This is a genomic window from Pseudomonas kielensis (assembly GCF_030505375.1).
Classification (GTDB): Bacteria; Pseudomonadota; Gammaproteobacteria; order Pseudomonadales; family Pseudomonadaceae; genus Aquipseudomonas; species Aquipseudomonas kielensis.
Genome location: NZ_CP130043.1, coordinates 4,149,891 through 4,207,561, shown reverse-complemented (window position 1 = coordinate 4,207,561; position 57,671 = coordinate 4,149,891). Strand labels below are relative to the sequence as shown.

Here is a 57,671-nt window from a genome sequence, read left to right as displayed (position 1 = left end):
CGTTGGCAACAAGGGACTCTGGAGCAACACTTACGCACGCTACTGCCTCACTGGGGCAATGAGCCGCTATCCATCAGCAGTCAAGACCTGGCCTCCAACGCCTCATTCGTCAACTACGTGCGACACCATCGCCTGATCGACCCGAGCAATGGCAAGACCCTAGATCTGGTGGAAAAGTCCATTCGCAAAGTGGCTTTTATCGGTAGCCAGGAAGCGCGCTTCTATCGGACCGGGGATATGCTCCAGGGCAGCGAACAATTCCACTACCCGGCTTGCCTGGGGATTATCGAAACCCCCTGGGAAAGCTTGATCTTTACCGATTTCGTCAGCGGCAAGCCGCCGCGCATGCACTCTATCGCCCCGCAACTGGCACTAGGCATCGCCGAACTGGAAAGCCTCAGTCATCGCTATATCAATTCTCGTCCTCTGCACCAGGCGCCCCTCTACTGGTGCATGGATTTCTACCGCCCCTGGTTTCTACTACGCCCGCGATTTAATTTCGCTCGCTACCTGCCTGAACTCGAACGGCTAGCCCAGGCAGATGAGCGTTTTACCGGTCTAACCAATTCATTCAAAGCTTTCGAGCCCTTGGTGGCCCGCCTCGGCCGAGCCGCACGCCTCAGCCCACGCTGCATTAGCCATATGGACTACCTACGCAAAAATCTTTTCGTCGATGGCGCAAAACTGCAGTTGATCGACTGGAGCGAAGTCAAGGTTGGACGCGTGGGGTTTGATGGCGGGGCCTACTTAGGGAGCTTGTTCCGCCGCAAGGACATGTCGCTGTTTCTCGCCGCGCAACAGCAGTTCCTCGATACTTATCACGCCGCATTGCCTGAAGACTTGGACGCTGACGAGGCACTGCGCAATCTACACTACATGTTCCTGCTCAATGCCCTATTCCATTGCCTGCGGCCGGAGACTATCGCCGAGTATCAGGAGAAGGAGCGTATGCCCCTGCTTCGTCAGAAATATGATTACTTGCTCAGTTTACTCTAACCCTTCGCACAAAAAGATGGCATAATGCAATCAAACATTTTACTAAATTCGTATAGTTATTCGTCCAAAAGCCCGTTCTTCAATTATTTATTTGTATTACTATCCCCGCGAATTTGTTAACGGTGGAAGCATCCAACGTAAACACTTCCATAACCAATTAATCGAACGGATCTGCGCTCCACGTTATGGACGACGTTTCTCCCCGCCCGCGTTTGCTGGTCCTCTCCAAGGGCGCCCAGCGCATCGCCACTCTCCCCTCGTTGCTGCCTGAATACGTGCTGCTGCACGGCGGCTTGCGTGCTATTCGTCGAGCGGACTACCTAATGGCGTGGGGAAGAAAACCTAGCGCATTGAAAATTATTGCGAGAGCAAGTTCAAGCGGAAATGCCTATTGTCACACTGGAGGATGGTTTTCTACGCTCGATGGGGTTAGGTGCCGACGCCCCCCCACTGTCCCTGATAGTCGACGACATAGGTGTTTATTATGACTCCAGCACACCCTCCCGCTTAGAACAACTTATCGGCGAGCCACTGGATTCAATCCAGACCGAGCGAGCCATCGCGCTGCAACAACTGTGGCAGCAGCAGCGAGTGTCAAAATACAACGACGCACGTATCACCCACCTCGAACTCCCCGCCGATTGCGTGCTGGTGGCCGACCAGACCTTTGCCGATGCGTCCCTGCAAGGAGCCACTGCCGCCGATTTCAGCGCCATGCTCGAAGCAGCCCTGGCGCACTTCCCCGCCAGTACTATTGTGCTCAAGGTCCATCCGGATGTGGTCGCCGGACGCAAGCGCGGGCATTTCGACCTGGCAGCACTGGCCAACCATCCGCGAGTGCAAGTGCTGGCACAAAATGTCCACCCCGCCGAACTGCTGCCGCGTATGCGCGCCGTGTATGTGATGACGTCACAACTGGGCTTCGATGCCTTGCTGTGGAATGTCCCCGTGCACACCTGGGGCATGCCGTTCTACGCCGGCTGGGGGCTGACCGAGGATCGTCTGCCTGCACCATCACGGCGCCAGCCAGTCAGCCTTGCGCAATTGATACACGCCAGCCTGGTGCGCTATCCGCGTTATATCAGCCCTGAAACCGGCCAGCCTTGCACACCTGAAGTGCTGATGAACTGGCTCGGGCTACAGCGTCGCCATCGCAGTGCGTTGCCGGAGTCCGTCCAGATGCTCGGCTTCAGTCGTTGGAAAGAGCCGCTGGTGAAGCTGTTTTTTGATGGTTGTGCCATTCAGTTTGTCAAAGCCGAACAACCACTGGACTCACGTCTTGCGGTGGTGTCCTGGGGCTGTAAGCATGACGGCGACCTAACGAGACATTCGCATCCGGTCAGTCGGGTGGAGGATGGATTCCTGCGCTCGGTTGGCCTCGGTGCCGGCAAGGCCCGCCCGCTCTCCTGGGTAGTGGATGACCTGGGCATCTATTACGACGCCACGCGCACCTCGCGCCTGGAACACATCTTGCTCAATAAGTGCTTTGACCCAGCGCTGGTTTCCCGGGCACGAGCCCTGCGCGAAGCCATCTGCAGCGCCGGGCTGACCAAATACAACTTGCCCGGCAATGCCTGGCAGCGCCCCGCGGCAGCACAACGAGTGATCCTGGTAACCGGCCAGGTGGAGGGCGATGCGTCCATTCGCTTTGGCGCGAATCGCATCCGCAGCAACCTGCAATTATTGCAGGCGGTGCGCGAGCAGAACCCCGGCGCCTGGGTGCTGTACAAGCCGCACCCCGAAGTACTGGCCGGTACTCGTGCCCGTGGCGACGACGAAGCCCAGACCGTCAACTGGTGCGACGAAGTGATTGGCGATACACCGCTGCAACAACTGCTGGAGTTGGTCGACGAGGTTCACGTGCTGACCTCGCAATCGGGTTTCGAAGCCTTGCTGCGCGGCGTGCCGGTGACCACCTATGGCCAGCCGTTTTATGCCGGCTGGGGGTTGACCCGGGATCAGGACTTGCAACCCGAAGTACAGGCCAGGCGCATGCGCCGGCTGAACCTCGATGAACTGGTGGCCGGCACCTTGCTGCTCTACCCCACCTATGTCAGCCGCATCACCAACCGCTTTACCACCGCTGAACAGACTCTTTACGAATTACAGAATTGGCACGCTTTACCGCAGCCAGGAGCACCATCCAGATGGCAGGAATTGAAACAGCGCTTGAGCAGTTTATTAGGCATCAGTCGCCTGAGAAGCTGAAGGCGCAGGCGCCCCATCGCCCTCTTCCGCCTCAGCCGCACAACAGCTTCTTGTTCCTGCAGGGCGTCAGCTCGCCGTTCTTCGCGCGACTGGCGAAGGCCCTGCGGGCGATCGGCCAACGGGTGCACAGCATCAACTTCAACGTCGGTGATGTGCTGTACAGCGCCGGCTCGCGCCATGGGTTTTCGGCGCGCCCCGACGAACTCGAATCGTTCTACAGCCAACGCTTTCACGACCTCGACATCACCGACCTGGTGCTGTTCGGTGACTGCCGCCCGGTGCATCGCCCCGCCATCGCCCTGGCTCGGCGCCTGGGTATTCGTGTTCACGTGTTCGAAGAAGGCTACTTCCGCCCCTACTGGATCACCCTTGAGCGCGACGGGGTCAACAACAACTCCCTGCTGCCCCGCGACCCGGACTGGTACCGCGAGGTCGGCAAGAACGTCCCGCGCTATGACAATGGCAATCCGTTCAAGTTGTCGTTTGTCGCCCGTGCCGCGCATGACGTGCTTTACCACAGCGGCGGCGCGCTGAACAAACTGTGCTTCCCCCATTACCGCACCCACGCCCCGTTCAATGCGGCCAAGGAATACGCCGGCTTCATTCGCCAGGGAGTGCGCCTGCTGTTCGCCGGACGCCGTGACGACGCGCTGGTGACCGAAGTCGCCCGTGAACGCCACCCGACCTTTTTGCTGCCGCTGCAACTGGACAGCGATGCGCAAATCAAGGATCACTCGGCGTTCGCCAACATGTTTGAAGTCATCGACCATGTCATTGCTTCGTTCGCCGCCTTTGCCCCCGGCGAGGCACGCTTGCTGGTGAAGAACCATCCGCTGACCCCCGGCCTGGTCAACTATCACCGCATCACCCAGGCACTGGCCAAGCAGTACGGCGTGGCCGACCGGGTCGACTTCCTGCAAAGCGGCCACATGCCGACTCTGCTGTCGCACATCGCCGGGATGATCACGGTCAACAGCACCGCAGGCGCCTCGGCGCTGCTGCACAAGCGCCCGACCTACACCCTCGCCAACCCGATCTACGCCATGCCGGGATTGACCCAACAGGGCAGCCTCGACGACTTCTGGCGCCATCACGAAGCGCCGGACATGGCGCTGTTCCGGGATTTTCGCAATACCGTGATCCACACAACCCAGATCAATGGCGGCTTCTACACCGGCTGCGGGATCGACATGGCGGTGAACAACTGCCTGGACGTGTTGCTGGCTAAAACTTCGAGAATCGAAAACTTCTTATGACGCACCCGTCTTCACCCCGCTGCATCCTCATCACCGGCGCCACGGGCGGCATCGGCGGCGCCCTGGCGCCCGCCTACGCGGCGCCGGGCGTGACCTTGATCCTGCAAGGCCGGCGCATGGACCGCCTTGAGGAGATGGCCAGCGAATGCCGCGCCCTCGGTGCCCGGGTACTGCTCGAAGCCCTCGATGTACGTGATCTGGACGCTTTGCGCGCCATGGTCCGGCGGGTCAGCGAGGCCGAGCAACCGGACCTGGTGCTGGTCGGTGCCGGCCTCAACACGGCTGTCGGCAGCAACGGCGAAGCCGAGTGCTGGGACGACAGCCGCGCCCTGCTGGAAGTCAACGTAATGGCCGCCCTGGCTACCGTGGAAGCGGCGTTGCCGGCCATGCGGGCGCGCGGTAACGGCCAGATCGCCCTGTTCAGCTCCCTGGCCGGCTGGCGCGGCTTGCCGGTTACCCCGACCTACAGCGCCAGCAAGGCAGCGATTCGGGTCTACGGCGAGGCCATCCGCGACTGGCTCGCGCCAGAGGGCGTGCGGATCAACGTGATCCTGCCGGGTTATGTCGAATCGAAAATGTGCTTTGAGATGCCCGGCCCCAAGCCGTTCCTGTGGACCGCCGAAAAAGCCGCACGACGCATCAAGCGCGGACTGGCCGCCAACCAGGGGCGCATCAGTTTCCCGTTCCCGCTGAACCTCGGCACCTGGTTGCTGGGGGTGATTCCCCAGCGCCTTTCTTCGTTCATCCTGCGTGGTCTGAATTACAGTGAGTGAATTGTCCATCCTTCAGGCTGCGGTAGTCGGCCTGCTCCTCACCGTGTTCATCGAACGCCTGCTGATCCCCCGCCCGAACCTGCGCCGACCGCTGGGCAACTGGTGGCTGCACGCCGGCCTGTGGTGCGTGAGCCTGGCCGTGCTCTACGCCCTGACCGCTCGCCCGCTGTTCAGCGCAATCAACGTCCTGCTGCTGTGGCTGTTGATCGTGATGGTCAGTAACGCCAAGTACCACTCCCTGCGCGAGCCGTTCGTGTGCGCCGACTTCGAGTACTTCAGCGATGCCGTGCGCTTCCCGCGGCTGTACCTGCCGTTCTTCGGTGTCGGCAAGGCCGCGTTGCTGGCAATCGGTTTCCTCGTATACCTGTGGGCCGGGCTGACGTTCGAGCCCGAAGTCGCGGGGGGGCGTAGCAGCGCGCTCTGGCTCGGATTAGCCGGGTTGCTCCTGCTGCACCTCGGCCACCGCCGCCGTAGCGCGCCGACTTTCGACGCCGAAGCCGACGTGCGACGGTGGGGCTTGGCAGGAAGCCTATGGGGCTACTACTGGGCCGCCCGCGCCACCGTCGATCCAGCCACCCTGGGTTCGCCATTCAGCAAAGCCCCTTCGCCCACACCCGCGACTGCCCTACCCGACCTGGTATCGGTGCAAAGCGAATCGTTTTTTGACGTGCGCGATTTGTGGCCCGGCGTGAAAACCCAGGTGCTCAGCGAGTACGACCGCCTCGCCGGCGAATCCCTGGCCCGCGGCAAACTGCAAGTCGCCGCCTGGGGCGCCAACACCGTGCGCACCGAATTTGCCTACCTGACCGGCATTCCCGGCGACCGCCTCGGCGTGCACCGCTTCAACCCGTACCGGGTGCTGGCCCGCCAGGGCCTGCCGAGTATTGCCGCCCACCTCCAGGCCCAGGGCTATCGCACTATCTGCGTGCACCCTTACGACGGCAGCTTCTATGGCCGCAACAAAGTGCTGCCGGCCCTGGGTTTCGACGAATTCATCGATGTCCGCGCCTTCAACGATTCGCAAAAGGCCGGACCGTTCATTGGCGATTGCGCAGTGGCCGACAAGATCCGCGAACTGCTCGATGACCCGGCGCGCACCCAACCCTTGTTCATCCACGCAGTGACCATGGAAAACCACGGACCGCTGCACCTGGAGACCGTCGAAGCCAGCGAACTGCCGAACTGGTTCGACCGTCCGCTGCTGGCCGGCATGGACGACCTGGCCCCCTACCTGCGGCACATCAGCAACGCCGACCGCATGCTCGGGCAACTGCGCACCACCTTGCTCGAGCAGCCGCGCGAGGCGTTGCTGTGTTTCTTTGGCGACCACGTGCCGATCCTGCCCCATGTGTACCAAGCCGTTGGCGCGCCAGCGGGCGACACCGACTACCTGATCTGGTCCAACCGTCACCAGAGCAGTGCCAGTCCCAAGACGATCCGCGTCGATGCGCTGTCCAGCCAACTGCTCGCTTGCGCCCATCAGGCCCGCACGCCGACGGTTGCGGCGCAGGTCCTCTGAGTCCGTGGCCAAGATCGTTCTGGGCAGCGACCTGACGCCTGAGGCGCTGGCGAATCCGCAACTGGCGCACCTGGTCACGGGTGGGCGCGGCTCCCTGGCCTTCCTGATCGGCGACAATGCCTGCCGCGAGCGGCTGCTCGGCACCAGCATTCACTGGGACCGCGTGCTATTGGCCCTCGAAGACGGCGCCGCTGTGGGTTATGTCGCCTTCAAGCACCATCTGCGCGGCCCCTTCGCGCTGCGCCCGCAACCCTTTGTCCGTGAGTTCGGCTGGCCGATGGGCTGGCTGCGGTTTGCCGGATTCTGCCTCAGTGAACTGCGGGAGTGGCGCTATCCGTTCCTGCTGTATGGCTTGCGCGTGAGCAAGACGGCCCGCCACCACGGCATTGGCTCGGCGCTGGTCCAGGCCTGCTGCCAACAGGCCGCGGCCCGTGGCTTCAAGGAGGTGTTTCTGGAAGTGCCGCTGGACAACGATCGCGCCCGTGCGCTCTACCTGCATAACGGTTTCCGGTTGCTGCGCAAGCGCTGGGTGCCCTGGCCACCGGTGCGCAGCATGCAGCGGCGCCTGGAGACGGTCCTTTGAACGGCCTCGAATCGCCACCGATCAAGCTGGCGCCGCTGGTAGAAGGCCCGGGCTGGGTCGGCATCATGCAGCAGTGGGTAGCGTGGAATGTCCTGCACTTGCCGCAGTTCCTCGGGCCGGAAGGTTCGCCCTTCTGGTTGTGGCGCCGTGGGCGGCATGCACCCAAGGGCCTGAAGGCCATTGCCGGGATCGGCTATAAGGACTCCTCGGCCCAGGCGCGAGTGCTGTGCAAGCGCTGGGGCCTGCCCTACATCGCCATCGAAGACGGCTTCCTGCGCTCCTCATCGCTGGGCATCGAGGGCGACACACCCATGTCCCTGGTGGTCGATCCGGTGGGCATCCACTACCTGGCCGACCGCCCTTCGCTGCTGGAAAACATCCTCCAGGATCCCGCCAGCCTGACCGCTGCGGAACTGGACAGCGCGCGACAACTGATCGCCCTGATGCGCAGCAGTGGCATCGGCAAGTACAACAACGCCCCGGACCTCGACCCGAATGACCCCTTGGGCCGCGAGCGTCCATTGGTGTTGGTGGTGGACCAGACGGCCGGCGACTACTCGATCCCCGGTGGCGGTTTGTGTGAGGCCGACTATGTGCGCATGCTCGACGCAGCCCTGGCGGAAAACCCCGATGCCGAGGTGCGCGTACGCATTCACCCCGACTGCGTCGGCGGCCAGAAACCCAGTTGCCTGCTGGCGGCGGCCACCGAGCGCGGCGTCACCCTGGAAGCGCGCCCGGTGTCCTGGGCCTCGCTGGCCCGACGGGCCCGGCGGGTCTACATCGGCACCAGCCAGGCGGGACTGGAGGCCTTGATCCAGGGTGTGCCGGTGACCTGTTTTGGCCTGCCGTTCTATGCCGGCTGGGGCCTGACCGACGACCGCATGCCGATTGCCCGGCGCCAGGCGCGACCGGACCTGGAGCAACTGGTGGCAGCGGCCTACGTGCGCTACTGCCGCTACGTCGACCCGCTGACCAGCCAGCCCACCGACGCCCTGACCGTAGCCCATCAACTGGCACGCCAGAAGGCCCGGGATAGTGAGTTTGCCGGGCACTTCACGGTGCTGGGGGTCAAGCGTCACAAACAGCACAACGTCCGCCGCTTTTTCAGCAGCCGCTGGGGTCGCCTGGACTTCTGCGAAGACCGCCCGGCACTGGTCACGGACGTCGCGGCCAAAGGCGGCAAGCTGTTGGTCTGGGCGGCGCGTGAGCCGGCCGATCTCAAGGCTCGCGCCAGCCGTCATGGGGTCGCTGTGTGGCGAATTGAAGACGGCTTTCTGCGCTCCAACGGGCTCGGCGCACTGAATGCACCGGCCCTGTCGCTGGTGCTCGACCGCAGCGGCATGCACTTCGATGCCAGCGCCAGCAGCGACCTGGAGTCGCTGCTCCAGCACGAGGAGTTCGATGAGGCCACGCTGGCCGAGGCCGCGCGCCTGCGTGAGCGGATCGTGACCCTGGGGGCCAGCAAGTTCAACCTCAAGAGTGACCTGGCCGGTCAGGTCTGCGCCCGTCCCGGACAACGCCGGATCCTGGTGCCCGGCCAAGTGGAGGACGATGCCTCGGTGCGCTGCAGCGCCGGCCCCCTGCTCGACAATTTCGAGCTGCTGAAACAGGTACGACTCAACGCTCCCGATGCCTGGATCGTCTACAAACCGCACCCGGATGTCGAAGCCGGCAAGCGCCATGGCGCGGTGTCGAGCGATCGTCTGCTGGGCCTGGCGGACCAGGTGCTGCCAGGGATCGATATCGCCCGCCTGTATGGGCAGGTCGATGAAGTGCACACCCTCAGTTCCACTGCCGGTTTCGAAGCGTTACTGCGCGGCCTCACAGTGGTCACCTATGGCACCCCGTTTTATGCCGGCTGGGGCCTGACACGTGACCAGCAGCCTTTAGCGCGCCGCACCCGGCGCCTGACCCTGGACCAGTTGGTAGCCGGCGCCCTGTTGCGCTATGCGCGCTATGCCGACCTCCAGCAAGCTATGCCCTGCGATGCCTGGCATGCCCTGACATGCCTGTCGACCCCGAGGCCGCCGCGCCTGACGCTTCCTGCGCGTCTGCTGCCGCTGCGCAACTACACCCGGACCATGCTCGGCTGCGACCGTGCATCAGTCCCACTCAAGGATTAGACCATGCCTGCATCACTGAAGGACCTGGGCCGTTATGCGGCACTTCCCTGGCATTGCCTGCAATTGCTGACCCACGCCAAATCGTTCGAGAACAACCCGGTGCTGGGCAGCGCCCGGCTCAACGCCCTGGGCTTGCATGTACAGCGCCGCCAACTGGCCATGGGCATGGCCGCCATGCGCCGCCGGGCCCTGGCGCCACGGCTGGATGGCGCAGAGCTGGCGAGCTTCGAGGAACAGGGTTTTTTCGTACGCGAGAACGCCCTGCCCGCCGAGCAGTTTGCCGCCTTGCGCGCTGAATTGGGCGACCTGCGCAGCACCGGCTGGGAGATGCGCCAGGGTAAGGCGGTGACTCGGCGAGTCAGCCTGGACCAGGACGTGCTGGCGAAAAACCCGGCCAGCGCCGCCTTTGTCGCTGACCGGAGCGTGCGCGACCTGATTGCGTATGCCTCGTCGAACACCGGCGGAATCACCTATCAACTGCAGTCGATCGTGATCGATGGGGTGAACGCCGAGCAGGACCCGCAAACCCGCCTGCACGCCGACACCTTCCACCCAACGGCCAAGGCCTGGCTGTTTCTCGATGATGTGGCCGACGACCAGGGGCCGTTCAGTTACGTACCCGGCTCCCATCGCCTGACGCCGGAGCGCCTGGCCTGGGAATATCGCCAAAGCCTCGGCGCGGCACGCTCCCACGAGCAGATGCACCGCGAAGGCTCGTTCCGCATTCATGAACACGAATTGGCCGAACTGGGCTTGCCGGCCCCCCGACGCTTCTCGGTCCCGGCCAACACCCTGGTGGTGGCCGACACCTCGGGCTTCCACGCCCGCTGCCCGAGCCTGCGCCCCAGCCATCGCGTGGAAATCTATGCCAGCCTGCGCCGCAACCCATTCATCCCCTGGCGCGGCGCCCACCTGTTCGCCCTGCCTTGGATCGCCAACCACCACATGCGCTGGGACATCCGCCTCAAGCGCCTGATGGGCTTCGACAAACGCAGCCACTGGCGCTTCATCGAACAGCTCAACGCCTACGAAAAGCCGTACATCTGAGAGAGCGGTTTGCAGGCTTGCCCGCGGCGTTCTCCAGACCATCGCGAGCAAGCTCGCTCCCACAATGCATGTGCTCACAACACAAAATGCAGACCGACTCCACCCCCTGTAGGTGCGAGCTTGCTCACGATGGTCGTCAACGATAACGCAGGCATCCAGGATGAACCCGGCGCTCTCGAGACCATCGCGAGCAGGCTCGCTCCCACAATGGATGTGCTCAACAACACAAGATGTGTGAACGACTCCAAACCCTGTAGGAGCGAGCTTGCTCGCGATGGTCGTCAACGATAACGCAGGCATCCAGGATGAACCCGGCGCTCTCGAGACCATCGCGAGCAGGCTCGCTCCCACAATGGATGTGCTCAACAACACAAGATGTGTGAACGACTCCAAACCCTGTAGGAGCGAGCTTGCTCGCGATGGTCGTCAACGATAACGCGGGCATCCAGGATGAACCCGGCGCTCTCGAGACCATCGCGAGCAAGCTCGCTCCTACAGTTTTATCGGGGGTGATTCCCGGTAGAGATGCCGCCTGGGCTCAACCGATCTTGGCCAGCTCTTCGGCGACGATGGCCACGGTCTGGATGATTTGCTCTTCAGTGTGCTCACACGAGACAAAGAAGCGCACTCGCGCGACGTGCTCGGGAACCGCCGGGTAAAGGATCGGCTGGGCGTTGATCCCGCGATCGAACAAAGCGCTGGACAGTCGCCCGGCCTTGAACGAACTGCCGGTGATCACCGGGATCACGGCCAGGCCGGTGCTGGTGGCGGTGTTCAGGCCAGCGGCCTTGGCCAGGCGCAGGAACAGCTCACCTCGCGCCTGCACCGTCCGCACCCGATCACCGTCGTTGGCCAGGCAACGCAACGCTGCCAGTGCCGAAGCCGTCACCGAAGGTGGCATGCCGACGCTGTAGAGGAAGCCTGGAGCGAGAAATTTCAAGTGCTCGACCAGCGCCGTGCTGCCGGCAATGTAGCCACCGCAACTGGCCAGGGCCTTGCTCAGCGTACCCATCCAGATATCGACGTCATCTCCGGCCAGGTCGAAGTGCTCGCGAATGCCTTTGCCGGTCGCCCCCATCACTCCCAGCGAATGCGCTTCATCGACCATCAGGAAGATTTTGTGCTTGTGCTTGAGTTCGACGAAACGCGGCAGGTCCGGGTAGTCGCCGTCCATGCTGTAGATGCCTTCGACCACCACCAGCACCCGCTCGAAGTGCTGGCGCTGCTCACCGAGAATCCGGTCCAGGGCCTGCCAATCGTTGTGGGCGAAGCTCAGGCGTCGCGCACCGGACAACTGGATGCCTTGCAGGACACTGTTGTGGATCAACTCGTCGTGCAACACCAGGTCTCGGGGGCCGAACAGATGGCCGATGGTGGTGACGTTGGTGGCATGGCCGCTGACGAACACGATCGCATCGTCGACCTCATACAGATTGGCCAACTCTCGCTCCAGCTCGCGGTGCAGCGGACGATCGCCGGACACCAGCCGGCTGGCCGACACCGAGGTGCCGTAACGGTCGATGGCCGCCTTGGCCGCTTCGGCCACCGCCGGGTGACCGGAGTAGCCGAGGTAGTTGTAGCTGGCGAAGTTGACGTATTCCCGGGCACCGATAGAGGTCTCAGCGCCCGCCAGGCCTTCGTGCAAACGAAAGAACGGGCTGCTCAGGCCCAGGCGCGCCGCGCCCTGTTGCATCACGCGCAACTGCTGATAGCCAGGATGCTGGTCGAAGCGATAAAACGCTTCCGGCACCTTCAGCGCCGCCTGTTGCGCTTGCTCCAGGGTGGCGCCAACGGCCGCGTCGCCCGCCTCGCTGCGACGGCGCTCCAGCGCTTGCTGGATCAACCGTTGCTTGATCCCGACACTCAGGCCGGTGGGCGTTTTTGCAGTCATCGCACTATCACTCAATCAAACATCACTCAATCAGACGGTTAGGTGCCGCAGCGCTGTCAGCCAGTTCGGCGTTCAGCTCGGCCATTTGCTCGCGGCTCAATTCACTGCCGTGGCGGGCCAATACGTTTTCCGCCAGGGCGGCAGGCGCCGCCGTGTCATTGGCCCCCGCTTCGCCACGCAGCAGCTCAAGGATGCGCACGCTGAGCTTATCGATGCTGGAACTCTCGCTGAGTTCCATCACCGGCAGGCGAATGCCGAAGCGTTCTTCCAGCGCCACCACCAACTCGACACTCATCAACGAGTCCAGGCCCAGCTCCTGCAGAGGACGCTGGGTGTCCAGGCGCGCGGCCGGCAAGCGCAGAATCTCGCAGACTTCGTGCTTGAGCAGTTCGACGAAACGCTCCAGCAGTTGCTCGTCATCAAGCTCGGCGAGCATGCGCTGGATGTCCTCGGCGTCATTCTCGTCGTCCTGGTCGCCGCCATGGGCGCGGACCAGTTCGAGGAAGCGCGGGGTCGCAGCGCTGGGCAGGAAGCGCGACAGGGCTTTCCACTCCAGCTCCAGCACGCCGATCCCGTCGTCACCCTTGAGCAGCATCTGCTCCAGGTGCGCCAACGCCACTTCGGCGCGTAACGCGGCGCCCCCCATGCGGCTTTGCAGCGCATCCTTGATCTGCTCGTTGCGCGCCAGGAAGCCAACGTCGTCGATCGCCCCCCAGAGCACGGCGGTGGCAGCCAGGCCGTGACCACGACGATGCCGAGCCAACGCTTCGAGCCAATAGTTGGCAGCCACGTAGTTGGCCTGGCCCGGGTTGCCGAACAGGGTGGTGGCCGAGGAGAACATCACGAAGAAGTCCAACGGCAACTCACGGGTCAGCTCATGCAGGTATTGCGCGCCCTTGGCTTTGGGCTCCAGCACGCGCTGCAGTTGTTCGGCATCAAGGTTGCGAATCAGACTGTCGTCGATCACTGTCGCCGCATGCACCAGGCCACGTAACGGATACGGGCTGGCGGCAATGCGCTCGAACACACCGCGCACCTGCATCACATCGGTGATGTCGCACGCCAGCGCTTGCACGTCGATACCCTGCGCCTGCCAGGCGGCCAGGCACGGCTGCGCCTCGACACTGGCCGGGCCACGACGACCAAGCAGCACCAGGTGCCGCGCGCCCTTGTCCACCAGCCACTGCGCGGTGCGCAGGCCGAAGCCGCCCAGGCCGCCCGTGACCAGGTAGGTCGCCTCGGCGCTGAGTTGCAACGACTGCACTGGCTGTTCGCGGGTTTCCACCAGGCGTTCGATCGGGTTGCCATAGGTCACCACGATCTTGCCGATCTGCCGCGCCTGCTGCATGTAGCGGAAGGCCTCGGTCACGTGGTTGGCGTCGAATTCGCGGAACGGCAACGGGTGCAGGATGCCCTGCTCGAACAGTTCCATCATTTGCCCGAACAGACGACGGGTCAGGTCCGGACGCTCGCTCATCAACTGGTCGGCGTCGATGCCGAAGTAGCTGATGTTGTTGCGGAACGGACGCAGGCCGATGCGGGTGTTCTGGTAGAAGTCACGCTTGCCCAGTTCCAGGAAGCGGCCGAATGGCTTAAGCACCTGGAAGTTGCGGTTGATCGCTTCGCCAGCCAGGGAGTTGAGCACCACGTCAACGCCACGCCCGTCGGTCAGGGCCAACACCTCATCGGCATAGGCCAGGGAACGCGAATCAAAGACCTTGTCGACCCCCAGCAGACGCAGGAAGTCGCGCTTCTCATCGCTGCCGGCGGTGGCATAGATCTCGGCACCACACCACTTGGCGATCTGGATCGCGGCAATCCCGACACCACCGGCGGCGCCGTGGATCAGCACCTTCTCGCCGGGCTCCAGACGCGCCAGATGATGCAGCGCGTAGTACACGGTGAAGAAAGTACTTGGGATGGTCGCCGCCGCCTCGAAGGACATGCCCTCGGGGATGCGAGCCACGGCATTGGCGTTGGTCACCAGGCGGTTGGCGAAACTGCGCGGACCGAAGCCCACTACGCGGTCGCCCAGGGCGAAGTCGCCGAACACCGCAGACCCTTTGCCGTGCACCACACCGGAAAACTCAAAGCCCATGGTCGGCCCGGAGAAGCCATTTTCGATGGCCTCATCGGACAGCAGGCCGAGGGCAAACATCACGTCACGGAAGTTCAGGCCAGTGGCGCGCACTTCAATGTCCAGTTCGTCCGCCGCCGGCGCGGTCAGCTCGCGGGCTTCCCAGCGCAGGTTACGCAGTTGCCCCGGCAGGTCGAAGCCCAGGCTGATGCGCGTGTTGCCGTCGGCACTGGCACCGTTTTGTTCGTGCAGGACACGCAAGCGCGGCACATAACGCTGGCCGTCGGCGCTGATCGCCACTTCGGTCTCGGCGTCGGCGTGCAACAGGGCCGCGACCAGGCTGGCGACAGGCGCAGCGCAGGCCAGGTCGAGCAGACGGATCCGGCAACTGGCAGATTCGTTCGCCAGGGTCCGGCCGAAGCCCCAGAACGCCGCATCGGCAATGGCATCGACAGCGCTGCTTTGTTCGGCAGCGTACAGGTGACCCGCCGCGCCACGGGTCAGCAGCCAGCACTGTGGCGCGATCGCCAGCGACTCGCAGGCCTGGACCAGCGCCGCAGCCAGCATGCACCGCGCGCCCTGGCCATCGAGCCCTTGGCTGCTGTCAAAACCGGCCAGGTGCAACACGTGCTCTGGCGCTTGATCCAACGCCGCAAGTTGTTGCGCCAGGGACTGCGCATCACCTGGGTGCAACAGGCTGACCTGCTGGCCTTGCTCACGCAGGGCCTGGGCCAGTTGCTCGGCAGCCGCCTGCCCGGATTCGGCCAGCAACGCCCAGCGTTGCACGGTGACCTCCGGCAAAGTGGCCGCGGCACTCGCGCCATGACCGGCCAGCAGCAGGTAACTGCCGCAGGCATTGCCCGGCAATGCTTCCAGGGTGTGGCTGACGCTCAGGCCGTGACGCTGCAACTCATGCAGCCAGAACTGCGGCCGCTGTTGACGCGACAATGCCTGCTCCGGGCCGGCCAGCCACCAGTCGGCCTGGGCACCGAACACGAAGTCGGCCCAGCGCGTCGGGTGTTGCGCCAGCACGGCCAACTGCCCGTGCGGGTTGAGGTGGCTGGCTGCCTGGCGCAGCGCTTCGCCAATGTTGTCCAGGGCCGCCAGGTCGGTCGGCAACAGCACCCAGTCGTAACCTGCGGCGCCGCTCAGTTGTTCAAAATCGATGACCTGCAGTGCCGGGCAATCATCGCCGAGCATCTGTGCCAGCTCGGGTTCTGCTACGCAGTAGCTGTAGTCGACGCGATCAAAATCGATTCCCGCGTACAGCGATTCGGCAAAGGATGAACCGCCAAAACCAAACTCCAGCACCCGCAGGCGCTGCCCGGCCGGCAACGCGGCGAGGCGCTGGGCCAGGGTTTCGCGCAGGCCGGCGAGCAGCCGCTGCTGACCTGCGGCACCCAGCACCAGGCGCGACAGATTGGCACCGCTGGTTTCCCGTGGCAGCAACTGCTCCAGGGTCTGGCGAGCGTCGAGCAGGGACAGCAGGTGGCGACCGATGCGGCCCACCGAATGGATGATCTGGAAGTGCTCCGGATAGCTCTGGAACAGCTCCTGCCAGATGGCTTCGGAAGCCGGACGCTCGCCGACCTCGGCGACGCACCAGTTGCCGTCGGCATCGCAATCCAGGCTGCCGTCTTCCAGGCCCTGGCGCAGCAAGGTCGCCAGGTAATCGCTCGGCACACCGTCCTGTTGCGACCACAACGCAACCTGTTCGGCGCTCAAGCGGCCACCGGCCTGCTCGACCAGGTCCTGCACGAAGCTCGCGCACAGGGCATCGAGCAACGGCTCGACTTCATTGAGATAACGCTGCTGCACCGGCTCATCGGCCAGCCCCTGCAGGTGTTCAACCAGTGGCGTGGTGCTGCTGGCCGCACGCAGCACGGGCACCACCTGACCTGGCGCGGCGAGGCCAACGTGGGCCAGGCGCTTGATGTCATGGGAGCGGTCGCGTTGCAGGCGCACGCCACGGAAACGTGCGTCCTTGATGAACAACACCGCTGCGCCGCTCGCGTCGTACAGGGTGAAATCCACCAGCAACGAATGCTCGGTACGCTTGAGCTGACGCACTTGGGCCAGGCACGGCACGCCGCCGGCCTTGGCAAAGGCAACACGCCCCAGCTTGACCGGGATGAACGCCAGGCCCTTGTTGCTGCCCGGCTGACCGACCAGCAATTCGGTGATCAACTGGAACGCACCGTCGAGCAAGGCGGGATGCAGGTGCAGGGTCGCCAGCTCTTGGCTGATGGCCTGGGGCACGCTCAATTGCGCCAGGATGTGCGCCGGTTCGACCCACACCGCCGCCACGGCCTGATAGGCCGGACCATAGTTCAGGCCCACGGCCCGGGTCAGCGCCAGATGCTGTTCGCCGGTGAAGTCGGCCGGGCGCTGTGGCAGGGCCGGCGCACGGGTGCCGAGCAATACGCCACGGGCTTCGCCGGGCAGGCGCGCGACCACGTGCTGGACCCACTCTTCACGTTGGGCCAGGCTGCGCGAGGTGATCCGCAGGGTGCCGTCGGCCTCCTCGATGTTGACCCGGATCTTCTTGCTGCCTTCGTTGCCGAGCAACAGCGGGTTGTGAATCTCCAGCTCTTCGATGTCGACGAACTCGCCCGGCTGATGCAGCAAGGCCACGGCCAGCGCCAACTCGGTGAAACCGGCGCCAGGGAACAACACCGCTTCACCGACCTTGTGGTCAGCCAGGGTCGGGAACAGTTGCGTGTCGAGACGGTTTTCCCAGGTCAGGGCACGGTCGGCCAGCGGGTAGCCCAGCAATGGGTGCACACGTTCGCGCGCCAGCACGCCGAACGACTCGGCGCTGACCGGCAGTTCAAAACGTTCGCGCTGCCAGGCGTAGTTAGGCAGGCGCAGGTTGCTGCCGGCCACCGGGAATTGTTGCTGCCAATCCGGCTCGGCACCGGCGATCAACAGCCGCGCCACGCAACGCTCAAGCAGTGCCGCACTGTCGTCCTTGCGCAGCAAGGTAGCGAGCACCTGACCGGCCAGCTCGCGCTGGGTCAAGGCATCGCTGACGTAGGAGCGCAGGATCGGGTGCGGACCGACCTCGACGAACAGGTTGAAACCCTGCCCGACCAACTCGTCCATCGCGCCCTGGAACAGCACCGGGAAGCGAATGTTCTGCCACCAGTAACGGCTGTCCAGACGTTGACCGTCCAGCTCGCCGCCGACCACTGTGGAATAAAACGGAATCTTCGCACTGCGCGGGCGGATGTGCGCCAGATCGGCAATCACTTGCTGCTCGATCGGGTTCATCGCCGGGGAGTGGAAGGCATAGTCCAGGTCTAGCAGACGGACAAACACCTGGCGTTCGGTCAGGGCCTGTTCGAGTTCGCTGAGGGCATCGACAGGGCCGGCCACCGTAGCGCCTCGCGCACTGTTTTCGCCGGCCAGAACCACCTGATCGTCCAGCCCCAGTTCCACCAGCAATATCGCCGTGGCCTCGCCACTGAGACCAACGGCAGCCATTTTCCCGGTGCCGCGGGTCGTGCCCTGCAAACGGCTGCGATGGAAAATAACCTGGGTCGCGTCTTCCAGACTCAGTGCACCGCTGGCCCAGGCCGCGGCGACTTCGCCCACGCTGTGCCCGATCACTGCCGCCGGATGGAAGCCCTGGGCGGCCAGTACGCGAGTGACTGCCACCTGCAGGGCGAACAAGGCCGGCTGAGCGATCTCGGTGCGCGCATAACGCCCCTCGCCATTTTCACCCAACAGTTCAGCACGCAATGAATAGCCGGCCAGCGGCTGGAACAGCGCATCGACTTCGGCCACTGCGGCGTCGAACACCGGCTGGCCGAGCATCGCCCGGCCCATGCCTTGCCATTGCGAACCATTGCCGGAGTACACGAACACCGGGCCTTGGACTTTATCCAGGGCCTGGCCCACCTCAAGCACCGAGCTCAGCTCACTGAGGCTCGGGTCTTGGGCATAGTCGGCCAGTGCCTGCGCGGCCTCGGCCGGGTCGGCCGCGATCAACAGCAAACGATGGGGGTGGGCATCGCGGCGGAACATGGCCTGGTAGGCCACATCGTAATAATTGCCCTGCGGGTGGGCGGCCAGGTACTCGGCAAACCCCTCGGCCGTCGCACGCAGGCCTTCGGCATCCTTGGCGCTGAGCAGCAGCGGCACACGCCGGGTGTTGCCGGCAGCGGTGGACGCCGGCAGTGGCTCGGCACTTTGCAGGATCACGTGGGCGTTGGCGCCACCAAATCCGAAGGAGTTGATGCCGACGGTCAACTGCCCTTCAGCTTTCAGCGCGCGGCTTTCGGTGACCACCTGCAGGTTCAGGTCGGCAAACGGGATATTCGGGTTGAGTTCTTCAATGCCGATGGTCGCCGGCACTTCCCGTTCGATCAGGCAATTGAGGGCCTTCATCAGGCCGGCAACGCCGGAAGCTGCCTCGAGGTGACCGAGGTTGCTCTTGATCGAACCGATCGGCAACGGGTTGCCGGCCTTCCGGGCCTGGCCCAGGGCCTCACCGATGGCGCGGGTCTCGATCGGGTCGCCGACGGCCGTGCCCGTGCCGTGGGCTTCCAGGTAGTCGAGACTGCGACGGATCGATCCCGGCCTTGGCATAGGTGCGCTTGAGCAGCGCCGCCTGCGCATCGGCACTCGGCAGGGTCAGGCTCGACTTGCGTCCATCGGTGTTGACCGCACTGGCCGCAACCACCGCAAGAATCGGGTTGCCATCGGCCAGCGCCTGATCGTAATCCTTGAGCAGGAACAGACCACCGCCCTCGGAGCGCGCATAACCGTCGCCGCGCTCATCGAACGCCTGGCAGCGCCCGGTGCGCGAGAGCATCGAGGCCTTGGCGAAAATCATGAAGCCGAAGGGGTGCATGTGCAGGCTGATGCCGCCCGTCACGGCCTGGTCGATATCACCGCTGATGATCGCCTGGCAGGCCTGGTGGAAAGCCACCAGGGACGACGAGCACGCGGTATCGATGGCCATGCTCGGCCCGCGCAGGTCATAGAAAAAGGACAGACGGTTGGCGGCAATGCTCATGGTATTGCCGGTGGCGGTGGCCGCATCGATCGAGGCCAGGTCTTCGACCAGGCGATAGGCCTGCTCGACGCCAGCAATGCCCAGGTACACCCCGCAATTGCTGCCACGCAGGCTCGACGGCTTGACGCCGGCGTTCTCGAAGGTTTCCCAGCACATCTCCAGCAGGATGCGCTGCTGGGGGTCCATCACTGCCGCTTCACGGGGCGAAATATTGAAGAAGCCCGCGTCAAACGCACTGATGTCGCCCAGCGATCCGGCGGCGAAGGTGTAGCTGGTGGCAGGGTTGGCCTTGTCCGGGTGCAGGAACTCGGCATGGTCCCAGCGCGAGGCATCGACCTGGGTCACCAGGTCCTGCCCCGTCATCAGGTTCTGCCAGAAACTGCTGGTTGTGGAACCGGGGAAACGAAAAGAACAACCAACAATTGCTACCTGTCTACGCTTTGTCAAAACCCATTCCTTTAAAACGCTACCGGACACCGTCCCATCCTGCGGACAGCCGCATGCCTGGCCGATATATTTTTTGGCAAGTCGCTAAACGTCACCTGAGGATAATCTTTTTCATCTGGAGGTTGCCTTGCATAGCACGCCGGGGGGCGCAAGGCTGATGACCTGACGGTTACACGCAGGTAATCTTCAGACATATTTGTGGGAATAATACGCGGTCTCGACGGTCAGGGAAAACCCTAAGCGATGGTTGTTGGGTTAAATGTTCGAATTGGTTCACTGCGAAGAGAGACTCGGTTAGATGCTGTCTATAGGCCACTTCCTGAACATCTCAACTGTCACTTCGCAGTATCCGCTCAGCTAGACTGGGTTCACGGGCAACTTGGTCGCCGCCCTTGCACAACATGATCGGGAGCAATACGTACTCACCTTGAGCGTGGCTACTATGACCTGAACAATCTGACGAGGAATCGATATGAACAAGGCAGACGAGTTGGCGGCAAAACTCAGGAACCGCCTGCAACGAACCGACGAGACCGAGATCTGCACCGACACGGCTATCGACCACTGGCCGACCCAAGTCAACGACCTCTACCACCAGGTCGAAACCTGGCTGGCCCCATTGATCGAGGCAGGCCTTGGCATCCGCCGCAACCCCACTCACGTGTTCGAGCGCCATCCGAGCGGCGCCACCTATAACTACGCGATTGACCAGTTAGTACTCGAAGCCCTGCACCGCACCATCACGTTCGACCCGATAGCGCGTTTTTCAACCAAAGCCGACGGCCTGGTCGAAATTCACCTGCCGGGGAAAAACCTTCGCGCACTGCGTAGCATCGATGAGCACGGAGAGTCGCAATGGACCCTGCAGAAAATCCCGCCTCTGGGACAGGTCGCTCAAGCCCCGGTAGCCTGGAATGAAGAAAATCTACTGTGGATCGTAGAGGAAGGCCTGGGACTGTGACCCGGTCGATTGCCGCGCCGGCGACCGAGCACTATGGACACTTCGGCACAGCCCCCATCCGCTGACGCATGCCGGCGCTCGCCGCCGGCCCCGCCTGCACCGTGCATTGCGCCAATGGCACCAGATGCCCGTCAGCCATATCCGCCGTCATCAACTGCACTGGTCTGCCGGTCTCTCGCTCGACAATCTGCACGCTCTCCCCTTCCGGCGCAAAGTGCCTGTTACCCCACGCCACAAAAGCCATGAGCACCACGCGAAAGTCCTCCCCACGAGCAGTTGGCACGTATTCATAACGCAAAGGCCGCTGACTGTAGGCGTGGCGCTCCAGCAACCCATCCTCAACCAATGAGTTAAGGCGGCGAGTGAGCATGTTCGGCGCAATGTCCAAGCTGCGGGAAAACTCGTCGAATCGGCGCAGCCCGTGCAAGGCATCACGCATGATCAAGATACTCCACCACTCACCGACCCTTTCCAGGCTGCGGGCGATCGGGCATTCGGCGTGGGCCAGGGTTTTGCGTTGCATGACGGCTCCTTGGGTGATGCGCTCGGACATTTGTCGTTCGAGCATGTTACTTTCATGATGATAGTTACGTCCACACATCACTATCCCCGACAAATCTGAAGGAGTTGGACCGTCATGAGCAAACGCATTGTTGTCACAGGCATGGGCGCACTGACCCCGCTGGGCTGCGGAGTCGAACCGGTTTGGCGACGCCTGCTGGCGGGACAATCCGGCATTCGCCGACTTCCAGAATCGCTGATTGGCGACCTGTCGATCAGCATCGGCGGCCAGGTTCCCGATCGAACGCAGGACCCTGAAGCCGGCTTCGATCCCGACCAACTGTTGGCGGCGAAAGAACAGCGCAAAATGGATCGCTTCATTCTGTTTGCCCTGGCCGCCGCCCATGAAGCCCTGGCACAAGCGGGCTGGGCGCCGCAGACCGCGGAGCAGCAGGAGCGCACTGCGACCATTATCGCCTCGGGTGTGGGTGGCTTTCCGGCGATCGCCGAGGCCGTACGCACCACGGACAGCAAGGGGCCGCGTCGCCTGTCGCCCTTCACCATCCCGTCGTTCCTGAGCAACATGGCCGCTGGCCACGTTTCAATCCAGCATGGCCTCAAGGGACCGCTGGGCGCCCCAGTGACGGCGTGCGCCGCTGGGGTTCAAGCCATTGGCGACGCCGCGCGAATGATCCGCGCCGGGGAAGTGGACGTTGCCGTTTGTGGTGGGGCTGAAGCGGCCATTCACCGCGTCAGCCTGGCCGGCTTCGCGGCGGCACGAGCGCTATCCAGCGATCACAATGAAACACCCGAACAGGCCTCTCGCCCCTTCGATACAGCGCGCGACGGTTTTGTCATGGGCGAAGGCGCCGGCCTGCTGGTGATCGAAGAACTGGAACATGCCCTGGCTCGTGGCGCCAAACCGATCGCAGAACTGGTGGGCTATGGCACCAGTGCCGATGCCTACCACATGACCGCCGGCCCGGAAGACGGAGACGGCGCCCGCCGAGCCATGCAACAAGCCCTGCGCCAGGCCGGCGTGCAAGCATCCCAGGTCCAGCACTTGAACGCCCACGCCACCTCGACCCCAGTCGGCGACAAAGGGGAACTGGCGGCGATCAAGACCGTGTTCGGCACCCACAGCGGCCTGGCGATCAGCGCCACCAAATCCGCCACTGGCCACCTGCTCGGGGCTGCCGGCGGCATCGAAGCGATCTTCGCCATCCTGGCCCTGCGTGACCAGGTCGCGCCGGCAACCCTAAACCTACAAGACGCGGACAGCGCTGCCGACGGCCTTGACTTGGTTCGCGGCGAGGCTCGGTACATGCCGATGGAATATGCACTGTCCAACGGCTTCGGGTTTGGCGGGGTGAATGCCAGCGTGCTGTTTCGGCGCTGGGTTTAAGCGCGCAAACCGGATGCATCGAGGGCGCCCCTGGCGGTCGCCCTCGGCTTTTCCCGCCAGGAACTTTGCGCCTGATTCCCCCCTAGAGACTGACCATCAATCCGGACGCCCCCACCCTCCGCCGCCCAGCGCTTGCACCGTACACCCTCAAAACAAGCTACAACCCCATTCCAGAGCCTTCAAACAAAAAATAATGAGTGATTTTTCGAGCGCTAGTGGTTAGTGCGCCCGCGAGAAGGAGGCGATATGCCATCACTCCCTTCTAAACAAAGTACGTCGGGAAACCCCGCTGAAAAACGCACGAACCCTGACCACCGCCGGCATGTAGGCGCAGCAGCAACGAGCAGCATCACATTATTGACTGAACACTTGGGTGCACAATGGCAGGAGCAATAAGAAACCGGTAATGGCGTCATCAGCAACGGCACTGTTACCGATTACGAGTACATCAAGATCGGCGGCAAACGTATCAGGCACATCCGCTGCCAGAACTATCTGGACAGCATGATCAAACCAGGCAACACCGTGCGACTTTCCTGCGTCAAATCCCTTGGCAAGCACACTGTTTATGCCGCCTAGGAAAGCAACGGCGAAGTGTCCAAGAACCCACTTCGGCATGCCATGGTCAACTCCGGCATAGTGGTGGTGCTCTGTGTGCTGGTGCTGTTCTTCCCGGCCATCGCCCTGTATGTATCGGGCTTGTTCACCTTCTTCGGGGTGACAGGCCTGCTCACCTGGCTTGGCTCCAAGAGCCACTACCAGGCCCGCAACGCACTGGATAATCTGCCGGCACCCGCAGTAGCCAGTTAAATAGTGTCAGACGCCACGAGCCTCGTCCGGGCGCCTCGACGCAACCCCAACCCACCCTCCATTCCTGATAAACTCCTCGCCCCGCCTCACCCTCCTGATTCAGATACCCATGCCTCATTCAACCGCATCGACTACTCCCCCAGTTTTTTCTCGCCGGTTTTCCGTTGCGCCGATGATGGATTGGACCGACCGCCATTGCCGTTTCTTCCTGCGCCTGCTCTCCAAACACGCCTTGCTCTACACCGAAATGGTCACCACCGGTGCCTTGCTCAACGGTGATCACGAGCGTTTCCTGCGGCACAACGAGGCGGAGCATCCGCTGGCGTTGCAGTTGGGTGGCAGTGTTCCGCTGGATCTGGCGGCCTGTGCGCGGATGGCGCAGGAGCATGGGTATGACGAGGTGAACCTGAACGTCGGCTGCCCGAGTGATCGGGTGCAGAACAATATGATTGGTGCGTGCCTGATGGGGCATCCGCAGTTGGTGGCCGATTGTGTGAAGGCGATGCGCGATGCGGTGTCGATTCCGGTCACGGTCAAGCATCGGATCGGGATCAATGGACGTGACAGTTACGCGCAACTGCGTGATTTCGTCGGTACGGTGCGCGATGCCGGCTGCACCAGTTTTACCGTGCATGCGCGAATTGCGATTCTTGAGGGGTTGTCGCCCAAGGAGAACCGCGATATTCCACCGCTGCGCTATGACGTGGCGGCGCAGCTGAAGGCGGATTTCCCGGAACTGGAGATCATCCTTAACGGCGGGATCAAGACGCTGGAGGCCTGCCATGAGCATTTGGCGACCTTTGACGGGGTGATGCTGGGGCGTGAGGCGTATCACAATCCTTATCTGCTGGCCGAGGTGGATCAGCAGCTGTTTGGCAGCACGGCGCCGGTGATCAGCCGGGCCGAGGCGCTGACGCAGTTGCGTCCGTACATCGCGGCACACCTTGAGGCCGGCGGCGCGATGCACCACATCACTCGGCATGTCCTGGGGCTCGGCACGGGCTTTCCGGGGGCGCGCAAGTTTCGGCAGTTGCTGTCGGTGGACATCCACAAGGCCAAGGACCCACTGGCCCTGCTCGATCAGGCGGCAGCGCTGCTGGAAGGCCGCTAGCCGTCGCCGCGATTGAACCTGTGGGCGGTTTTGCCATCGTAGTTAGCGGAGAGCGCCGGGCCTTTCAAACATCTGTTTTGCAGATGTTGCCGCCCAGGCCGTTGTTACGCATTTGCGCCCTTGAGTGGCTGTCAGCGCTCGGGTAATGTCAGCAGACCCACAGGATAGAGCACACCCATGACTTCCAAGCTGGAACAACTTAAACGATTCACCACCGTCGTGGCCGATACCGGCGATTTTGAAGCGATTGCCCGCGTCAAACCCGTGGACGCTACCACCAACCCCTCGTTGCTGCTCAAGGCTGCGGCCATTCCTGCCTATGCCGAACTGCTCAACGCCAGCGTTACCGACTGCAAGGGCGACGTAGGCCTGGCCAGTGACCGTTTTGGGGTCGCAGTGGGCCAGGAGATTCTCAAAGTGATTCCCGGGCGCATTTCCACTGAAGTGGATGCGCGCCTGTCGTTCGATACCGAGGCCATGCTCAAGCGTGCGCACCGCCTGATCGAGCTCTACGACAAGGCCGGCATCGGCCGTGAACGCGTGCTGATCAAGATCGCCTCCACCTGGGAAGGCATCCGCGCCGCTGAACAGTTGGAGCGCGAAGGCATCCAGACCAACCTGACCCTGCTGTTCTCCTTCGCCCAGGCAGTGGCCTGCGCCGAAGCCGGGGTGTTCCTGATTTCGCCGTTCGTGGGGCGCATCTACGACTGGTACAAGAAGGCCAACGGTACCGACTACAGTGGCGCCGATGATCCGGGCGTGCAGTCGGTGACGCGCATCTACAACTACTACAAGGCCAATGACTACAAGACCGTAGTCATGGGCGCGAGCTTCCGCAACCTCAATCAGATCGAGCAACTGGCGGGCTGCGATCGCCTGACCATCAGCCCTGATCTGATCGAGAAGCTGGCGGCCGACACCGGCAAGCTGGAGCGCCAACTGACGCCAGGCCATGCCGGCGAAGCACGCCAGAGCCTGAACGAGGCCCAATTCCGCTGGGCGTCCAACGAAGATGCAATGGCCACCGAGAAGCTGGCCGAAGGCATTCGTCAGTTTGCCCGGGACCAGGAAAAGCTGGAGGCGCTGCTGCAGGCCAAATTGTGAGGTCGATCTAGCCATGCAAAAAGGGCGAACCCTGTTGGGTTCGCCCTTTTTTGTCTGCGCGGTTTGACGCGGCGTTCACTTTGGCTGGCAAGCGGCCAGCCGAGGGACTACGGAAGCTATCAGTGCCGCTCGAGGGCGTTTACCAGGTCATGGAACGCTTCACGATTGGAGTCGTTGAGGCCCATGAGGATCTTGTGCGCTTCCAGCACCTTGATCCGCACCACTTCTTCGGACTGATCCTGGTCAGGCAGGTCGGTCAGACACTCCGGGCACGGCACCGGGCGGTCAACGATGTTGAACACCTGCTCGAAACCCATGGACTCCAACAGACGGGTGATGTCTTCGTGGGTGGTGACGACGGTCGGCAGCAGGCCGACCTTTTGCCGCGACATGATCGACAGCTTGGCCAACAGGCCCAGGGTGGTGCTGTCGATGCTGCGGGTTTCGGTCAGGTCGATCACGATCGCGTTGAAATTCAACGCAGTGAAGATCCGCTCGATAGTCGCATCCAACGCCGAACACAGGGTCAGGCGAACCTCACCGACGAACTTCAGGACAAAGGTGCCATCCTGCTCGGCGAACTGGATTCTACCGGTACTCATTGAAGATTCCTGCTCAACACTAACAGGGCGATATCATCCGGCATCTCCCCTAGCGTGGCCAATCCAAAAACCTGCCGCAGACCATCCAGGCTGCCGCCCGCCGATCTTACCCGTTGCGGTAAGGCGGCCTCTTTTTCTTTGAGTGTCGGTTCTGGCAAAAGGTCCAGAATGCCATCGGACATCAGCGTCAGGCTGAACACCGGTGGCAATTCGATGACGTGGTCTTCGTAGGTGGCTTCATTGAACAAGCCCACCGGCAGACCACGGCCTTCGAGGTATCCCACACTGTCTGGCGTGTACAACACTGGCAACGGCAGGTGTCCGCCGATGCTATAGGTCAACAAACCGGTCTCCTCGTCGATGACTCCACCGACCATCGTGACATGTTTGCCCAGCTTACAGCTGATCAGGCCCCGGTTGATATGGCCGAGTACCTCTGAAGGGGTGAATTCTGGCAAGGTGCCATTGCGCTTGGACTCGAACAGCAGGCGCGTGGTCATGAACTTCAGCAGCACGGTGACGAAGGCCGAAGACGCGCCATGCCCGGAAACGTCCGCCAGGTAGAACGCGACCCGGCGCTCGTCGACCCGAAAATAGTCGACAAAGTCACCCGACAGGTACAACGAGGGGATGATCTGGTGAGCGAACTTGAAGTCGTCGATGGTCCAGGGGCTCACCGGCAACATGTTCATCTGTACCTGGCGACCGGCGTTCTGGTCTTCCTGCAGCAGGTTCAGGCTGGCCTCGAGCTCACGGTTGGCGGTTTCGAGTTTGGTCCGGTAACGCTGGTTCTCCAGGAGCAGGCGCGCGCGATCCAGGGCTCGGCGCACAGAGTGCTCGAGCACAGCCAGGTCTTCCAGCGGCTTGATCAGGTAGTCTGCCGCGCCCAAGCGCAAGGCTTCGACCGCGTCGTTCATGACGCCGGCACCGGACACCACGATCACCGGTGTTTGCGGCGACAGGTCGGTCACCTGGCGAATGAGCTCGAGCCCGCCCATCTGCGGCATGCGCAGATCGCAGATCACGAGATCGGGGTGGCTTTGCTCGAATACCGCTAGTCCTTGCAGTCCATTGCTGGCCTGCAGGACGCTGAACCCACTGTCTTCCAAATAGGCCGCGAGACTCGCGCGCACTACTTCGTCGTCATCGATTATCAGCAGCGTGGCACTGGTTTTTTGCATGTGGGCAAACGGCGCCAGAATTAGGTTGGCGTAGCTGGCGGGGTGATTGGCCCGGCACACACTACTGGATTCGCTTTCTAGCCTCTCTGCTGCACTGCTTTCGAGCATTTGCCCGACACACATGTTCATCAGAGGTGCCCTTCTAAGGCGCAGACGGTACTCCCATCCGCGAGGCGTTTCAAGCTCACGCCGATGGTCATCAGGCGTCTTTGCCCTGCAAATCACCGGGAGTTATAAGAACCGTAAAGTTCGCAACAAAATGTAAGGATGGAACGCCTGCCTTAAAACGAAAAAGGCGGCCCATGGGCCGCCCTCCTCTTATCAAAGCGCCGACTCAGAAGTCGTCTTCGACCTGGCCATCCTTGACCTTGAATTCGCGGTTCTGCAGGTAGGCGTTGCGGATAAAGACGTACTTGTCGCCACTGATCAGCTTCTCGGCCGACAACAGGCTGGCACGGGCATCGATCACTTCCATGCCGAGCGCCATGTTGCGCGCTGGAACGTCGTGCATGTAGCGGTAGGGTTGGGCATAGCTGTCGACGTACATGGACGGTGCGTCACGCAGGGTGCTAGGGCCGAGGAGCGGCAGCATCACGTAAGGACCGCTGGGCATGCCCCAGTAGCCGAGTGTCTGGCCGAAGTCTTCGTCATTGCGGTGCAGGCCCATCTTGGTGCCCACATCGAAGAACCCGGCCAGGCCCAGGGTGGTGTTCATCAGCAGGCGCGCCGTGTCGACGCCCGCCGCGTGGGGTTTGGCCTGCAGGATGTCGTTGGCCAGGTTGCCGACGTCACCGATGTTGCGGAACATGTTGTGAATGCCGTCTTCGAGGAACTGCGGCGTGACGAACTGGTAGCCTTGGGCCAGAGGCTTAAGCGCGTAGGTGTCCAGCACGTCGTTGAAGGTGTAGATCGGGCGGTTGATGCTTTCCCAAGGATCTTCTTCGGTGGCCGCCTGGGCGGCGAACGGAACGAACAGAACGCCGGCAAACAGACTTAGTCGAGCCAGGCAATTGCTCCAGCGCATAGCAGAAACTCCTTGGATTGTACTGGCGCGGATCGCAAAACCCGCACGGTAAGCTCGCTAGTATAAGTCGGATGCCGGCTTTCAGGGAAACGCCCTACGACACTGCCTGTTTCCCCGGCCGGTCAAGAGAATGTCATTTAACTGTCACGAGGCCGGCCTACCCTCTCTGATTATTTCAGGGATGTTGAAATGGCCCAACCTCAAGTACACCCCCAAGCCCTCCCCCAACCCACCGCCGTGCTTTTTGGCCTGAGTGGCTGCCTGGTGGATTTTGGCGCACAAACCCGGCTCTACGGCAGCGGCAGCGCCCCACATGGCCAATTGACCCCTGGCGCCGAGCAGGCGTTGCTATCGCTGCGACTGCAAGGCATTCCCTGCACTTGGCTGGATGAATTACCCCACAGCCAGAGCCAGTCGCTGGCGGCCGAACTGCCTGACTGGATCACCGCCAGCCCACGCCCCCAGAGCATCGCCCCATGGCCGGCTCCCGCTGCCTGCTGGTCAGCATTGATGGCGCTGAACATCCATCGCCTGGACGGTTGTGTGCTGGTCAGCGGAGAGCCGCGCTTGCTGCAGTCGGGTCTCAACGCCGGGTTGTGGACCATTGGCCTCGCCTCCTGCGGCTCGCTCTGCGGCCTGGCGCCCAAGGAATGGCAAGCACTGAGCCGACAGGAGCGCGAACTCATGCGCGGCAAGGCGACCTTGCAACTGTTCGGTCTGGGCGTGCATTCGGTGATCGATCACCTCGGCGATCTCGACACCTGCCTGTCGGATATCGGCCTGCGCCGGCGCAAGGGCGAGAAGCCCTGATCGATCATTCTTGATCAAGATCATGCACTTCGCTCGCCAGTGGATTAATCTACAAGTCAGACGTAGACCTTTGGATCACTGCTGCGGTCTATGCCAGTGCCTATCGATAAAAGGAAAGTAGCCATGCCTGCCCGCGAACTGCAAGAACAGCTCAATACTCTGCGCGAGCAACTGGAGCAGAACCCGCCGCTCTCGCAGGAAGAACGTGACCACCTGCTGGACCTGATGACGCAGATCGACGCGCAACTGCAACTGGAAACCGCCACCAACGACAGCAGCCTGGCGGATGGCGTCAACCTGGCCGTGGAGCGCTTCGAACTCGACCACCCCGCGCTGGCCGCAACCCTGCGCAACATCGTGCAGACCCTGGGCAACATCGGGATCTGATCCACACGAACAAAAAAAGCCCCGCTGGCGATAGCGGGGCTTTTTCGTTTCTTGACCGACACACAGTCCATGTAGCAGCTGCCGAGCTAGCGAGGCAGCTGCTACGGGGCTTCGCGTTGGCTGTGCTTACTGGCGAACCAGGCGATGGTTGGGCAATTGCACGTCTTCGGTACTGCGGTACGGGTTGATGTCCAGCCCGCCCCGGCGCACATAACGCGCGTAGACGGTCAACTTCTCCGGCTTCAGCAGGCGCTGCAGGTCGAGGAAGATCCGCTCCACGCACTGTTCGTGGAAATCCGAGTGCTGGCGGAAGCTCACCAGGTACGCCAACAGACTGGCGTGATCCAATGCCGCACCACGGTACTGCACCGCCACGCTGCCCCAGTCCGGCTGGCTGGTGACCGGGCAGTTGGATTTGAGCAAATGGCTGTGCACGCTCTCCTCGACGATACGCGAGGCATCACAACGCAGCAGTTCCGGACGCGGGTGCTCGTAGTTGCTGACACTGATATCCAGGTCATCGATGCACACCCCCGGCAGGGCCACCACCCCTTCGGCCTGCACCTCGTTCAAGCTGCGAATGCGCACGCCCACCGGCTTGCCTGCAGCCGCAGACAGATCCTTGGCCAGGGTGGCTTGCAGGGTCTGGGTGTCGGCGAACGGCGTCTGGTTCAATGAGTTCAGGTACAGCTTGAACGACTTGGACTCAATGATGTTCGGCGAGTCAGCCGGGATGCTGAACTCACCGATGGCCACCACCGGCTTGCCCGACGGCAGCAGCCAGGACAGTTCGAAGCAGTTCCAGAAGTCCACGCCCTTGTACGGCAGGGTGTCGGCCGTCAGCCCCAGCTCGGCCCATTTTGCGGTGCGCGGGATCGGGAACAACAACGATGGCGTGTACGTGGCGATGTATTCGCTGGATTTGCCCAGCGGCGAGTGTTCGGCTGCGGGATGCATGGCGGAAACCTGACTGAAGAATCAGCCGATTCTACCAGCCTTTGCTCCCGCCTTTGAGTGCTTACTGACTGACCGTCAGTTTGCCGACCATGCCCGCCTGGTAGTGACCCGGGATGTTGCAGGCGAATTCCAGGTTGCCGGCCTGCTTGAAGGTCCAGGTCAGCTCAGCCGTTTTACCCGGCTCGACGAGCACACTGTTGGGGTCATCGTGCTGCATCGCCCCATGGTCCATGCCCGCCATCGAACCGTGGCCCATGGCCGCGTGATCCATGGCCGGCGCTTTCATTGCGGTCGGGGTCAGTTGGCCGTTTTGCTGCATCTTGAGCATTTCAGCCTGGTGCTGGCTGTGCATCGCCACGTCACCCAGGTTGAATTCGTGCAGCAACTGGCCTTTGTTGATCAACACAAAACGCACGGTCTCACCGGCCTTGATCTGCAGGGCCTTGGGGTCAAAACTCATATCGCCCATGACAATTTCCACCGTGCGCGTCGCCTTGGCCGCTGGGGCAGGCTCACCGAAAGCGTAGGACTGCGCCGGCGCCGCCAGCAGCGGCGAACTCAATGCCAGCAAGCAGCCGGCCAACACCCAGGATTTACCGAAAAACATGATCACACTCCAACAAGATTAGGTTCAGCTTGTGGGAAACTCTAAGGGTGCGCCGCTGCCAAGTAGCTGACGAGTTGATTACAACTTTGTCAGGTTGAGCCGACTGCGCGCACGCCACGGTATAACGCTTGTGTCCCATCTACCCTGAGCTGCCCATGAAACTGCTGATCGTCGAAGACCAACCGAAAACCGGCCACTACCTGCGCCAGGGCCTGACCGAGGCCGGGTTCAACGTCGAACTGGTGGCCGACGGCACGACCGGCCAGCAACTGGCGTTGAGCGGGGAGTATGGGCTGCTGATTCTCGATGTGATGCTCCCTGGCCGCGACGGCTGGCAGATCCTGCAAGCGGTGCGCGGTGCCGGCCTCGACGTGCCAGTGTTATTCCTGACCGCCCGCGATGCGGTGCAGGACCGGGTCCATGGCCTGGAACTGGGCGCCGATGATTACCTGGTCAAGCCCTTCGCCTTTTCCGAACTGCTGGCTCGGGTGCGCAGCCTGTTGCGCCGTGGCAGCACGGCCCCGCAGGAAACCTGCCTGCAACTGGCGGATCTGCGCCTGGACCTGATCCGCCGTCGGGTCGAACGTAATGGCCAACGCCTGGACCTGACCGCCAAGGAATTTGCCCTGCTGGAAATGCTCCTGCGCCGCCAGGGCGAAGTGCTGCCCAAATCCTTGATCGCCTCCCAGGTCTGGGACATGAATTTCGACAGCGACACCAACGTCATCGAAGTGGCGATCCGCCGTTTGCGCCTGAAAATCGACGATGACTTCCCCAACAAGTTGATCCATACCGTACGCGGCATGGGTTATGTGCTTGAAGAGCGTCCAGCCTGATGCCCCGCCTGTCCCTGAGCAGTCGCCTGGCCCTGCTGTTTGCCGCGTGCACGGCGGTGGTCTCGCTGATTGCCGGCGTGCTGTTCAGTCGCGCCAGTGAAACCCACTTCATTGAACTCGACCAGCAACTGCTGGACGGCAAGCTGGTGGCCCTGCGCAGCGCCCTGCAAGGCGCGGACGACCCGGTGCTGTTCGCCCAGCGTAAAGCCCGTCTGCAGGAGGAAATGAGCCACCAGACCGACCTCTCCCTGCGGGTACGCGGTGCCGACGGCCACGTGTGGTTCGACAGCACAGCCAACCTGCCTGACGACCTGCCTACCCTGACCGGCTTGTCTAGCCTGCACAGCGCCGGCACCGCCTATCGGGTCTTCAACGCGCCACTGGAGCCGGGCAGAACCGACGGCGCGCAACTGACCCTGGTGCTCGACATCACCCACCACCAGCATTTCCTGCAGCGCATGCAGCATTTGATCTGGCTGACGGTCGGGCTCTCGGCCCTGGCCACGGCCTTGCTCGGGGCTTGGGCGGCGCGCAGTGGCTTGCGTCCGCTGCGGCGCATGAGTGAAGTGGCGGCCGGGGTTTGCGCCAGCTCCCTGACCCAGCGCCTGCCCCACACGCAGATGCCCGCCGAGCTGGCCGAACTGGCCCAGGCGTTCAACGCCATGCTCGGGCGTCTCGACGATTCATTCCAGCGGTTGTCGGCATTTTCCGCCGACATCGCCCACGAACTGCGTACCCCGCTGTCGAACCTGCTGACCCACACCCAGGTCACCCTGACCCGCCCGCGGGACCTCGAAGACTACCGCGAAGCCTTGCACAGCAACCTCGAGGAACTGCAATGGATGGCACAACTGGTCAACGACATGCTGTACCTGGCCAAGGCTGACCACGGCCTGTTGATGCCCCGGCGTGAACCGCTGCAACTGGCGCAGGAGGCCGATGCGCTGTTGGAGTTTTATGCGCCCCTGGCCGAAGACGCGCAGGTCCGCCTGACCCGCCAGGGCGAAGCCACCATCAGCGGCGACCGCAGCATGCTGCGCCGGGCCCTGTCCAACCTGCTGGACAACGCCCTGCGCTTTACCCCACCCCAGGGCGAGGTTCAGGTGCAGATCGTGGACGGGGCGCAGGGTTTGCACCTGAGTATCGCCAACACTGGCGACGGTATTCCCCCGGCCTTGTTGCCGCGCCTGTTCGACCGTTTCTATCGGGCCGATCCGGCGCGCCGTGAAGGCAGCAGTGAACATGCGGGGTTGGGCCTGGCGATTACCCAGTCAATCATCCGCGCCCATGGCGGGACCATTCGTTGCGAATCGACCCAGGGCTGGACGCGTTTCGTGATCGAACTGCCAAAAGGCGATTGAGCCCACGCGCTAATGCCTGCACAACGCCCGTGGGAGCGAGCCGGCTCGCTCCCACGAAATCCTCGGTATGCCCATGATTCATGGCACCCCGAGCAATGGCCGGATCAGGAATAACGCAACGCGTGCGCTGGTTCGATCTTCGCCGCGCGCCAGGCCGGGTAAACGGTGGCCAGGAAGCTCAGGATAAAACCGGCCGAGCAGATCAACAGCACATCACCACCCTGTAACTCCGAAGGCAGGTTGCTGACGAAGTACACGTCGGAACTGAAGATGTGTTGACCGCTGACGCGCTCCACCCAGCCCACCAGCGCACTGACGTTCAGCGCCGCGACCACGCCGAGGACGCCGCCAATCAGGGTGCCGACGATACCGATCACCGTGCCCTGGACCATGAAGATCGCCATGATCTGCCGTGGCGTGGCACCAATGGTACGCAGGATCGCGATGTCGGCGCCCTTGTCGTTCACCACCATGATCAGGGTCGCGATGATGTTGAACGCCGCCACCGCGACGATCATCAGCAGCAACAGGCCGATCATGGTTTTTTCCATTTTCATGGCGCTGAACAGGCTGCCCTGGGTGTGGGTCCAGTCATCGGCCTTGTATCCAGCCCCCAGGCTGCCGGCAATCGCTGCCGACACCTGTGGCGCGGCGTACAGGTCCTTCACCGCCAGGCGCACGCTTTGCACCTGGTTGGGTGCCCAGCGCTGCATCTGCGCGGCATCGGCGACATGGATCAGGGCCATCGAACCATCCAGTTCGGCACCGACCTTGAACACCCCCACTACGTTCAGGCGCTGCATGCGCGGGGTGATGCCCCCCGGCGCGCTACTGACTTCCGGCACGATCAGGGTGATCTTGTCGCCGACATTCAAACGAAAACGCCGTGCGGTGATTTCGCCCACCACCACCCCGAACTCACCCGGTTTCAGGTCACCCAGGCGCCCTTGCACGATGTGCTGGGCCACAATCGACACCTTGCCTTCCTGGGCCGGGTCGACGCCGCTGATCTGGATCGGCTGCATCGAGCCCTTGTAGGAGAGCATGCCTTCCATCTCGGTGAAGGGCACCGCGGCGGTCACCGCGGGATTTTTCAACGCAGCGGCAGCCACCGGCGCCCAATCGTCGATCGGCTTGACGCCAACGATGGTTGCGTGGGGCACCATGCCGAGGATGCGCGAGCTCATTTCGCGCTGGAAGCCGTTCATCACCGACAGCACCACGATCATCGCCAACACGCCCAGGGCGAGGCCGATCATCGAGGTCATCGAGATAAACGAAACAAAGCGATTGCGGCGCTTGGCGCGGGTATAGCGCATGCCGATAAAGATCGATAACGGTCTGAACATTCGCTGGGGCACCGTATAAAAATAAAAGACCCGGCGCCTGTTCAGGCACCGGGTTTCAAAGCATCAGATGGGCGTCAGGCGACCTTCCTGCAAGTGCAGTACGCGATCCATCTGCCGTGCCAGGTTCATGTCATGGGTCACCACCAGGAACGCCGTGCGCATCGAGGTGCTGAGTTCCAGCATCAGGTCCTGGATACCTTGCGCGGTATGGGAGTCGAGGTTGCCGGTCGGCTCGTCGAGCATCACCAGCCCCGGGTTGTTCACCAGCGCACGGGCGATGGCCACGCGCTGGCGCTCGCCACCGGACAGCTCGGCCGGCTTGTGCTCCAGGCGATGCCCCAGGCCTACGCGCTCCAGCAAGGCGGTCGCGCGCTGGCGAGCCTGCGGGATCGCGGTCTTGCCGATCAACAGCGGCATGCAGACGTTTTCCAGGGCGGTGAACTCAGGCAACAGGTGATGGAACTGGTAGACGAAGCCCAACGAACGGTTGCGCAGCAAGCCACGGTTCTTTTCATTGAGTGCCGACAGTTCTTCACCGGCCAGCCAGACGCTGCCCTGGGTCGGCGTATCGAGCCCGCCCAGCAGATTGAGCAAGGTACTCTTGCCCGACCCCGAAGTCCCGACGATCGCCACGCGCTCGCCCGGGTGCAACTCCAGTTGCAGACCGGCCAGCACCTCCACCGATTCCGGACCTTCCTCGTAGGATTTGCCCAGGTTGCGGCAACTCAAGATTGCTTTTTCGCTCATGCCCAACTCACTCATAACGTAGCGCCTCCGCCGGCTGGGTGCGCGCGGCACGCCAGGCTGGATACAGGGTGGCGAGGAAACTCAGGACCAACGCCGCACCGCAGACCATCAACACATCCTGGGCCTGCAACTGCGACGGCAGGTAGTCGATGAAGTACACATCGGCGTTGAGAAACTTGTGCCCGATCAGGCCTTCAAGGGCAGAGATTGCCGCGCTGACATTCAGTGCGGCAAACATCCCCACCAGCGCGCCGATGGCCGTGCCGACCACGCCGATCACCGTGCCCTGGACCATGAAGATCGCCATGATGGTGCCCGGCGTTGCACCCAGGGTGCGCAGGATCGCGATGTCGCCCTTCTTGTCATTGACCACCATCACCAGGGTGGAAATGATGTTGAATGCCGCCACCGCGACGATCAGCAGCAACAACAGGCCGATCATGGCTTTTTCCATGCGGATGGCCTGGTACAGGTTGCCGTGGGTGCGGGTCCAGTCACGGGCGTAGAAACGGTCATCACCCAATTGTTGGGCGATGTTCCAGGCCGCGCGCGGGGCCTGGAACAGGTCGTCGAACTTCAGGCGCAGGCCCTGGATCTGGTCTGGCTTCCAGCGATGCAGCTTGGACAAATCCTGCTGGTTGGTGACCCCCAGGTAGCCGTCGATTTCACCGGCGCCGACATGGAAGATGCCGACCACGGTAAAGCGCTTCATGCGCGGGAACATCCCGGCCGGGGTCACGGTGACTTCCGGCGCGACGAAGGTCAGCTTGTCGCCGAGGCCCACCCCGAGCTTGGCCGCCGCCTTGTCGCCGATGACAATGCCGAAGCTGCCGGGCGCCAGGTCGTCGAGCTTGCCCTGCTGCATGAAGTTATCAATGATCGAGACTTGGCGCTCCAGCGCCGGGTCGATGCCATTGAGCAACACTTTGGAGACCTGGCCGTTGTGGGTCAGCAACCCCTGCATCTGGGTAAAGGGAGCGACGGCCAGCACCTGCGGGTTCTGCTTGACCTTGGCGGCCAGGCTCGGCCAGTCGCTGATTGGCTCACCGGACTCGATGGTCGCGTGGGGCACCATGCCCAGCACGCGGGTGCGCATCTCATGATCGAAGCCGTTCATCACCGACAGCACCACAATCATCACGACCACGCCCAGGGCGAGTCCGATCATCGAAGTCAGGGAAATGAACGACACAAAATGATTGCGCCGCTTGGCACGGGTATAACGCGTACCGATAAATACGAAGAGAGGTCTGAACATGTCGGGGCTTGTTCGGAGGGAAAAGGAACGTCCTTGTGGCGGGGGTCGATAACCAGCTTTACACTCAGACCACCGCCGCTACCATGGGTTCGCCATGTCGACATTAGATGAAGAAGATCGCCGCGAATACTACCGTATCGAGGACAGGATCGCACTGGAAATTCAGCCCCTGACGGGCCCCGCCGCCACGGCCGAGGAAGTGTTGCAGGATGCTTCCCCGCTGTTCAATCTGCTCAGTGAACTGCACCTGAGCGAATTCGAATCCCAGCACCTGCTGCGCCAGATCAGCGAGCGCGATCGCAACACTGCGGCCTACCTGAAAGTGCTGAACAAACGCATCGACCTACTCAGTCAGGTCGTGGCGCTGACGGTCCTCGGTCAGATCGGCGAACCACAACCGGTGATCCTTTCCGAGGGCGGCATCGACTTCCAGCATCCCACCCCGCTCGCCCCCGGCAGTCATCTGTCGATCAAACTGGTGCTCATGCCCCAGGCCCTGGGCCTGCTGATGCGCGCCCGAGTCACCCATTGCGATGCCACGGACGGCGGTTTTGACGTCGGCACCCAATTCCAACACTTAAGCGACGCCCAGCGCCAACTGCTGGCACGCTATATCCTGCAAAGACAGGCCCAAGAACGCCGCCTGGCGCGCGAACACACCGAATCCGGCAATTAATTAAGGAACCACCGTGACCCTCATCTACGGCCACCGCGGCGCTAAAGGCGAAGCACCGGAAAACACCCTGACCAGCTTTCAGCAATGCCTCAAGCATGGCGTGCGTCGCTGCGAACTGGACCTGCACCTGTCCATGGACAACGAGTTGATGGTGATCCATGACTCGACGCTCAAGCGCACCACCGACCGCCGCGGCAAGGTGGTCGAGCACAAGGCAGCGGACCTGGTGACCTACGACGCGCGCAAGGGCGGACCGGGCTGGATCACGCCTTGCCCGATTCCGACCCTGGAGCAACTGTTCGAACAGTGCGACTTCGACCATTGGCAACTGGAAGTCAAAAGCGCTTCACGCACCCGCGCCGCCACCACCGTGCTGGCGATTCGCGAAATGGCCCAGCGTTTTGGCTTGCTGGACAAAGTCACCATCACCTCAAGCTCGCGGGAAGTGCTCAAGGCAGCGCTGGACCTGGTACCGGACGTGTCCCGGGGACTGGTGGCCGAATACGCCTGGCTCGACCCATTGAAGGTCGCACAAAGCTATGGCTGCGAGATTCTGGCGCTGAACTGGACCCTGTGTACGCCGGAACGCCTGGAGAAGGCGCAGCGTCAGGGGTTGCATGTGTCGGTGTGGACTGTCAACGAGCCCGCGCTGATGCGCAGACTCGCTGACTTCGGCGTTGACAGCCTGATTACAGACTTTCCCGGTTTGGCCATTGCCACGCTCGAGAATTGCTGAAATCGGTCTCCCCGGCCGGCTCAGGCCACCGGCCGGAGCCGCTCAAAAAAGCCGGTTGAGGCCATCGTATGCCGCTACCCGATAGGCTTCTGCCATGGTCGGGTAGTTGAACGTGGTGTTGACGAAGTACTTCAGGGTATTGAGTTCGCCCGGCTGGTTCATGATCGCCTGGCCGATGTGCACGATCTCCGACGCCTGATAACCGAAGCAGTGTACGCCCAGCACTTCCAGGGTTTCCCGGTGGAACAGGATCTTCAGCATGCCTTGCGGTTCACCGGCGATCTGCGCCCGGGCCATGCTCTTGAAGAACGCCTTGCCGACTTCGTAGGGCACCTTGGCCTGGGTCAGCTCCTGCTCGTTCTTGCCGATCGAGCTGATCTCCGGAATGGTGTAGATCCCGGTCGGCACGTCGTTGACGAAACGCCAGCTGCCATTGTCGACAATGCTGCCAGCGGCCGAACGACCCTGGTCATGGGCGGCACTGGCCAGGCTCGGCCAGCCGATCACATCGCCGGCGCCATAAATGTTCTGGATGCAGGTGCGGTAGTTCTCATCGACTTCGATCTGGCCACGGCTGTTGACCTTGACCCCGATGTTTTCCAGACCCAGTTGATCGGTGTTGCCGGTCCGGCCGTTGCACCAGAGCAAGGCATCGGCCTTGATCTTCTTGCCGGACTTGAGGTGCAGGATCACCCCATTGTCCACGCCTTCAACGTGATCGTATTCTTCGTTGTGGCGCACGGTGATGTTGTTGTTGCTGAAGTGGTAGCTCAGGGCCTGGGAGATTTCCGAGTCAAGGAAGCTCAGCAGTTGCCCACGGTTATCCACCAGCTCCACCAGCACACCCAGGCCACTGAAGATCGAGGCGTACTCGCAACCGATCACGCCGGCGCCGTAGACGATCAGCTTACGCGGGGTGTGACCGAGACTGAGGATGGTGTCGCTATCGTAGATACGCGGGTGGTGGAAATCGATGTCGGCCGGACGATACGGGCGCGATCCGGTGGCAATGATAATGTGCTTGGCCACCAGTTTTTCGACCACGCCATTGGCGCAGACCACTTCGATGGTTTGCTCGTCAGCGAAGCTGCCGGTGCCAAAGAACACGTCAATCCGATTGCGTGCGTAGTAGCCGGTGCGCGAGGCGACCTGCTTGGAGATGACTTTCTCGGCGCTTTTCAGCACGTCCGGGAACGAGAACCAGCGCGGCTCACCAATGGCCCGGAACATCGGGTTGGTGTTGAACTGCATGATCTGCCGGACCGAGTGCCGCAACGCCTTGGACGGGATGGTGCCCAGGTGAGTGCAGTTGCCGCCGACCTGGCGACGACTATCGACCATCGCCACCTTGCGCCCTGCCTTGGCGGCATTCATTGCCGCGCCTTCTCCCGCTGGGCCGGAACCCAGCACCACCACGTCGTAGTTGTAGACAGCCATGCGTACTCCTCAGAACAGGCCGCGGCACCCCGTTGGCACCTGCGGCTAAATCATGCCAGCCATGCGGCATGAAGGAACAATTTGGGGTCAGTCGAAAACCCAGGAACAGTCTATAGAAGCGTCAACGCCGCGCACATTAACCCTTGGTCGCGTCGTAGGCTAGTTTTGCCTGCACTACAACGCCAGCCACACCCGGGATTGGGGCCCGGATCATGGGGCGTTTTCCCCGCTCAGACGGATAAAAGCCTGACTGCTGCGTGTGACGAAACCGCCATCGGTACGCATCACAAAAAAAGCCGCAATCGCGTGTTTTTCTGCGTACTCCATTCCACGTTCCGGCCCGAGAATCAGCAACAGGGTCGACCAGCCGTCGGCCATCAGCGCCTGCGGAGCAACCACCGTTACCGCCGCCAGGTCATGCAGCACCGGCGCCCCGCTGCGAGCATCGAATGTATGAGCGTAACGCCGCCCGCCCTGCTCGAAATAGTTGCGATAGTCGCCCGAAGTGGAGACGCCATAGCCATCCAGCGTCAACACCCGTTCCACCACCTGCTGGTCGTCACGAGGTTCTTCCAGGGCAATCTTCCAGGGATTGCCGTCGAGTTTTGTGCCGACCGCCTTGAGCTCACCAGTGACTTCGACCAGGAAGCTCGTGATGCCCATGCCGCCCAACGCGGCAGCTATCCGGTCGACGGTGTAGCCGGCAGCGATACTGTCGAAGTCAACCTCAACCGGCGCGTCCTTGCACAGTTGCTGTGCGTCGATCCGCAGGTGCTGGTAGCCGACCCGCTGCCGCACCTGCGCCAACGCTGGCTCACTGGGGACCTGCACGGTGCGCGCCTGCGGGCCGAAGCCCCAGAGGTTCATCAGCGGCCCGACCGTCAGGTCGTAGGCCCCCTCGCTTGCGCGCGACAACTGTTCACCGACCTCGACCAGTTGCAGGACTGGCGCCGGCATCGGCTGACAGCTATTGGCAGGCAACGCATTGAAGCGCTCGATATCGGAGTCGCTGCGGTAGGTCGACAGTTGTTGATCCACCTCGCTCAAGATGGCCTCGACCTGCTGGCGCACCTGCACCGGCCCGGGCAGGCCCGCATGGCGAACGTACTGGATCGAATAGCGGCTGCCCATGGTCGGCCCGCCAAACTTTTCCTGGGAGTCGCCATTGCCACAGCCGGTCAGAGCCGCAACCAACAGCAGCCCAGCCGAACACCTCCACTCCCTACGTGCCATTTGGAAAGCTCCCGCCCATACCCCTTCAGCGCTCCAGCTCACCGAGAATCCGATACGCCAGGCGCACCCGCGCCTCATTGGGATAACTCTTGTTCGCCAACACCACAATGCCCTGCTTTTTCTCAGGCACAAACGCCACATAAGCCGAGAACCCGCCTGTCGATCCCGTCTTGTTGATCCAGGCAGCCGCCTTGGGTGGCTGCGGTGGGTCGATTGCGGTAACGGCATGACTGTCGTAGATCATCTTGTCGCCGTTACCCTCGATCAACGTGTCGAGCGCTACCGGATAGTCATACTGTTCCCAGATCAGGTCCTGGGTCATGGCGCCCACCTGGAAGTAACCCTTGTGGGTTTCCAGCAATGCACTGCGCCAGTTTGGCGCAACCTTGACCACCCCCAGGTTGGCGTCGACAAACTTCAGCAGGTCGCCCGCAGAGGTTTTCACCCCATAGGCTTCATCACCCAGCACCCCGGAATTCAACCGGACGGGGGCGTCCTGCTTGTTGTAGCCCTGGGCGTAGAGCGCCTGCTTGCTCGCCGGTATGTTGATGTAGCTATTAGTCATGCCCAGCCCGGGAAACAGTTGCCCCTCCAGCGCCTGGGCGTAAGGCACTTTCATGCTGATGGCGGTGATCATGCCCAACGCGCCAATGCTCGGATTGGCGTAGGTGCGCTTGGCACCTGGCGCGTAGGACGGCTGCCAGGCCTTGAAGTACTCGAGCAACTGCTGGTTGTCCTGCACCTGATCCGGCACCTGCAACGGGAAGCCGCCCGCGGTATGGGTCGCCAGGTTCAGCAGCGACACCTGGTCGAACGGGCTGCCGGCCAGTTGTGGCAGGTACTTGCCAGGGTGGTCGGCGAGCGAGAGCCGACCATTGACTTGTGCGTAGCTCGCCAGGGTGGCGGTGAAGGTCTTGCTGATCGAGCCGACCTCAAACAACGTATCGCTGCTGACCTTGCGCTGCGTGTCCCTGGAAGCCACGCCAAAATTGTAGAAACGCTGCTGGCCGTCCACGGACAGTCCAATGGCCAGCCCAGGGATGTTGTACTGTTGCATCAGCGCTTGCGCAGCCTCTTGCACCACCTCGTCGAGAGCCGGGCGCGCAGTGCTCGCCACGGTGAGCGGCGCGAACGACGCGGCACAGGTCAGTGCAAGCAAAGCGGCACAGGGCAGTCGGATCAGGCGCATCAAAGTCGTCCTCAGTGTTCTGTCGGGAGCGAAAGCTGCCCAACCTAGCATTTTGTTTTCAACGCACAAACAAAAACGCCCCGACACTGTCGGGGCGTTTTCATCTGCAGCTAAGGCTTAGCGCGGGAAGGCTGGCGGGTTGACCCCGGCCATGTCTTCCATCACGCGAACCACCTGGCAGCTGTAACCGAATTCGTTGTCGTACCAAACGTACAGCACAACGCGGTTGTCTTGGGTGATGGTGGCTTCAGCGTCGACCACACCGGCGTGGCGCGAACCAACGAAGTCAGTGGACACCACTTCCTGCGAGTTGACGTAGTCGATTTGCTTGTGCAGATCGGAGTGCAGCGCCATGTAGCGCAGGTACTCGTTCATCTCTTCACGGGTAGCGGCTTTCTCAAGGTTCAGGTTGAGAATGGCCATCGACACGTTTGGCGTCGGTACACGGATCGCGTTGCCGGTCAGCTTGCCAGCCAGCTCAGGCAGGGCCTTGGCAGCGGCGGTAGCAGCACCGGTCTCGGTGATGACCATGTTCAACGCAGCGCTACGACCACGGCGATCGCCTTTGTGGAAGTTGTCGATCAGGTTCTGGTCGTTGGTGTACGAGTGAACGGTTTCAACGTGACCGTTGATGATGCCGAACTTGTCGTTCACTGCCTTGAGCACCGGCACGATGGCGTTGGTGGTGCAGGAAGCGGCGGACACGATCTTGTCGTCAGCGGTGATTTCAGCGTGGTTGATGCCGTGAACGATGTTCTTCAGCTTGCCTTTGCCAGGCGCGGTCAGGACCACGCGGTCGATACCCGGGCACGCCAGGTGCTGACCCAGGCCATCGGCGTCACGCCATACACCGGTGTTGTCCACCAGCAGCGCGTCTTTGATGCCGTACTGGGTGTAGTCCACCTCAGTCGGGTTCTTCGCGTAGATAACCTGGATCAGGTTGCCGTTGGCGGTGATGGTGTTGTTTTCTTCATCGATGGTAATGGTGCCGTTGAACGAACCATGGACCGAATCGCGGCGCAGCAGGCTGGCGCGTTTCACCAGGTCGTTTTCGGCGCCCTTGCGCACCACGATGGCGCGCAGACGCAGGCCGTCGCCACCACCGGTTTTTTCGATCAGGATGCGCGCCAGCAGACGGCCGATGCGACCGAAGCCGTACAGGACAACGTCGGTGCCTTTGCGGGCCGAAGCGTTTTGCTGGCCAACCACGTCAGCCATTTCTTCACGTACGAACTGCTCGGCGCTGCGGCCATTGCCTTCGTTACGGAATTTGAACGCCAACTTGCCCAGGTCTACCGAAGCCGCGCCGAGCTTGAGCTCGCTCATGGCTTTGAGCAGTGGGAATGTTTCGTGGACGGAGAGTTCGCTGTCGTCGGAAGAACGGTGGCGAGCAAAGCGGTGAGCTTTGAGAATCGCGATGACAGACTGGTTGATCAGGCTGCGGCCATAGATCGAGCTCACCACGTTGTTATTGCGGTAGAGCTGGCCGATCAGCGGAATCATCGCTTCTGCGAGTGCTTCACGGTCGATCCATTCACCAAGACACTGGTCGGGCTTCTGAGTCACGGTAACCTTCCACATGTAGGGGCAGAAAAAAGGGGCTACATTATGCCGCCGTGTCCCTCTCGTAGCAATGCGCGCTTGTCGTGCAGACAGTAACAATTTTCCCTTTGAAAAAAACAGACCCCGCTGAAGCCCAGTAAAACCGTGGCCTGCAGCGCACCCCATTTTTCATAGACAGCGCTGTCTTGTCTGTAACCCTCCGTAACACTCAGCACTTTTGCCACTACATATTCACCAAAAAAGCGCTGGTTTTTGTGATTACCACTACATTTCGCCCAACCTGCGTAATAGACACAGTCAGCAACTGACAGGCGGCACCCGGGACCGCTACAATTACCGACTTTGTCGCAACGCTTGGAGCTCAACCTTCCGTGCCCGTTCTGCGTCTACCGCTTCTCCCTGCCGCGGCAGGTAAACAGCACTGGGGCAACCTGCCCGGTGCCGCCCTGAGCCTGGCCATTGCCGAGGCTGCCAGCGCTGCCAAGCGCTTTACCCTGCTACTGACCGCCGACAGCCAAAGCGCTGAGAGGCTGGAACAGGAGCTGAGCTTCTTCGCCCCGGATTTACCGGTGCTGCATTTCCCTGATTGGGAAACCCTGCCCTACGATCTTTTTTCCCCGCACCAGGACATCATTTCCCAGCGCATCGCCAGCCTCTATCGTTTGCCCGAGCTGAGCCATGGCGTGCTGGTGGTGCCGATCACCACGGCCCTGCATCGCCTGGCGCCGACCAAGTTCCTGCTGGGCAGCAGCCTGGTGCTGGATATCGGCCAGAAGCTCGACGTCGAGCAAATGCGCACCCGCCTGGAAGCCACCGGCTATCGCTACGTCGATACCGTGTACGAGCATGGCGAATTCACCGTGCGCGGCTCGCTGATCGACCTGTTCCCGATGGGCAGCAAACTGCCCTACCGCATCGACCTGTTCGATGACGAAATCGAGACCCTGCGCACCTTCGATCCGGAAAACCAGCGCTCCATCGACAAGGTCGATTCGGTCAAGCTGCTGCCGGCCCGCGAGTTTCCGCTGCAAAAAGACGCTGTCACGCGTTTCAAGGCGCGCTTTCGCGAACGCTTCGATGTCGACTTCCGGCGCTGCCCGATCTTCCAGGACCTGAGCAGCGGGATTACCCCGGCCGGCATCGAGTACTACCTGCCGCTGTTCTTCGACGAAACCTCGACCCTGTTCGACTACCTGCCCCAGGACACCCAGGTGTTTTCCCTGCCGGGCATCGAACAGGCCGCGGAGAATTTCTGGAACGATGTGCGCAATCGCTACGAAGAACGCCGCGTCGACCCAGCGCGACCTTTATTGCCGCCTGCCGAACTGTTCCTGCCGGTGGAAGACTGTTTCGCCCGCCTGAAAAACTGGCCGCGCGTGGTGGCCAGCCAACAGGACGTCGAAACCGGGGTCGGCCGCGAGCGTTTCCCGGCCCAGGCGCTGCCTAACCTGGCGATCGAAGCCAAGGCCAACCAGCCAATGGAAGCCCTGGCCGGGTTCCTCGACCAGTTCCCCGGCCGCGTGCTGTTCACCGCCGAATCGGCGGGGCGCCGCGAGGTGCTGCTGGAGCTGCTCGAACGCCTGAAGCTGCGGCCGAAAACCGTCGACAGCTGGCCGGACTTCGTCGCAGGCAAAGAACGCCTGGCGATCACCATCGCCCCGCTCGACGAAGGCCTGGTACTGGACGACCCGGCCCTGGCCCTGATTGCCGAAAGCCCGCTGTTCGGTCAGCGGGTGATGCAGCGTCGGCGCCGGGAGAAACGCGCCGACGGCAACAACGACGCGGTGATCAAGAACCTCACCGAACTGCGTGAAGGCGCGCCGGTGGTGCACATTGACCACGGGGTCGGCCGCTACCTGGGCCTCGCGACCCTGGAGATCGACAACCAGGCCGCCGAATTCCTCACCCTTGAGTACGCCGAGGGCGCCAAGCTGTATGTGCCGGTGGCCAACCTGCACCTGATCGCCCGCTACACCGGCAGCGACGACGCCTTGGCACCGCTGCACCGCCTGGGCTCCGAAACCTGGCAGAAAGCCAAGCGCAAAGCCGCCGAACAGGTGCGAGACGTCGCCGCCGAGCTGCTCGACATCTATGCCCGCCGCGCAGCCCGCGAAGGTTATGCGTTCGCCGACCCGAAAGCCGACTACGCCACCTTCAGCGCCGGCTTCCCGTTCGAAGAAACCCCGGACCAGCAAACCACCATCGACGCCGTGCGCGCCGACATGCTCGCCCCCAAGCCCATGGATCGCCTGGTCTGCGGCGATGTGGGCTTTGGCAAGACCGAAGTGGCGATGCGCGCCGCCTTCATCGCCGTGCACGGCGGTCGCCAGGTAGCGATCCTGGTGCCGACCACCCTGCTCGCCCAACAGCACTACAACAGCTTTCGCGATCGCTTCGCCGACTGGCCGGTGACCGTGGAAGTGATGAGTCGCTTCAAGTCGGCCAAGGAAGTCAACGCAGCGGTGGCCGACCTGGCCGAGGGCAAGATCGACATCGTCATCGGCACCCACAAGCTGCTGCAGGATGACGTCAAGATCAAAAACCTCGGGTTGGTGATCATCGACGAAGAGCACCGCTTTGGCGTGCGGCAGAAAGAACAACTCAAGGCCCTGCGCAGCGAAGTCGACATCCTGACCCTGACCGCCACGCCGATTCCGCGCACGCTGAACATGGCCGTGTCGGGCATGCGCGACCTGTCGATCATCGCCACGCCCCCGGCGCGACGCCTGTCGGTGCGCACCTTCGTCATGGAGCAGAACAAGAGCACGGTCAAGGAAGCCTTGCTCCGTGAGCTGCTGCGGGGCGGCCAGGTCTACTACCTGCACAACGATGTGAAGACCATCGAGAAATGCGCCGCCGACCTCGCCGAACTGGTGCCAGAAGCACGGATCGGCATCGGTCACGGGCAGATGCGTGAACGCGAACTCGAACAGGTGATGAGCGACTTCTACCACAAGCGCTTCAACGTGCTGATTGCCTCGACCATCATCGAGACCGGCATCGACGTGCCGAGCGCCAACACCATCATCATCGAACGGGCCGACAAGTTCGGGCTGGCGCAGCTGCACCAATTGCGCGGCCGCGTCGGACGCAGTCACCACCAGGCTTACGCCTACCTGCTGACACCGCCGCGCCAGCAGATCACCACGGACGCGGAAAAACGCCTGGAAGCCATCGCCAATACCCAGGACCTTGGTGCCGGCTTCGTGCTGGCCACCAACGACCTGGAAATCCGTGGCGCTGGCGAACTCCTGGGCGACGGCCAGAGCGGGCAGATCCAGGCCGTCGGCTTTACGCTGTACATGGAAATGCTCGAGCGGGCCGTGAAGTCGATCCGCAAGGGCGAGCAACCGAACCTCGACCAGCCCCTGGGCGGCGGTCCGGAGGTCAACTTGCGGGTACCGGCGCTGATCCCCGAGGACTACCTGCCGGACGTGCATGCGCGCCTGATCCTGTACAAACGCATTGCCTCGGCCACCGACGAGGAAGGCCTCAAGGACCTGCAAGTGGAGATGATCGACCGCTTCGGCCTGCTCCCGGAGCCGACCAAGAACCTGGTGCGCATCACCGCGCTGAAACTGCAGGCCGAACAATTGGGGATCAAGAAGATCGATGGCGGCCCCCAGGGTGGCCGTATCGAATTCGACTCGCAAACGCCGGTCGACCCGCTGACCTTGATCAAGCTGATCCAGAGCCAGCCCAAACGCTACAAATTCGAAGGCGCCACGATGTTCAAGTTCCAGGTGCCGATGGAGCGCCCGGAAGAGCGCTTCAACACTGTAGAGGCGCTGCTTGAGCGCCTCATCCCGAAAACTGCTTGAAGGACGCCGCATGCGCCTGTTTCGCTCACTGACCCTGTTGCTCACGCTGGTCGCCCCAACGGCGTTTGCCGACAGCCTGTACCAGGTAGAAATGATCCTGGTTCGCCAGAACGCCGTACCCGCCGTCGCCAGCCGCCCTGCGCCGGAAGACTGGGCCGCCGGGGCACAGCCGATCAGCGCGGACAGCCAACGCACCCCCGCCCTCAATGCCGAAGTGGAAAAGCTGCGCGCCAGCGCCGACTACAGCGTGCTGCTGCACAAGACCTGGCAGCAGAACCTCGGCGAGACCTCGAGCAAAGTGGCGATCAGCGACGGCGAAGAGCACTACGGGCACTTCCCGATCGAGGGCACGCTGGATCTCAAGCTGGGTCGGTTTACCGACGTCAACGCCAGCTTCTGGGTCAATCAGTTCAGCAACGACGGGCTGGTCAGCGCCAGCGAGCGCCTGCAACAGCAAAGCCACACCAAAAATGGCCAGCTGAACTTCCTCGACAACGGCCACCTGGGCCTGCTGATCAAGATCACCTCGCTGACGGCACCTGCCCGGCAACAAGCCCCTGATGTCGTACCGGACTGATTGAAGTCCCTATGTCCCCGAGCCTGAGCAAACCCCTGGCCCCCTCCTGGGTCAGTCGATTCAAGGAACAGAGCCTGGAGCGCGGCCGCCGCTACGCCCTGGAGAACCGCGTCAGGATCGTCGAAGCCGGCGACAGCACCCTCACCGCCAGTTGCGAAGGCTCTGGCGGCAATGTCTACCGCCAGACCATCACCCTGCGCGAGTCAGCCAAAAACACCTTGCTGCTGGTGGAAGCGACCTGCAGTTGCCCGGTACGGGTCAACTGCAAGCATTGCGCCGCGGTGCTGCTCAAAGTCCAGGACACCCTGGAGTACCCGGCCGCGGCCAAGGACGCCCTGCTCCTGGAAAAACTCCAGGCCGTACTGGAGAACCGCTCGCCCGCGCCCTTGCCACAGCAAGTGCTGGACAATGTGCAACCACTGCCACGCCTGTGGCTGGCCAGCGTCGAGTTCAGCGCCTTTGAACCACGCAACGGCAAGATGCAGCGCTACATCCAGCACCGTGCGGCACTGTCGTTCAGCTACCTGGACGAATACGTCAGCGGGCAGAAAAACAGCGACGTGCTGATCCGCCAGGAACACCAGACCCTGCGCATCAAGCGCCAGCCGGAAGTGGAAAAGGCCTACCGCGAACAGTTGCGCATCCTCGGTTTCAAGGTCGCAACGCGGCAAAGCAAGGCCCTGCCGGAAAGTGCCGGCGAGCTCTATGAGATGGTCAATGACAGCGCCTGGCTGACCTTCACCCTCAATGAGCTGCCCAAGCTGCGCAGCCAGGGCTGGGAGACTGCAGATCGATGAGGACTTCGGTTTCGACCTGACCACCGTCGACGACTGGTACGCCACGGTCGATGAAGCGCCGGAGCGCGACTGGTTCGACCTCGAACTGGGCATCATCGTCAACGGCGAGCGCCTGAGCCTGCTGCCGATCCTGCTGAACCTGATGCGCTCGCACACCGAGATCCTCAACCCGGAACGCCTGGCCCGGCGCCGTGACGATGAGTTGATCCTGGTGAACATTCCCCACCGCCCCAATTCCGAGCAGGGACCGCTGCAGGTGGCACTGCCGTTCGGCCGCTTGAAGCCGGTATTGGCGACCCTGGGTGAGTTCTACCTGCAGGAACCCGGCGAAACCAGCCTGCGCCTGAGCAGCGCCGATGCCACGCGCCTCAACCCACTGGAAGACCTGCCACTGCTGTGGGAAGGCGGCGAGCACATCCGCTCCTTCGCCCAGCGCCTGCGGGACATCAAGGACTACAGCGCCGAGCCCCCGGTCGGTCTCAACGCGACGCTGCGCCCCTACCAGCTGGAAGGCCTGAGCTGGATGCAATCGCTGCGGCAACTGGAAGTCGGCGGGATCCTGGCGGACGACATGGGACTGGGCAAGACCTTGCAGACCCTGGCCCACGTGCTGACCGAGAAGAACGCCGGGCGCCTCGACCGACCGTGCATGGTGGTGATGCCCACCAGCCTGATTCCCAACTGGCTCGACGAAGCCGCGCACTTCGCGCCCCAACTCAAGGTCCTGGCGCTATATGGCGCCGCGCGCAAAAAACACTTCGATCACCTGGCCGACTACGACCTGATCCTCACCACCTATGCGCTGCTGCCCAAGGATGTCGAGCGCCTGGCCCGACAACCCCTGCACATCCTGGTGCTCGACGAAGCGCAATACATCAAGAACCCCACCAGCAAGGCCGCGCAAGCGGCCCGCGATCTGAATGCCCGGCAGCGCCTGTGCCTCAGCGGTACCCCCCTGGAAAATCACCTGGGCGAGCTGTGGTCACTGTTCCACTTCTTGCTGCCCGGCTGGCTGGGAGACGTCAAAAGCTTTAACCGCGACTACCGCGTACCGATTGAAAAGCACGCCAGCGACGTCCGCCTGCAGCACCTCAACGGTCGGATAAAACCCTTCCTGCTGCGTCGTACCAAGGAACAGGTGGCCACCGAACTGCCGCCTAAAACCGAAATCATCCACTGGGTCGACCTCAATGAGGCCCAACGCGACGTGTACGAAACCATGCGCCTGGCCATGGACAAGAAGGTACGCGACGAAATTACCCGCAAAGGCGTGGCCCGCAGCCAGATCATCATTCTCGAAGCGCTGCTCAAGTTGCGCCAGGTGTGCTGCGATCTGCGCCTGGTCAATGAAGCCGCCCTGCCCACCCGCGGCAGCACCTCGGGCAAGCTCGACAGCCTGATGGAAATGCTCGAGGAACTGTTCGAGGAAGGCCGCAAGATCCTGCTGTTTTCCCAGTTCACCTCAATGCTCTCGCTGATCGAGCAGGAGCTGGAAAAACGCGGCATCGCCTATGCGCTGCTGACTGGGCAGACGCGGGATCGGCGCAGCCCGGTGAAGGACTTTCAGAGCGGCAAGCGTCAGATCTTTCTGATCAGCCTCAAGGCCGGTGGCGTGGGCCTGAACCTGACGGAAGCTGACACGGTGATTCACTACGACCCATGGTGGAACCCGGCCACCGAGAACCAGGCCACGGACCGCGCGTACCGGATCGGCCAGGAGAAACCGGTGTTCGTCTACAAGATGATCGCCCGCGGCACGGTCGAGGAGAAAATCCAGCATCTGCAAAAGGAAAAATCCGACCTCGCCGCCGGCGTGCTGGATGGCCGCACCACGGGCGACTGGAAGCTGCAGAGTGATGACATTGAGGCCCTGTTTGCACCGCTGCCGGACAAGTCGAAGCTCTAGCAGACGCCGCCCAGCTCTCTCCCACAGGTTTGGTGGGTGCATGCAAAACCTGCAAGCCCCCATCATCCGTTTGTGGGAGCGGGCGCCCGCTTGCGGCTTGCCCGCGATGGGTTCAACTCGGTAAGCGCAACCGAGCCCTCAATCGATCAACTGCGCCTCCCTGAGCGCACCCAAGGCCGCCAACCAGCGCGGGTCCTGGCGATAGTCGGTGCTGGCAAACGCCTGGCCGCGCATCCGCGCAATGCGCGCAGACGGCGTGACCTTCAAGCGTTGCGCCGCTGTCAGCGCCAGCTCTGCCGCTGCACGGTCGTTGCACACCAGGCCCATGTCACAACCGGCGGTCAGCGCCGCTTCGATGCGACTGGCGGCATCCCCCACCACGTGGGCACCGGCCATCGACAGGTCGTCACTGAAGATCACCCCGTCAAACTGCAATTCGCCACGCAGGATGTCCTGCAACCAGCGGCGCGAGAAGCCCGCCGGCTGCGAATCGACCTGCGGGTAGATCACGTGGGCCGGCATCACCGCCGCCAGTTGCTTGCTCAAGCGGGCGAACGGTACCAGGTCGTGGGCGCGGATCTGCTCCAGACTGCGCTCATCATTAGGGATCGCCACGTGGGAATCCGCCTCGGCCCAGCCATGCCCCGGGAAGTGCTTGCCGGTGGCGGCCATGCCAGCCTGGTTCATACCCCGGATGAACGCTCCGGCGAGCAAGGCGGCGCGCTCCGGATCCCCCTCGAAGGAACGCGTGCCGACCACCGCACTGCGCTGATAATCCAGGTCCAGCACCGGAGCAAAACTCAGGTCCAGGCCCACGGCCAGCACTTCGGTGGCCATGATCCAGCCACACTGCTCGGCCAGGAACTCGGCGTTCGGGTTATCGGCAATTGCCCGCATCGCTGGCAGCCGTACAAAGCCCTGGCGCAGGCGCTGCACCCGACCGCCCTCCTGGTCCACTGCCAGCAACAGATCGGGACGCACGGCGCGGATCGATGCGCTCAACTCGCGCACCTGGCGGGGATGCTCGATATTGCGGGCAAAAATGATCAGGCCACCCACCTCGGGCTGACGCAACAGTTGGCGATCTTCAGCCGTCAGCCAGGTACCGGCGACGTCCACCATCAACGAGCCTTGCAGGCCAGCAGTCATAAAAATTCCTTGATCTTGAAATGCGCGCGCGGCGCGTCTTGAAAGCCCCCATCCCGGCGCAGGCGCGCAACGTGGCCGCCACAGGCAATGCCCGAAAAAAGGAGCTCGGTTGGGGAAACTGGGGACAGGGTTGAAACGGCAGTCGGCATGGGCGGCTAGCTTAGCGGATGTCCGCTGCCGCGCCCAGCCATACGCGGCTAAACCTTGGCGGCGGCCGGTACCGACTTGCTGCGTGGGCGCAGTTGCGCGGCAGCCATATTGGCGTCGGTGACGCCGGTTTCGGCGCGCATGCCAGCGGCCAGGAACGGCACCATCAGGCGCATCACCTGTTCGATCGAGGTATTGACGCCGAAATCGGTCTCGGCAATCGCACGCAGCGCCTTGATCCCGGACATGCTGAATGCCGCGGCACCGAGCATGAAATGCACGCGCCAGAACAGTTCAATAGGTGGGATACGCGGGGCGGCTTCGTTGACCAGTGTCATGTAGCGGCGGAAAACCTTGCCGTACATGTCTTCCAGATAACGGCGCAAGTGCCCCTGGCTCTGGCTGAACGCCAGGCCGAGCAAGCGCATGAAGATCGACAGGTCATTGCCGCTGCGTGGCTGGACCACCAGGGCTTGTTCGACGAGGATTTCCAGCAGCTCTTCCAGGCTCGGCTTGTTGTCCGGCTTGGCGGAACGACGCTCCAGCTCACGATCGAGGCTGGTGCAGAACGGCCCGAGAAAACGCGAGAAGACTGCCTGGATCAAGGCCTTCTTGGAACCGAAATGATAGTTCACCGCCGCCAGGTTGACCCCGGCCTTGCTGGTGATCAGCCGTAATGAAGTTTCGGCAAAACCTTTTTCCGCGAACAACTGCTCGGCAGCATCGAGAATGCGTTCTACGGTTTCCGACTGGGCCATGGCTACTCCGCCTGACAAACACTTGTTTGAAACATACGTTTCAGCCTGTGGGTTGTCAAGTCTGCCCGTCCGTTTTGGGAACGGTCAGTCAGCTATTTAACCATACAAGCCGCCGGCTGTAGCCAGTCCTACAACCCAGGCAACGGCGAACTGTCGGCAGACCGTCCGGCGGTCGCCGCAAAAAGGAGGATTGCCAAGATCATTCCACTGTATATAATCCCAGTCACTGTATAAAAAGACAGAGCGATCGAGATGCTAAAACTGACGCCACGCCAAGCTGAGATTCTGGCTTTTATCAAACGTTGCCTCGAAGACAACGGTTATCCGCCCACCCGTGCGGAAATCGCCTTGGAGCTCGGTTTCAAATCGCCCAATGCGGCGGAAGAACACCTCAAGGCCCTGGCCCGCAAGGGCGCTATCGAAATGACCCCCGGCGCCTCACGCGGCATTCGCATCCCCGGCTTCGAGGCCAAGGCCGACGAGTCCACCCTGCCGATCATTGGCCGGGTCGCCGCCGGCGCGCCGATCCTCGCCCAGCAGCACATCGAAGAATCCTGCAACATCAACCCGACCTTCTTTCATCCACGCGCCGACTACCTGTTGCGCGTGCACGGCATGAGCATGAAGGACGTGGGGATATTCGACGGCGACCTGCTGGCCGTCCACACCACTCGCGAGGCCCGCAACGGCCAGATTGTCGTCGCGCGCATTGGCGACGAAGTCACCGTCAAGCGCTTCAAGCGTGATGGCAGCAAGGTCTGGCTGATTGCCGAAAACCCCGAGTTCGCCCCGATCGAAGTGAACCTGAAAGATCAGGATCTGGTGATCGAAGGCTTGAGTGTCGGCGTCATTCGCCGATAAAGGAGGCGTTATGCAGTTCCCACACACACCACAGCCCGCTCAACTGCCGTTGTTCGAAGCGTTCATGGCCCAGCCACTGGCGCCGATCCTCAAAGACGTGGTCGAGGCGCCCTGGAGCGCGGAACCCGAAGCGTTCAGCGAGCTGTCTCTACGTGGTGCGGCCGGGAACTGCCTGAACCTGCTGGCGCCTATCCTCAGGGAGCTGAGCCAGGACCAGGACGCCCGCTGGCTGACCCTTATCGCCCCTCCAGCCAGCCTGACCCAGGCCTGGCTGCGCGATGCAGGCCTGAACCGCGAGCGCATTCTCCTGCTCCACCCGCGCGGCACGCAAAGCGCTCAGCAACTGGCCTGCGAAGCCTTGCGCCTGGGCCGCAGCCACACCGTTGTCAGCTGGCTGAACCCGCTGAACAGCAGCGCTCGGCAACAGTTGATCGGCGCCGCACGTGTCGGCGATGCACAAAGTCTGAACATTCGATTGGGCTAAGTGACAGCCAGGGCGCACGAGCTAGACGCAGGGCTTCTCCAGGGCAGAGAAGCCAATCTGTAACGAAGATCTGTAAGGATGCTTACGGAAAAAAGCCGACAGGCGGAATCAATGCAGAATCCGCGGCCCCTCTTCCTTTTCAAAATCGCCTTCAACCAGGCGCCCGGCCATCTGCACACCCACGCTCAACATCGCCTTGGCGACTTCAACGTGCTGGCCTTGCAGGAACGCCTTGGCATCTTCGGAGAAGTCCAGCGTCACCAGGGAACCCTCGTCCTCAGCCCTGCGCAGTTCAATTCGGCCGTCTGGCAGTTCGACAATTTCTAGAAAGGACGTTGGCATAAAAGTCTGTTCTCCACGAAAGGCGGGGATTATATAGGCATCGGTGATGCTTCGCTCAGGATCTTGACCGACAGCATGTAACCGAAACCATTGTTTGAGATCATCCCTGATCCGTGGCCGCTCAGCTTCCTGCGGGATGCATCAGCACTCGTTCAAGCCTTCACGAAAGCGCAGTGCCAGGCTCTTGAGGTTCTGGCGCCAGCTTTCCAGCTCTTCCCTGCTCAACTCCTCTTCGGGCTCCTCATCGAGACTCACCGCCACGATCAGCGGCTGCGTCACGTCGCCCTTGGGCTTGTGCGGTGCACGAGGCGGCTGAAACAGCGCGGTATGGGCCGCCAGCAGCTTGGCCAGCCAGGTTTCACGGTTGCGGGCCAGCTCGACCATCTCCGCCAGCTCTGGAATGGCCAGGGTCTCGAGCACCTCAGGGGTCAGCAAGAGCTCCGCCCGAGGCGCGTTGGCCTGTGGCAGGCGGTAGAACCCGGCGATCTCATGGCACAAACCCAGCAATGCACCGTACAGGTGAAACAACGCTGACTCGCGCCCGGCCTGGATCAGCGCCGGGGAGTTCATTGCCCGCCCGTCTTCCGCTCGGGCCAGGGCCTCTAGCGACAGGCCGGCGAAGTAGATTTTCTGATTGGTACGGGTATAGAGCTCAAAGGCCATGACGGCAGTCTCCACAACGAAATAGGACGCGTAATGCTGGCCTGACAGTGTCACGGATCAGACAAGGCATCCGCAAGCCCAAAACAAAGGCCGCATGCCCACCCGAGGGTAAGCATGCGGCCTGTTTGTAACGCGTTGCCGGCTTACTTGGCTACGCGCTTGTCTTCAACCACCCATTTGCCACCATCGTAGAAGGCCTTCCAACCGGTTGGCTTGCCCTCGACTTCGGTCTGCACGTACTGCTCCTTGGTCTTGCGGCTGTAGCGAATCACGGCTGGCAGGCCATCCGGATCCTTCTTCGGCGCTTCACAGAGGAAGTGGTACTTGGGATCGATCTCGTCCTTGTGGGGCACGATCTCGATCACCAGCGGCGCACGGGTCTCGCGGTTCTTCGGGAACTGGCTGGCCGCCAGGAACAGGCCGGAAGCCCCGTCGCGCAGGATGTAGGTGTCGTTGACCTTCTCGCACTTGAGTTCGGGCATCTTCACCGGGTCCATCTTCGGCGGCGCCGCATCACCGCTTTTCAGCAGTTTGCGGGTGTTCTTGCAGGTGGCGTTGGTGCAACCGAAGAACTTGCCGAACCGGCCGGTCTTGAGCTGCATTTCGCTGCCACACTTGTCGCATTCCAGGCTCGGACCTTCGTAGCCTTTGATCCGGTAGCTGCCCTGTTCGATCTCGTAGCCATCGCAATCAGGGTTGTTACCGCAGATGTGCAGCTTGCGCTTCTCATCCAGCAGGTAAGCATCCATCGCGGTGCTGCAGATCGGGCAACGGTGTTTGCCGCGCAGCACCAGGGACTCCGATTCACCCTCGTCGTCCGCGGCGATTTCATCGCCCGGCACCAGGTTGACGGTGGCCTTGCAGCGTTCTTTCGGCGGCAGGCTGTAGCCCGAGCAACCAAGGAACACGCCGGTCGACGCGGTACGGATCTGCATCGGGCGACCGCAGGTCACACACGGGATGTCGGTCATTACCGGCTGGTTGGCCCGCATGCCGTGTTCCGGACTCTCGGCCACTTCGAGCTTCTTCTTGAAGTCGCCGTAGAACTCGTCCAGCACGTTTTTCCAGTCACGTTCGCCCTGGGCGACGTCATCGAGGTTCTCTTCCATGCCGGCGGTAAAGCCGTAGTCCATGAGGTTGGAGAAGCTCTCGGACAGACGCTCGGTGACGATGTCACCCATTTTTTCCGAATAGAAACGACGGTTGTGCAGCGCGACGTAGCCACGGTCCTGGATGGTCGAAATGATTGCCGCATACGTCGATGGGCGACCAATACCGCGTTTTTCCATTTCCTTGACCAGGCTCGCTTCCGAGTAGCGCGCCGGCGGCTTGGTGAAGTGCTGGCTTGGATCAAGCTTGATCAGCTTGAGCACGTCGCCCTGGGCCATGTCCGGCAGCACGTCATCGTCGCCCGGCTTGGCCATTTGCGGCATTACGCGGGTGTAGCCGTCGAACTTCAGGATGCGGCCCTTGGCACGCAGCTCGAAGCCGCTGGCAGCGACGCTGACGGTGGTCGACAGGTATTTGGCCGGCAGCATCTGGCACGCGACGAATTGGCGCCAGATCAGCTCGTAGAGACGCTCAGCGTCCCGCTCCATGCCCGACAGCTTGCTTGGATCGGTATTCACGTCGGAAGGACGAATGGCTTCGTGAGCCTCCTGGGCGCCTTCCTTGCTGCTGTAGACATTCGGGGTTTCCGGCAGGTACTTGCCGCCGAACTCGCCTTCGATGTAAGTACGCGCCATCGCCACGGCATCAGCCGAGAGGTTGGTCGAGTCGGTACGCATATAAGTGATGTAGCCCGCTTCGTACAAACGCTGCGCCATCATCATGGTTTTCTTCACACCGAAGCCCAGGCGGTTACTGGCGGCCTGCTGCAGGGTGGAGGTGATGAACGGGGCCGACGGCTTGCTGCTGGTCGGTTTGTCTTCACGCTTGGCGATGGTGTAGCTGGACGACTTGAGCTTTTCCAGGGCCGCCATGGCCTGGGCTTCGTTGAGCGGCTTGAAGGCTTCGCCGTTTTCACGGGCCACTTCGAAACGCACATTGGCGCCCTTGGCGGTGCCGAGATCAGCGTGGACTTCCCAGTACTCTTCGGGGTTGAACGCACGAATCTCGCGCTCACGCTCTACCACCAGCTTCACGGCAACCGACTGTACACGGCCAGCCGACAGGCCACGGGCGATCTTCGACCACAGCAGCGGCGAGACCATGTAGCCCACGACGCGATCGAGGAAGCGCCGCGCCTGCTGGGCGTTGACCCGGTCGATATCCAGCTCGCCTGGCTGGGAGAAGGCTTCCTGGATCGCCTTCTTGGTGATTTCGTTGAACACCACGCGCTTGTAACGACTCTCATCCCCACCGATGGCTTCGCGCAG

General features: G+C 62.3%; 43 protein-coding genes and 2 pseudogenes (2 of these 45 cut by a window edge). 24 read left to right on the top strand and 21 right to left on the bottom strand.

Annotation, left to right across the window (positions count from 1 at the left end; translation table 11 throughout):
• The 8 genes from Q1W70_RS19660 to Q1W70_RS19625 form a co-directional block, all read left to right on the top strand.
• Positions 1-996 carry the 3' portion of a phosphotransferase gene (locus tag Q1W70_RS19660; protein ID WP_302097786.1) on the top strand. 45 nt of this gene lie to the left of the window's left edge, so 996 of the gene's 1,041 nt are visible here — the last part of the coding sequence; its start codon lies off the left edge, out of view; the stop codon is at positions 994-996.
• Positions 997-1,380: 384 nt separating this feature from the next.
• Positions 1,381-3,204 carry a capsule polysaccharide biogenesis protein gene (locus tag Q1W70_RS19655; RefSeq protein WP_436799867.1) on the top strand — a complete coding sequence of 608 codons (1,824 nt, stop codon included), beginning with the start codon at positions 1,381-1,383 and terminating at the stop codon, positions 3,202-3,204.
• Positions 3,144-4,460, top strand: coding sequence for a capsule polysaccharide biogenesis protein (locus Q1W70_RS19650; protein ID WP_182341176.1), 1,317 nt, complete (start codon positions 3,144-3,146; stop codon positions 4,458-4,460). Before Q1W70_RS19655 ends, Q1W70_RS19650 begins: the two co-directional genes overlap by 61 nt.
• On the top strand, positions 4,457-5,233 hold the full coding sequence (locus Q1W70_RS19645; RefSeq protein WP_166589962.1) for an SDR family NAD(P)-dependent oxidoreductase: 777 nt from the start codon (positions 4,457-4,459) through the stop codon (positions 5,231-5,233). The genes Q1W70_RS19650 and Q1W70_RS19645 overlap by 4 nt, the downstream gene beginning before the upstream one ends.
• 7 nt (positions 5,234-5,240) lie before the next feature.
• Positions 5,241-6,752 carry an LTA synthase family protein gene (locus Q1W70_RS19640; protein WP_367186789.1) on the top strand — a complete coding sequence of 504 codons (1,512 nt, stop codon included), beginning with the start codon at positions 5,241-5,243 and terminating at the stop codon, positions 6,750-6,752.
• 4 nt (positions 6,753-6,756) lie between these two features.
• A complete protein-coding gene (locus Q1W70_RS19635; protein WP_302097783.1) occupies positions 6,757-7,335 on the top strand; it encodes a GNAT family N-acetyltransferase in 579 nt (192 codons plus the stop codon).
• A complete protein-coding gene (locus Q1W70_RS19630; RefSeq protein ID WP_302097782.1) occupies positions 7,332-9,458 on the top strand; it encodes a capsule polysaccharide biogenesis protein in 2,127 nt (708 codons plus the stop codon). The genes Q1W70_RS19635 and Q1W70_RS19630 overlap by 4 nt, the downstream gene beginning before the upstream one ends.
• Positions 9,459-9,461: 3 nt before the next feature.
• Entirely contained in the window at positions 9,462-10,505 is a 1,044-nt protein-coding gene (locus Q1W70_RS19625; RefSeq protein ID WP_166589966.1) for a phytanoyl-CoA dioxygenase family protein, read from the top strand.
• Between the two features lie 538 nt (positions 10,506-11,043).
• Here Q1W70_RS19625 and Q1W70_RS19620 read toward each other — a convergent pair.
• Entirely contained in the window at positions 11,044-12,396 is a 1,353-nt protein-coding gene (locus Q1W70_RS19620; RefSeq protein WP_302097781.1) for an aminotransferase class I/II-fold pyridoxal phosphate-dependent enzyme, read from the bottom strand.
• Positions 12,397-12,418: 22 nt separating this feature from the next.
• Positions 12,419-19,943 (bottom strand): annotated as a pseudogene (locus Q1W70_RS19615) (SDR family NAD(P)-dependent oxidoreductase).
• 472 nt (positions 19,944-20,415) lie between these two features.
• Here Q1W70_RS19615 and Q1W70_RS19610 point away from each other — a divergent pair.
• Positions 20,416-20,904 (top strand): hypothetical protein, encoded by a 489-nt coding sequence (locus tag Q1W70_RS19610; RefSeq protein WP_166589969.1) that lies wholly within the window; start codon positions 20,416-20,418, stop codon positions 20,902-20,904.
• A 31-nt stretch (positions 20,905-20,935) separates the two neighbouring features.
• Here Q1W70_RS19610 and Q1W70_RS19605 read toward each other — a convergent pair whose 3' ends face one another.
• On the bottom strand, positions 20,936-21,427 hold the full coding sequence (locus Q1W70_RS19605) for a winged helix-turn-helix transcriptional regulator (protein ID WP_166590023.1): 492 nt from the start codon (positions 21,425-21,427) through the stop codon (positions 20,936-20,938).
• Positions 21,428-21,541: 114 nt separating this feature from the next.
• Between Q1W70_RS19605 and fabF the strand changes: the two genes are divergently transcribed.
• The gene (fabF, locus tag Q1W70_RS19600; protein ID WP_265537975.1) at positions 21,542-22,810 is read left to right on the top strand and encodes a beta-ketoacyl-ACP synthase II; all 1,269 of its coding nucleotides are present in this window, start codon (positions 21,542-21,544) and stop codon (positions 22,808-22,810) included.
• Positions 22,811-23,164: 354 nt separating this feature from the next.
• Here fabF and Q1W70_RS19595 read toward each other — a convergent pair whose 3' ends face one another.
• Complete coding sequence (locus tag Q1W70_RS19595) at positions 23,165-23,428, bottom strand: hypothetical protein (RefSeq protein ID WP_232534549.1); 264 nt, start codon at positions 23,426-23,428, stop codon at positions 23,165-23,167.
• Between Q1W70_RS19595 and Q1W70_RS19590 the strand changes: the two genes are divergently transcribed.
• From Q1W70_RS19590 to tal, 3 genes are all read left to right on the top strand, one after another.
• Complete coding sequence (locus Q1W70_RS19590) at positions 23,405-23,620, top strand: hypothetical protein (protein WP_232534550.1); 216 nt, start codon at positions 23,405-23,407, stop codon at positions 23,618-23,620. The genes Q1W70_RS19595 and Q1W70_RS19590 overlap by 24 nt on opposite strands.
• 109 nt (positions 23,621-23,729) lie before the next feature.
• Positions 23,730-24,731: a tRNA dihydrouridine(20/20a) synthase DusA gene (dusA, locus tag Q1W70_RS19585; RefSeq protein ID WP_185818159.1), complete on the top strand. Its 1,002-nt coding sequence runs from the start codon at positions 23,730-23,732 to the stop codon at positions 24,729-24,731.
• A 177-nt stretch (positions 24,732-24,908) separates the two neighbouring features.
• A complete protein-coding gene (tal, locus tag Q1W70_RS19580; protein ID WP_166590018.1) occupies positions 24,909-25,835 on the top strand; it encodes a transaldolase in 927 nt (308 codons plus the stop codon).
• 119 nt (positions 25,836-25,954) lie between these two features.
• Here tal and rssC read toward each other — a convergent pair whose 3' ends face one another.
• The 3 genes from rssC to Q1W70_RS19565 all read right to left on the bottom strand — a co-directional run bounded on the left by rssC (position 25,955) and on the right by Q1W70_RS19565 (position 28,642).
• The gene (gene rssC, locus Q1W70_RS19575) at positions 25,955-26,437 is read right to left on the bottom strand and encodes an anti-sigma factor antagonist RssC (protein ID WP_095082307.1); all 483 of its coding nucleotides are present in this window, start codon (positions 26,435-26,437) and stop codon (positions 25,955-25,957) included.
• The gene (gene rssB / locus Q1W70_RS19570; protein ID WP_166590027.1) at positions 26,434-27,618 is read right to left on the bottom strand and encodes a two-component system response regulator RssB; all 1,185 of its coding nucleotides are present in this window, start codon (positions 27,616-27,618) and stop codon (positions 26,434-26,436) included. The genes rssC and rssB overlap by 4 nt, the downstream gene beginning before the upstream one ends.
• A gap of 334 nt (positions 27,619-27,952) precedes the next feature.
• Positions 27,953-28,642, bottom strand: a complete 690-nt coding sequence (locus tag Q1W70_RS19565; RefSeq protein WP_166590019.1) for an MlaA family lipoprotein — start codon at positions 28,640-28,642, stop codon at positions 27,953-27,955.
• Positions 28,643-28,831: 189 nt separating this feature from the next.
• Here Q1W70_RS19565 and pcrP point away from each other — a divergent pair, with 189 nt between their 5' ends.
• Both pcrP and Q1W70_RS19555 read left to right on the top strand, forming a co-directional pair.
• A complete protein-coding gene (gene pcrP, locus Q1W70_RS19560; RefSeq protein WP_182341326.1) occupies positions 28,832-29,452 on the top strand; it encodes an HAD superfamily inactivated hydrolase PcrP in 621 nt (206 codons plus the stop codon).
• A gap of 123 nt (positions 29,453-29,575) precedes the next feature.
• Positions 29,576-29,839: a DUF4404 family protein gene (locus tag Q1W70_RS19555; protein WP_166591904.1), complete on the top strand. Its 264-nt coding sequence runs from the start codon at positions 29,576-29,578 to the stop codon at positions 29,837-29,839.
• Positions 29,840-29,965: 126 nt separating this feature from the next.
• Here Q1W70_RS19555 and queF read toward each other — a convergent pair whose 3' ends face one another.
• Both queF and copI read right to left on the bottom strand, forming a co-directional pair.
• On the bottom strand, positions 29,966-30,796 hold the full coding sequence (queF, locus tag Q1W70_RS19550) for an NADPH-dependent 7-cyano-7-deazaguanine reductase QueF (protein ID WP_166591903.1): 831 nt from the start codon (positions 30,794-30,796) through the stop codon (positions 29,966-29,968).
• A 61-nt stretch (positions 30,797-30,857) separates the two neighbouring features.
• Positions 30,858-31,403 (bottom strand): copper-resistant cuproprotein CopI, encoded by a 546-nt coding sequence (gene copI, locus Q1W70_RS19545; protein ID WP_166591902.1) that lies wholly within the window; start codon positions 31,401-31,403, stop codon positions 30,858-30,860.
• A 155-nt stretch (positions 31,404-31,558) separates the two neighbouring features.
• Here copI and Q1W70_RS19540 point away from each other — a divergent pair, with 155 nt between their 5' ends.
• On the top strand, positions 31,559-32,239 hold the full coding sequence (locus Q1W70_RS19540; protein ID WP_166591901.1) for a heavy metal response regulator transcription factor: 681 nt from the start codon (positions 31,559-31,561) through the stop codon (positions 32,237-32,239).
• Positions 32,239-33,600, top strand: coding sequence for a heavy metal sensor histidine kinase (locus Q1W70_RS19535; protein WP_166591900.1), 1,362 nt, complete (start codon positions 32,239-32,241; stop codon positions 33,598-33,600). Before Q1W70_RS19540 ends, Q1W70_RS19535 begins: the two co-directional genes overlap by 1 nt.
• Positions 33,601-33,704: 104 nt before the next feature.
• Here the strand turns inward: Q1W70_RS19535 and Q1W70_RS19530 are convergent, their stop codons facing one another.
• The 3 genes from Q1W70_RS19530 to Q1W70_RS19520 form a co-directional block, all read right to left on the bottom strand.
• Positions 33,705-34,949 (bottom strand): lipoprotein-releasing ABC transporter permease subunit, encoded by a 1,245-nt coding sequence (locus tag Q1W70_RS19530; protein WP_166591899.1) that lies wholly within the window; start codon positions 34,947-34,949, stop codon positions 33,705-33,707.
• Positions 34,950-35,012: 63 nt separating this feature from the next.
• Positions 35,013-35,696 carry a lipoprotein-releasing ABC transporter ATP-binding protein LolD gene (gene lolD, locus Q1W70_RS19525; protein WP_166591898.1) on the bottom strand — a complete coding sequence of 228 codons (684 nt, stop codon included), beginning with the start codon at positions 35,694-35,696 and terminating at the stop codon, positions 35,013-35,015.
• A 7-nt stretch (positions 35,697-35,703) separates the two neighbouring features.
• Entirely contained in the window at positions 35,704-36,954 is a 1,251-nt protein-coding gene (locus Q1W70_RS19520; RefSeq protein ID WP_166591897.1) for a lipoprotein-releasing ABC transporter permease subunit, read from the bottom strand.
• Between the two features lie 94 nt (positions 36,955-37,048).
• Here Q1W70_RS19520 and Q1W70_RS19515 point away from each other — a divergent pair, with 94 nt between their 5' ends.
• Together Q1W70_RS19515 and Q1W70_RS19510 are read left to right on the top strand one after the other, a co-directional pair.
• Positions 37,049-37,630 carry a PilZ domain-containing protein gene (locus Q1W70_RS19515; protein WP_166591896.1) on the top strand — a complete coding sequence of 194 codons (582 nt, stop codon included), beginning with the start codon at positions 37,049-37,051 and terminating at the stop codon, positions 37,628-37,630.
• A gap of 13 nt (positions 37,631-37,643) precedes the next feature.
• Positions 37,644-38,366, top strand: coding sequence for a glycerophosphodiester phosphodiesterase (locus Q1W70_RS19510; RefSeq protein ID WP_166591895.1), 723 nt, complete (start codon positions 37,644-37,646; stop codon positions 38,364-38,366).
• Positions 38,367-38,408: 42 nt separating this feature from the next.
• Here the strand turns inward: Q1W70_RS19510 and sthA are convergent, their stop codons facing one another.
• From sthA to Q1W70_RS19490, 4 genes are all read right to left on the bottom strand, one after another.
• Complete coding sequence (gene sthA, locus Q1W70_RS19505) at positions 38,409-39,803, bottom strand: Si-specific NAD(P)(+) transhydrogenase (protein ID WP_166591894.1); 1,395 nt, start codon at positions 39,801-39,803, stop codon at positions 38,409-38,411.
• Between the two features lie 210 nt (positions 39,804-40,013).
• Positions 40,014-41,036, bottom strand: a complete 1,023-nt coding sequence (locus Q1W70_RS19500; protein WP_166591893.1) for an FAD:protein FMN transferase — start codon at positions 41,034-41,036, stop codon at positions 40,014-40,016.
• Positions 41,037-41,061: 25 nt separating this feature from the next.
• Positions 41,062-42,225, bottom strand: a complete 1,164-nt coding sequence (gene ampC, locus Q1W70_RS19495) for a class C beta-lactamase (RefSeq protein ID WP_166591892.1) — start codon at positions 42,223-42,225, stop codon at positions 41,062-41,064.
• Between the two features lie 117 nt (positions 42,226-42,342).
• Entirely contained in the window at positions 42,343-43,806 is a 1,464-nt protein-coding gene (locus Q1W70_RS19490) for a glyceraldehyde-3-phosphate dehydrogenase (protein WP_166591891.1), read from the bottom strand.
• A gap of 353 nt (positions 43,807-44,159) precedes the next feature.
• Between Q1W70_RS19490 and mfd the strand changes: the two genes are divergently transcribed.
• The 3 genes and pseudogenes from mfd to Q1W70_RS19475 all read left to right on the top strand — a co-directional run bounded on the left by mfd (position 44,160) and on the right by Q1W70_RS19475 (position 50,889).
• Entirely contained in the window at positions 44,160-47,609 is a 3,450-nt protein-coding gene (gene mfd, locus Q1W70_RS19485) for a transcription-repair coupling factor (protein ID WP_166591890.1), read from the top strand.
• 10 nt (positions 47,610-47,619) lie between these two features.
• Positions 47,620-48,186 (top strand): CsiV family protein, encoded by a 567-nt coding sequence (locus Q1W70_RS19480; RefSeq protein WP_166591889.1) that lies wholly within the window; start codon positions 47,620-47,622, stop codon positions 48,184-48,186.
• Positions 48,187-48,197: 11 nt separating this feature from the next.
• Positions 48,198-50,889, top strand: a pseudogene (locus tag Q1W70_RS19475) (DEAD/DEAH box helicase).
• A 138-nt stretch (positions 50,890-51,027) separates the two neighbouring features.
• Here Q1W70_RS19475 and nagZ read toward each other — a convergent pair.
• Both nagZ and Q1W70_RS19465 read right to left on the bottom strand, forming a co-directional pair.
• Entirely contained in the window at positions 51,028-52,026 is a 999-nt protein-coding gene (nagZ, locus tag Q1W70_RS19470) for a beta-N-acetylhexosaminidase (RefSeq protein WP_178117413.1), read from the bottom strand.
• 209 nt (positions 52,027-52,235) lie between these two features.
• Entirely contained in the window at positions 52,236-52,943 is a 708-nt protein-coding gene (locus Q1W70_RS19465; protein ID WP_166591886.1) for a TetR/AcrR family transcriptional regulator, read from the bottom strand.
• Positions 52,944-53,195: 252 nt separating this feature from the next.
• Between Q1W70_RS19465 and lexA the strand changes: the two genes are divergently transcribed.
• Positions 53,196-53,804: a transcriptional repressor LexA gene (gene lexA, locus Q1W70_RS19460; protein WP_265537980.1), complete on the top strand. Its 609-nt coding sequence runs from the start codon at positions 53,196-53,198 to the stop codon at positions 53,802-53,804.
• Between the two features lie 10 nt (positions 53,805-53,814).
• Positions 53,815-54,288, top strand: coding sequence for an SOS-induced cell division inhibitor SulA (gene sulA, locus Q1W70_RS19455; protein ID WP_182341346.1), 474 nt, complete (start codon positions 53,815-53,817; stop codon positions 54,286-54,288).
• A gap of 108 nt (positions 54,289-54,396) precedes the next feature.
• Here the strand turns inward: sulA and Q1W70_RS19450 are convergent, their stop codons facing one another.
• The 3 genes from Q1W70_RS19450 to topA form a co-directional block, all read right to left on the bottom strand.
• The gene (locus Q1W70_RS19450; protein ID WP_095165324.1) at positions 54,397-54,630 is read right to left on the bottom strand and encodes a hypothetical protein; all 234 of its coding nucleotides are present in this window, start codon (positions 54,628-54,630) and stop codon (positions 54,397-54,399) included.
• A gap of 141 nt (positions 54,631-54,771) precedes the next feature.
• On the bottom strand, positions 54,772-55,293 hold the full coding sequence (locus tag Q1W70_RS19445) for a DUF6586 family protein (protein WP_159997041.1): 522 nt from the start codon (positions 55,291-55,293) through the stop codon (positions 54,772-54,774).
• 143 nt (positions 55,294-55,436) lie between these two features.
• Positions 55,437-57,671 carry the 3' portion of a type I DNA topoisomerase gene (gene topA, locus Q1W70_RS19440; protein WP_166591883.1) on the bottom strand. The gene runs 387 nt beyond the window's last position, so only the last 2,235 of its 2,622 coding nucleotides appear in the window; its start codon lies off the right edge, out of view; it ends in the stop codon at positions 55,437-55,439.

Excerpts from the sequence above, each read along its gene's own strand:
- Q1W70_RS19655 (WP_436799867.1), top strand. The coding sequence starts at position 1,381 with ATGCCTATTGTCACACTGGAGGATGGTTTTCTACGCTCGATGGGGTTA.
- Q1W70_RS19650 (WP_182341176.1), top strand. The coding sequence starts at position 3,144 with ATGGCAGGAATTGAAACAGCGCTTGAGCAGTTTATTAGGCATCAGTCG.
- Q1W70_RS19645 (WP_166589962.1), top strand. The coding sequence starts at position 4,457 with ATGACGCACCCGTCTTCACCCCGCTGCATCCTCATCACCGGCGCCACG.
- Q1W70_RS19625 (WP_166589966.1), top strand. The coding sequence starts at position 9,462 with ATGCCTGCATCACTGAAGGACCTGGGCCGTTATGCGGCACTTCCCTGG.
- Q1W70_RS19620 (WP_302097781.1), bottom strand. The coding sequence starts at position 12,396 with ATGACTGCAAAAACGCCCACCGGCCTGAGTGTCGGGATCAAGCAACGG.
- Q1W70_RS19610 (WP_166589969.1), top strand. The coding sequence starts at position 20,416 with ATGAACAAGGCAGACGAGTTGGCGGCAAAACTCAGGAACCGCCTGCAA.
- Q1W70_RS19605 (WP_166590023.1), bottom strand. The coding sequence starts at position 21,427 with ATGCAACGCAAAACCCTGGCCCACGCCGAATGCCCGATCGCCCGCAGC.
- fabF (WP_265537975.1), top strand. The coding sequence starts at position 21,542 with ATGAGCAAACGCATTGTTGTCACAGGCATGGGCGCACTGACCCCGCTG.
- Q1W70_RS19595 (WP_232534549.1), bottom strand. The coding sequence starts at position 23,428 with ATGCCGAAGTGGGTTCTTGGACACTTCGCCGTTGCTTTCCTAGGCGGC.
- dusA (WP_185818159.1), top strand. The coding sequence starts at position 23,730 with ATGCCTCATTCAACCGCATCGACTACTCCCCCAGTTTTTTCTCGCCGG.
- tal (WP_166590018.1), top strand. The coding sequence starts at position 24,909 with ATGACTTCCAAGCTGGAACAACTTAAACGATTCACCACCGTCGTGGCC.
- rssC (WP_095082307.1), bottom strand. The coding sequence starts at position 26,437 with ATGAGTACCGGTAGAATCCAGTTCGCCGAGCAGGATGGCACCTTTGTC.
- rssB (WP_166590027.1), bottom strand. The coding sequence starts at position 27,618 with ATGCAAAAAACCAGTGCCACGCTGCTGATAATCGATGACGACGAAGTA.
- Q1W70_RS19565 (WP_166590019.1), bottom strand. The coding sequence starts at position 28,642 with ATGCGCTGGAGCAATTGCCTGGCTCGACTAAGTCTGTTTGCCGGCGTT.
- pcrP (WP_182341326.1), top strand. The coding sequence starts at position 28,832 with ATGGCCCAACCTCAAGTACACCCCCAAGCCCTCCCCCAACCCACCGCC.
- Q1W70_RS19555 (WP_166591904.1), top strand. The coding sequence starts at position 29,576 with ATGCCTGCCCGCGAACTGCAAGAACAGCTCAATACTCTGCGCGAGCAA.
- queF (WP_166591903.1), bottom strand. The coding sequence starts at position 30,796 with ATGCATCCCGCAGCCGAACACTCGCCGCTGGGCAAATCCAGCGAATAC.
- copI (WP_166591902.1), bottom strand. The coding sequence starts at position 31,403 with ATGTTTTTCGGTAAATCCTGGGTGTTGGCCGGCTGCTTGCTGGCATTG.
- Q1W70_RS19540 (WP_166591901.1), top strand. The coding sequence starts at position 31,559 with ATGAAACTGCTGATCGTCGAAGACCAACCGAAAACCGGCCACTACCTG.
- Q1W70_RS19535 (WP_166591900.1), top strand. The coding sequence starts at position 32,239 with ATGCCCCGCCTGTCCCTGAGCAGTCGCCTGGCCCTGCTGTTTGCCGCG.
- Q1W70_RS19530 (WP_166591899.1), bottom strand. The coding sequence starts at position 34,949 with ATGTTCAGACCGTTATCGATCTTTATCGGCATGCGCTATACCCGCGCC.
- lolD (WP_166591898.1), bottom strand. The coding sequence starts at position 35,696 with ATGAGCGAAAAAGCAATCTTGAGTTGCCGCAACCTGGGCAAATCCTAC.
- Q1W70_RS19520 (WP_166591897.1), bottom strand. The coding sequence starts at position 36,954 with ATGTTCAGACCTCTCTTCGTATTTATCGGTACGCGTTATACCCGTGCC.
- Q1W70_RS19515 (WP_166591896.1), top strand. The coding sequence starts at position 37,049 with ATGTCGACATTAGATGAAGAAGATCGCCGCGAATACTACCGTATCGAG.
- sthA (WP_166591894.1), bottom strand. The coding sequence starts at position 39,803 with ATGGCTGTCTACAACTACGACGTGGTGGTGCTGGGTTCCGGCCCAGCG.
- Q1W70_RS19500 (WP_166591893.1), bottom strand. The coding sequence starts at position 41,036 with ATGGCACGTAGGGAGTGGAGGTGTTCGGCTGGGCTGCTGTTGGTTGCG.
- ampC (WP_166591892.1), bottom strand. The coding sequence starts at position 42,225 with ATGCGCCTGATCCGACTGCCCTGTGCCGCTTTGCTTGCACTGACCTGT.
- Q1W70_RS19490 (WP_166591891.1), bottom strand. The coding sequence starts at position 43,806 with ATGTGGAAGGTTACCGTGACTCAGAAGCCCGACCAGTGTCTTGGTGAA.
- Q1W70_RS19480 (WP_166591889.1), top strand. The coding sequence starts at position 47,620 with ATGCGCCTGTTTCGCTCACTGACCCTGTTGCTCACGCTGGTCGCCCCA.
- Q1W70_RS19465 (WP_166591886.1), bottom strand. The coding sequence starts at position 52,943 with ATGGCCCAGTCGGAAACCGTAGAACGCATTCTCGATGCTGCCGAGCAG.
- lexA (WP_265537980.1), top strand. The coding sequence starts at position 53,196 with ATGCTAAAACTGACGCCACGCCAAGCTGAGATTCTGGCTTTTATCAAA.
- sulA (WP_182341346.1), top strand. The coding sequence starts at position 53,815 with ATGCAGTTCCCACACACACCACAGCCCGCTCAACTGCCGTTGTTCGAA.
- Q1W70_RS19450 (WP_095165324.1), bottom strand. The coding sequence starts at position 54,630 with ATGCCAACGTCCTTTCTAGAAATTGTCGAACTGCCAGACGGCCGAATT.
- Q1W70_RS19445 (WP_159997041.1), bottom strand. The coding sequence starts at position 55,293 with ATGGCCTTTGAGCTCTATACCCGTACCAATCAGAAAATCTACTTCGCC.